Raw genomic sequence first — 57,671 nt, 5'->3', positions numbered from 1 at the left:
CCGGTCATGATGATCGCGTCGGGCTGCTCCGCCTTTACGGCGCGGTCGAACCAGGCGATCGCCTCCGGATCCTCCGCGCCGAAATGAACGTCGCTGACGTGAAACAGCCGGATCATGCCTTCTCCTTCGCCGGTTGTCGGGGCGGGGCTTGCGGCCCCGGCTCCCGACGAAACGCACGAGAAGGCGGATGGGTCAGCGCTGCGTGCTGCCGGAGCCGCTCCACATCTTTTCACCGCCCACCCAGGTTTCCAGGACCCGCGTCTCGCGCAGCGCCTCGGGCGTCGCTTCGCTCGGGTCCCGGTCGACGATCAGGAAGTCGGCGCGCATGCCTGGGGCGAGCGTTCCGAACCGCTTTTCGGCGAAGCCCGCATAGGCCGCATCCGTGGTAAAGGCCCGCCAGGCATCCAGGCGGCTCACCACTTCCTGCGGCTGCCATCCGCCCGGCGGCTGGCCCTGCGGATCCTGGCGGGTGATCGCCGCCGCCCATCCCACGAACGGATTGGGGCTTTCGACGGGATAGTCGGAGCCGAACGCGATGTGGCCGCTCCGCTTGAGCAACGTCGCCCAGGCATAGGCTCCGGAGAGCCGGTCCGGCCCGAGCCGCGCCTCCGCCATCAGGCGGTCCGATGTCTGGTGAACCGGCTGCATCGAGGGGATGATGCCGTTCTTGCCGAACCGCGGCAGATCGGCGGGATCGACGATCTGCGCATGCTCGATCCGCCAACGACGGTCGTCCTTGTAGCTGGATGCCAGCTCCTCGATCGCGTCGAGGGCCTGTGCATTGGCACGGTCCCCGATCGCATGGATCGCGACCTGGAAGCCGTCCATCGCACTGCGGCTCATCAGGTTGAGCAGCTGGTCGTCGCTCAGGAAGCCAAGGCCGCTTTCCTTGGGCGCATCCGCATAGGGGCGCTTGAGGGAAGCGCCGCGGGACCCCAGGGCGCCATCGGCGTAGAGCTTGACCCCACCCATGCGGAGCTTGTCATTATAGAGCCACGGGGTCGGACCGCTGCCACCCACCTGCAGGGCGGCATCGACACCGGCGGAATAGCTCATGATGCGGACGCGCAGCTGGCCGATATCGCCCATGCGGCGGTACGTCAGCCAGTCGTCGACCGAGGTACCCATATCGGCAGTCGCGGTGACGCCGTTGGAGAGCAGCAGCTCCTGCGCCTTCAGAAAGGCGGCGTTGCGCTCCCGCGGCGAAGGCCGGGGCACATGCCGCTCGACCAGTGCCACGGCTGCATCGACAAGGACGCCGCTCGGCTGCCCGTTCGGGAGCTTCTCGATGCGGCCGCCCGGCGGCGCCACCGTCTTGTCGGTGATGCCCGCAGCCTTCAGGGCGGCAGAGTTCACCCAGACAGCGTGGCCGTCGGCGCGCGCGAGCACCACCGGCTTGTCGCGATAGGCTGCGTCCAGATCGGCTGCGGTGGGGAACCCCTGCCCCCAAACCTCCTGGTTCCAGCCACCGCCGAGGATCCAGGGGCGGTTGCTGTTCGCCTGCGCATAATGGGCGATCGCCGCCTGCGCCTCGCCTAGCGAGCGGGTCTTCGAAAGGTCGAGCTGGAGCGCACGGAAGCCCAGTTCCATGACATGCCCATGGGCGTCGATCATGCCCGGTATCAGGATCCGCCCCTTCATGTCGGAACGCCAGTCGAGCTTCTCCGGACGCTTGTCGCCCTTCTTGAGAAGTTTGGTGACCTTGCCATCCGGGGAGATCAGGATGCCGGCAAAGCGGATCACGTTGCCGCGCGCATCCAGCGCCACGCCGTCGACGTTGTCGATCAACGCGTCCGCATGTGCCGGGGCAGTAGCTAGCAGAGAGGCGATAAGCGCCGCAGTCCAAAGCTTCACTTAGCGAGCCTCCGCACGAGCGCGCTGGTATCCTGACGGCCTCCGCCCATTTTCTGCACCTCCCCATACCATTGATCGACCAGCGCCGAGACCGGCAAGCTGGCGCCGTTGCTGCGCGCTTCGTCGAGCGCCAGGCTCAGGTCCTTGCGCATCCAGTCGATCGCAAAGCCGAAGTCGAACTGATCCTCGGCCATGGTCCCCCAACGATTGACCATCTGCCAGCTTTGCGCAGCGCCGCCAGATATGGCGTCGAACACCTTGCCGAGATCGAGGTCCGACGCCTGGGCGAAGCGCAACGCCTCGCTCAATCCGCCGAGCACGCCTGCAATACAGATCTGGTTGACCATCTTGGTGGTCTGCCCCGCGCCGGCTGCGCCGACATGGACGATACGCGCGGCATAGCTCTGAAAGATCGGTTCGGCAGCGGCCATCGCTTCCGGCGTTCCGCCGCACATGATCGAAAGCGCACCCTTTTCGGCACCGGCCTGGCCGCCGGAGACCGGCGCATCGAGCACCAGCAGGCGCCGAGCCTCGCCCTCCTGCGCCAATCGCCGGGCGATCGCGGCAGAAACGGTGGTGTGGTCGGCGAACAGCGCCCCCGCCCGCATCGCGGCGAACACGCCGGCTTCGCCGAGCGTTACCTGTTCCAGATCCGCATCATTTCCGACGCAGGTAAGAACCGCATCCGTACCCGCCGCGGCTTCTGCCGGAGATTCGGCGACGCGGCCTCTGTGCTCAGCAGCCCAGGCATCCGCCTTGGCGCGCGTGCGGTTATAGACGGTGACCTCGTGCCCGGCGCGCACCAGATGGCCCGCCATCGGGGCGCCCATGACGCCCATGCCGATGAATGCGATCTTCATGCTCGCCGCATAGGGTTTTGCGTAGCCGCACGCCAGCGGTCGTGCAGCGATCTCTTGGCCTGTTTCAGATTGCTACGACGCTTTGATGGTAAACGACTTTGCATTGGTCGCGCCTAGTCCCATAACGGGGCTCCACAACAGATCCGCGAAGGGCGGTGGAAGGGTCGTGAGGTGACAGCTCCGTTTCGATTTCCCCGGTTCTTTGTCACCAGCCCCTCGCCGTGCCCTTATCTGCCCGGTCGGCAGGAGCGCAAAGTCTTCACCGAACTGTCTGGGCCCCATGCTGGCGAACTGAACGACGCGCTGGGCCGGATCGGCTTTCGCCGCAGCCAATCGGTCGCCTATCGGCCGAGCTGCGGCAGCTGCACCGCCTGTGTCTCCGTTCGCGTCGTCGCGAGCGAATTCCAGTTGAACGCCACCCAGCGCAAGCTGCGGCGCCGCCATAGCGACCTCGTGGTCACGGCCTGCCGCCCCTGGGCGACGGACGAGCAATATCAGTTGCTGCGCGGCTATCTGGGCGCACGCCACCCGGGCGGCGGCATGACGATGATGGACGAGAGCGACTATGCCGACATGGTCGAGCAGACGCCGATCAACTCCCATATCATCGAATATCGCGAACCCGAGGTCGGCGGCCGCGCGGGCGAGCTGGTGGGTGCGTGCATCACCGACCAGCATTCGGACGGGCTGTCGATGATCTACAGCTTCTTCCGCACCGATGATCCCGCGCGACCGGGCCTGGGCACCTACATCATCCTCGACCACATCCTGCGCGCACGGGCGAGCGGCCTCCCCTATGTCTATCTCGGCTATTGGGTGAAGGGGTCGGCGCGCATGGCGTACAAGACCCGCTATCGTCCGATCGAGGCGCTGGGCCCGGCGGGCTGGACCCGCCTGGATGAGCACGACACCGTTTCGCCCCTGACAGAGGCGATCGCCCTACCCTGACAGGCTCGTCGCCGCAGCAGCAGGGCCTCAGCCGTTGCTGCCGAGCCGGCCGACCGCGACGTCCACATCGAGCTCCTCCTCGCCATGCCCGATCCGCGTGCCCGAGATCGGCGCCGCGCCGGCACTGTCGAGCGCCACTGCGACCCGCACATGGTCGAGGCCGGAGGGGCCACCGAGCGACGGGTCTAGCGCCAGCCAGCCGTAGCCGTCGATATAGGCCTCGGCCCAGCCGTGCGGGGCTGGGCGCTCGCGACGCTCGCACCCGCCCAGGCTGTAGCCCGACACATAGCGTGCCGGTATGCCGATGGCGCGGATGCACCCGACCAGCATTTGCGCGAGGTCGCGGGGGCTCGCCCGATCCCCAGCGAACGCCTCCGCGGCGGGCAGGACGCCGTCGCCGCGGCGCCGGTCGATCTCGAAGCGATCGTGCAGCGCGGCGGTAAGTCGTTCGACGCTGGAGCGAACGTCCCCCTCGCCGGCCGCGCTCCGTGCGAAGCGCGTCATCGCGGCGTCGGCGGCCGACAGCGGGGTCGTTCGGAGATAACACGCAGGCGGCAGCGGCTCGGCGGACGCGTCGATTGCCTGCATGGTATCGGGCAACAGCACCTCGCCCGAGACCGTGATGCCGATCGTTTCGAGCGGCCCTTCGGCATAGAGCATGCGGATGATGTTGCCGTAGCCGTCGCGCGCTTCGCGCAGGCGCGCGTCGCAGTCCACGTCGATCCGCCAGTCCACCACGGTCTGGTTGACGGTGTCGCCGGGGAACAGGCGCAGGAGCTGCACCACGCGCGCCTGCGGCTCGGTGAAGCGATAGCGGCTGTGATGTTCGACTTCGATACGCATCAGATGAACCGGAACTGGCGGGCGATCGCGGCGTCGAGCATCGCATTTTCCCGGATGAAGGCGGTGAGATATTCGTGGAGGCCGCTGACGATGACCTCATGGGTACGCGTCTTCTGCATCCGCGCGAGGCGCGTGCGCGCCATGCGATCCGCCTCGCCCTGCAGCCCGGCGCGCTTGCCGAGAAGGTTGAGCATCTCGACCGTCTCACCGACGCACGCGGCAAGGCTGCGCGGCACTTCGCCGCGGGCAAGCAGCAGTTCGATCACCAGGTTCGGACGCAGCCCCTCATTATACAGCCAGCGATAGGCGGTGACGGCGGACACCGTCTGCAGGATGGTGGTCCATTGGTCACGATCGACCACGCCGCCGACCCGCTCCCCCTCTGGCAGCAGCAGGTGGTATTTCACGTCGATCAGCCGCGCAGTGTTGTCGGCCCGCTCGATCGCGGCGCCCAGCTGGATGAACCAGGTCGCCTCGTTCTTCATCATGCGCTGGACCGCGCCCTCGAAGCCGCGCGCCTCTGCCTTGATCGATTCGACCAGGCTGAGCACCTCGGCCGGCGCATCGCCCCCGGTCGGTGCATTGAACTGCAGCCAGGCGCGATTGATCGCGGAGAAGGCGTCCCGCGTAAGCGCCGTGCGCACCGCCTTGGCATTGTTGCGCGCGGCATCCAGACACCAGAGGATCGAGCCCGGGTGGCTGCGGTCGCAGGTGAGGAAGCGGGCGACATGCGGCTGCGTCACCGACCGGCCGGTCCCGGCGAACGCTTCCTCGGTATAGGTGACGCTAAGCGCGCTTGCCCAGGCCGCTTCCCCGGCCGGGCGCGCCGACAGCGCGTCGAGCCGCACCGTCGCCTCCACCAGTCGCGCGATGAAGTCGGCCCGTTCGATGTAGCGGCCGAGCCAGTAGAGCGAGGCCGCCGTGCGGGAGAGCATGGCCATCGCTCAGCCCTCGCCCATCGTCTGGGTCATTCCACCCATCGTCTGCGTCATCCCGTTCGCAGACTGCGCCTGGGTTGCGGAGCTGGATGCCCCCTCCGGCAGCAGCACGAAGCTGTCCTTGGTGCCGCCGCCCTGGCTCGAGTTCACGACCAGCGATCCCTCGCGCAGCGCCACCCGGGTAAGACCGCCCGGGACGACCTGGACACCCTGGCTGCCGGTCAGGACGAACGGGCGGAAGTCCACGTGGCGCGGGCTCAATCCCTTGTCCGTCATGGTCGGAACCGTCGAGAGAGCGAGCGTCGGCTGCGCGATATACCGGTGCGGCTCCGCGATCAGGGCGGCGCGGAACGCCTCGATCTCCTCACGGCTGGCGGTCGGCCCGACCAGCATTCCATAGCCGCCGGAGCCGTCGACCAGCTTAACCACCAGCTGATCGAGGTTATCGAGCACATATTTCAGCGCCTGGGGCTCGCGGCACCGCCAGGTCTCAACATTCGGAAGCAACGGCTCCCCGCCCGAATAGAAGCGGACGATCTCGGGCATGTAGCTGTAGATCGCCTTGTCGTCGGCGATCCCATTGCCGGGCGCGTTGATGAGCGTGACATTCCCCGCACGATAGGCGGCCATGATCCCGGGCACGCCCAGCATCGAATCCGGGCGAAATACCAGCGGATCGAGGAAATCGTCATCGATCCGGCGATAGATGACGTCGACCTTCACCCGGCCGGCAATGGTCTGCATATAGACCACGTCGTCGTCGACCAGCAGGTCGGCCGGCTCGACCAGCTCGATCCCCATCGAGTCCGCCAAGAAACTGTGCTCGTAATAGGCGGAGTTGAAGTGGCCGGGGGTCAGGACGACACAAACCGGGTTGCGGCCGCAGCCATGCGGGCTCACCGAGCGCATCGTCTCCAGCAGCAGGTCGGGATAGCTGTCGACGGGGGCGACCCGCCCGCCGCGGAACAGTTCCGGGCACAGCCGGATCATCGCCTCGCGGTTTTCCAGCATGTAGGAGACACCCGAGGGGGTGCGGGCATTGTCCTCCAGCACCCAGAACTCGTCCGGGCCCGTCCGCACCAGGTCGATGCCGCAGATGTGGGCCCAGACGTCGTGCGGCGGACGGATACCCGCCACTTCAGGGCGGAACTGCGGGTTGCACCAGATCAGCTCCGGCGGGAGGATGTTCTCCTTAAGGATGCGGCGTTCGCCATAGATGTCGCTGAGAAAGGCGTTGATCGCCTCAACCCGCTGCACCAGGCCGCGCGAGAGGCGTTCCCATTCCTCCGCCAGGAACGCGCGCGGGACGATGTCGAACGGAATGATCCGCTCTGCTGCTTCGCTGTCGCCATAGACCGCGAAGGTGATGCCCAGCTGACGGAAAGTGGTCTCAGCCGATTCGAGCCGGCGCGCCAACTCCCGCTCCGGCGTTTCGCGCATCCACCGCGCAAGCGCCGCCAATTCCGGTCGTGGCGCCTCAGGCCCACCGTGCCCCCAGATTTCGTCAAATGCCGCTTTGTTCATGGACCCCCTTCAAGCTCCCAACGGCGCTGGAGTTCCATGCTGAGACAGGTTTGTGCGACGCACAAGCCGAAAAGGATCCGGAAGGCTCAACCACGCATGATCTGGATGGGTTTCGGTAAGGATCGGACGCTCACCGCCCGCCGTTCGGAAGCTGCGCCAGCATGTCGGCCGTGAGCAGTTGCGGCAGCACTTGGGGCCCCTCCGCGCCGGGCGCATACCAGAGGTAGAGCGGCACGCCGGCACGCCCATGCGCCTCCAGAAAGCGCCCGAGCGCGGGGTCCCCGTCGGTCCAGTCGCCCACCAGCACCTGCACGCCCTTTTCGCTAAAAGCGTCGCGGACGCGCGACGTCTCGATGGCGGTCTTCTCATTGACCTTGCAGGTGACGCACCAGTCGGCGGTGAAATAGGCGAACACCGGCTTACGGCCCGCGCGGAGCTCCGCGAGCCGCGCCTCGCTGAACGTCTCCGCACCCTCGGGTACCGCGACAGCCTGCGCCGGTGCGCGGGAAATGGTGGAGATCGCGAGGACGGCCACGAGCAGGGCCGGCACCATCGGCCACGCGGCGTGCGCACGACCGCTCGCCTGACGCGCACCCGTCCACCAGAAGGCGAGCCCCAGCAGCAGCGCTGCGCCCAGGCCCATCGTCATCCCGTCGACCCCGGCCTGCTGCCCCAGAATCCAGGCGAGCGCGAGCGCGGTTGCAAACATCGGCAGCGACAGGATCCGTTGCAGGCGGCCGGTCCAGGCGCCCGGCCGCGGCAGGCGCCGGCGAAGCGCAGGCACGAACCCGAGCAACAGGAACGGCAGCGCGAGGCCCAGGCCCAGGCCCGCAAAGACCGCAAGCGCCGCGATCGTGGGCAGCACCAGCGCCGCGCCGAGCGCCGCACCCAAGAACGGACCGGTGCACGGCGTCGCGACGAAGGCGGCAAGCGCACCGGTGGCAAAGGCGCCGACCGCCCCGCTCTCTCCCGCAAAACGCGGCGTCGGCAGCGTGAAGAGCCCGGCGAGGTTGAGTGCGACGCCGGTCACCAGCAGCAACAGCAGCAGGATCACGCGCGGGTCCTGCAACTGGAACGCCCATCCCGCAGCGACGCCCGCGGCGCGCAGCGCCAGCATCGCACCGCCAAGAGCCAGACAGGTCAGCAGCACCCCGCCGGTGTAGGCCAGCGCCTCTCGCCGCGCTCCTTTCTCCGATTCCCCCGCGCGCGCCAGGTGCAGCGCCTTCAGGCTCAGGATCGGAAATACGCACGGCATCACGTTGAGGATCAGTCCGCCGAGAACCGCGCCGAGCAAAGCCAGCACAATCGTGCCCCCCTGTCCCTGCGGCTTGCCGACGACGCCGGGCTGGGCCGTGACCAGGAACGACGGGCCGCTGCCGGTGGCGAGCACCCCTTCGATCTGCTCGGGAGCGGGGCCCTCCGCCGCATCGGTCTCGATCACCAGAAGGTCGCCGTCCCGCGCGATCTTCTGCCGCTCGCCGTACGACATCGCGTCATGGGTCAGCGGGTAGAAATACGCGTTGGCGATGTTCTGGTCGGCCGGGAACGGCACCCCGATCCGGATCCGCTGCGCGCCGCCTTCCTCTACCCGCGCGAACTGCGCCGGAGAGCCCAGGGGCTTGGGAAGCGCGCTGCGCCACCGGTCGAAAATGGCCCGGCGCTCCGGGGAGATGCGCCCGTCGCCCACGACCAGATCGATCGCCAGGTCGGCACGCTCGGGGACACACAACTGGTCCGTGCAGACGAGATAGTCGCTGCGCACCCGCACCGGCAGTCGAGTGCCCTGCGTCAGCCCGGCAGGAATCTTCAGACGGACAAGCTGCGCGAAGGGTCCTTCGTAGACATAGTTCATCAGCCCGGCGATCGTCAGCCGCTGGGGCACCGGGTACTGCAGCGGCCCGGCGGTCACTCCGTCGGGAAGCGTCCAGTCGAGCCGGGTTGCTACTCCTGCGTCACCGGGGTTCTGCCAATAGCCGTGCCACCCCGGCTGCGGCGTGGAGTCGAACGCCAGCGTCACCTCCTCACCGGCAGCCGGCGTATCGGTCTCCGCGACAAGACGGATCGCGATATGCGGGTTTGCCGTCGGCGCCTGCGCATGTGCGCCCGCCCCCATCAGCAAGGTCAACACCGCCACAAGCATGAAACAGAAGCGCGCCATGAACCTTCCTTGCCGCATCGGCCATGATGGGGGATAGCCCCCTCCTATCCCGGATGCACTCTGCTTTCCTCTGGAGTTATTTTCATGCGTCTTGTTCGTCCGCTCGCGTCGCTGCTCGCGGCCACCCTGCTTTGCAGCACGGCAATCCTGCCGCTGCACGCGCAGGACGCCGCCCCGCCGCCTGCGGTCCCCGCCGCGCCGGCGCCGACTACACGGCCCAAGCTGATCGTGGCGATCTCCGTCGACCAGTTCTCGGCCGACCTGTTTGCACAATATCGCAACAGCTTCAGCGGCGGCTTTGCACGGCTCCTCGAAGGCCAGGTGTTCCCGTCCGGCTACCAAAGCCATGCGGCGACCGAAACCTGCCCCGGCCACGCCACGATCCTGACCGGATCACGGCCGTATCGCACCGGCATCGTCGCCAATGACTGGTGGGATCAAAAGGCGGGGCGTCCGGACAAGAAGATCTACTGCTCCGAGGACGAGACGGTACCCGGCAGCACTTCGGACAACTACACCGTTTCGGACCGACACCTGAAGGTACCGACGCTGGGCGAGCGCATGAAGAACGCCAACCCGGCGACCCGGGTAGTCTCCGTCGCCGGCAAGGATCGCGCCGCGGTGATGATGGGCGGGCACAAGGTCGACGAGCTTTGGTGGTGGGGCGGCAAGGGCTTCGTGTCCTACGCCGGGCGCAAGATGCCGGCAGTGGTGCAGCGGGCCAATGCCGCTGTCGCCGCGCAGATCGCGACGGCCCAGCCCGCGCTGGAACTGCCGGCGATGTGCCAGTCGCGCGCAATCCCGATCCAAGCGGGCGAGCGCACCGTCGGCACCGGGCGCTTCGAACGTGCGGCGGGCGACACCAACGCCTTCCGACGCTCGCCCGAGTTCGACGGCGCGGTGCTGGCACTCGCCGCCGGACTGGTCCAGGACATGAAGCTCGGCCAGGGACCCACGACGGACATCATCTCCGTCGGCGCCTCTGCCACCGACTATGTCGGCCACGGCTTCGGCACCGAGGGCAGCGAAATGTGCCTGCAGATGCTGGCGCTCGACCGCTCGCTCGGCGACTTCTTCGCCGTGCTGGACGCGACGGGCGTCGACTATCAGGTGGTGCTCACCGCCGATCATGGCGGCCAGGACCTTGCCGAACGCCATGCGCAGCACGCCATGCCCGATGCACAGCGCCAGGACGGCGCGCTGCGGGCGCGGGAAATCGGCGCGGCGATCGGCCGCAAACTCGGGATTTCCGGTCCGGTCCTGTTCGGCGGCGTGAACGGCGACTTCTGGTACGACATCAAGCTTACCGCGTCCCAGCGGGCGGCGGTCGAGCGCGAAGCGATTGCGCTTCTTTCGGCCAACCCGCAGGTCCAGGCCGTATTCACCCGCGCGCAGATCCTCGCGACACCGATGCCGGGGCACAGCGACCCGCAAACCTGGTCGCTGCTGGAGCGGGCGCGCGCATCGTTCGACCCGGCTCGATCCGGTGACCTCGTCGTCCCGCTCAAGCCGCGGGTAACACCCGCGCCGGCACCCATCGGCTCCACCGTCGCTTCGCACGGCAGCATCTGGGACTATGATCGGCGGGTGCCGATGCTGTTCTGGCGCAAGGGAACGCCAGGTTTCGAGCAGCCGTTCGGGGTGGAGACGGTCGACATCCTGCCCACCCTCGCGGCACTGATCCGGCTTCCCGTCCCCGCGAGCGAGATCGACGGGCGCTGCCTGGATCTCGATGCGGGTCCGGGCGACAGCTGCCGGCGCTGACGAAAAGGGGCGGCCGAAACAGCCGCCCCTTATTTCTTCACGCGGCTCGCGACCTCAGCCGAGACGCGCGAGCGCCGCCTGCAGCCGCAGCGCTTCCGCCTGCTTGTCGGCGTGGTCGGCCCGGGCCTTCTCCACCGCCTCGGGCTTGGCGCGACTGGCGAAGTTGGGGTTCTCGAGTCGTGCAGCGAGCGAGTCCCGCTCCTTTTCCGCCGCTGCGATCGCCTTCGTGAGGCGGGCGCGTTCGGCTTCGAGGTCGACCACGCCTTCCAGCGGCAGAACGAAGGTCGCTTCGTCCACCACGATCTGCAGCGCGCCGCCGGCCGGGGCCTCTCCTGCCGCAGCATCGACGCGAGCAAGCCGGGCCAGCACCGTCCCCTGCCGCGCGATGCGCTCCGCCGTGAGGGGCGATGCGTCGCGGACGTGAAGCGGCAGGCGAGCGCCCGGGGGCACATTGAGCTCGGTACGCGCAGCACGCACCTCGCTCACCAGCCGGATCACCCAGTCGATCTCCTCGCTAGCTGCCGGATCGAGCGCGCGTGCATCCGCGATCGGCCAGCGTGCCACGATCAGGTCGTTCGAGCGCGCGCCCATCGCATGCCACAGCTCTTCGGTGATGAATGGCATGAAGGGGTGGAGCAGCACCAGGATCTGGTCGAGCACCCAGCCCGCAACGGCGCGGGTTTCGTCGGCACCCTCGGCACCCTCGCCCTGCAGGACCGGCTTGATGAGTTCCAGATACCAGTCGCAGAACCGGCTCCAGACGAACTGGTAGATGGTGTTCGCCGCCCCATCGAAGCGCAGGTCGGCAAGCGCCAGATCCACCGCCTGAACACAGGCGATCGTCTCCGCGACGATCCACTTGTTGACCGCGAGCGTTGCCGCCGGCGCCTCCAGCGTCGTCGAGGCGACAATGCCGTTCGCTTGGGCAAAGCGGGACGCGTTCCACAGCTTGGTCGCGAAGTTGCGATATCCCTCGACCCGCTTTTCATCCATCTTGATGTCGCGACCCTGGCTCTCCATCGCTGCCATGAAGAAGCGCAGCGCATCGGCACCATATTGCTCGATCAGGCCAAGGGGATCGACGGTGTTGCCCTTGGACTTGGACATCTTCGCGCCGTCTGCGGCGCGCACCAGCCCGTGCAGGTACAGCTTGCGGAACGGCACCTCGCCCATGAAGTGCAGACCCTGCATCATCATGCGCGCATCCCAGAAGAATAGGATGTCGAAGCCCGAGATCAGCACGTCATTCGGATAGCGGCCGCCAAGCGTTGGATCGGTGTTCTCCGGCCAGCCAAGCGTCGCGAACGGCCACAGTGCGGAGGAGAACCATGTATCGAGCACGTCGGGGTCACGACGGAGCCGAATGGTTTTACTGTCACTCCTGGCGTGGGGGTCGTCGGTCAATTCGACTTCAAAGCCAGCGGGATAGAATGCTCGCGCAGCGGCAAGAGCCTCTTCCTCTGTCTCACCAACGAATGGTTGAACGTCCATCCGCGTGCGACCGGTGGCAATCAACTCTCCCTCCGGAGCAGCAACGCGAATGACATCGCCCACCTGCGGGCGGCCATCACCGTCGAGCGTCGGTCCAAACCATGCCGGGATGCGATGGCCCCACCACAGCTGGCGCGAGACGCACCACGGCTGGATGTTCTCCATCCAGTTGAAATAGGTCTTTTCCCAGCTCTTGGGCACGATCTGAGTCTTGCCCGAGCGGACCGCCTCGATGGCCGGCTGGGCGAGCGTCTTGGCATCGACATACCATTGGTCGGTCAGCCACGGCTCGATCACCACGCCCGAGCGATCGCCGTACGGCGTCTGGATGGTGCGCGGTTCTGCGTCATGCTCGCCGCCGTCCTTGTCCACGTAGGGGACCAGGAAGCCCTGCTCCTTCAACAGGGCGACGATGCGCTTGCGCGCCTCGAACCGGTCGAGGCCCAGCAGTTCCTCGGGGATCAGCCCGTCGGCGGTCTGGGTGACCTGCGCCTTGGCGTCGAGCATGTTGAGCATGTCGCGCGCCTCGATGCCGGCGCGGCGGCCGACCTCGAAGTCGTTGAAGTCATGGCCGGGCGTGATCTTGACCGCGCCCGAGCCGAGCGCCGGATCGGCATGCTCGTCGGCGACGATCGGAATCAGGCGGCCGGTAATCGGCAGCCGCACCTTCTTGCCGATGAGCGCAGTGTAGCGCGCGTCTTCAGGGTGAACCGCAACCGCCATGTCGGCGAGCAGCGTCTCCGGCCGGGTGGTGGCGACGCGGATCTCGCCCGAACCGTCTTCCAGCGGATAGCGCAGGTGCCAGAAGCTGCCTTGGATTTCGCGGGTTTCGACTTCCAGGTCGCTGATCGCCGTGCCGAACGCTGGGTCCCAGTTCACCAGCCGCTTGTCGCGATACAGCAGCCCGTCGCGATGAAGCTGGACGAACACCTTCACGACGGTCTTCGAGAAGCCCTCGTCCATGGTGAAGCGTTCGTTCGCCCAATCCATCGAGCAGCCCAGGCGCCGCAGCTGGCCGGTGATCGCGCCGCCGCTTTCGGCCTTCCATTCCCAGACCTTGTCGACGAACGCCTCCCGGCCGAGATCGGCGCGTTTCACGCCTTCCTTGGCTAGGTTGCGCTCGACCACCATCTGCGTGGCAATGCCGGCGTGATCGGTGCCCACGACCCAGCGTGCGTCCTTGCCCTGCAGGCGCGCGTGACGAACCAGGATGTCCTGCAGCGTGTTGTCGAGCGCGTGGCCGATGTGGAGGCTGCCCGTCACGTTGGGCGGCGGGTTCACGATCGTCCAGGGCTGGGCGTCGGGACGCTCGGGGCGGAACAGCCCCTGCTCCTCCCAATGCGCATACCAGCGCGTTTCGATGGCGGCGGGATCGAAGGTTTTGGCAAGCTCGGTCATGACCGAGCGCATGGCGCAGCCACCGCGCGGACGCAAGCGCGCCCGCGCCTGTCGCTACTCGCGTCCGCTGATGCGGGCGATCTCACGGGCGACCATCGTCTCCACGATCGCCGGCAGCTTGGCATCGAGCCATTCGCGCAGCATCGGACGCAGCATTTCGCGGACAAGAGCCTCAAGCGAATCGGCGCCCGGCGCTTCCGGCTTCACCACCATGCGCGACAGCGCCTCGAGCGCGCCACGCGTGGCCTCGGCAGCGCGATCGGAGAGGATGGTCGGATCGGGCTCAGGCGCCGGAGCAGCGCGCTCCGCTGCAGCCGCGGCCGAAGGGCGAGGCGGAAGCGGATCGCTCACCGCGTCCCTGAGCTCAAGGATTTCATCCTCGTCGTCTTCATCGGAGACCGGCGAAGGGGCACGAACCGGCTTGCGGCTGCGCGAGACCGGACCGTCGCCTTCCTCGGCGATGATCCGTTTGATCGAAGAGAGGATGTCCTCCATCGACGTCTCGGTACTCATGTCCCCCACCGCGAACCTCATGGTTACCGTATTCCTGACCGATCAGCTGTCGGGGTTTGTGCGATTGGTGTCAACGGGCCGAGACGTCGTACCACCGCCGCGCCGGTTCGCGGCGTCGCTTCCGTCGGTGATGCCGTACGGATTTACGTCGTGCTGAAGCTCCGGCTCCAGCTCGCGGGTGACCACCGGCGTCTGCGCCGGCGTCCCCACCGTCGTGCTGGCTACAGGCCGTGGCGCCGGATCGCTGTCCCAGTCCCAGATGCGGTGCCGCACCCGGCTGTAATTGATCTGGGGATCGTAAAGCGCCCCGCCGTCAAGGCCCAGGTCCTGCGCCTCTGCGCGGCCCATTGCAGCCAGCAGCGCGAAGCCCGCGACATAGGCGTCCCGGCGCGCCGAGACGAGCTGGACCTGCGAGTTGAGCAGCTCCTGCTCGGCATTGAGAATGTCGAGGATCGTACGCGTGCCGACGCTGTTCTCGGCGCGGACGCCTTCCAGCGACAGGCGGTTGGCGGCGACCTGCACCTCAGAAGACTGGATCACCCGCAGCGACGATTGCCACGCGGCATATGCGGAGCGGGTATCGGCCACCAGCCCGCGCTCTACCGCGGTCACCCGCTCGATCGCAGAACTCTCCACCGCCTGTGCGCGGCGGACCTGGGCGGCGGGGCCGCCACCCTGGAACAGCGGCACCGACAGCTGCAACCCGGCCGTAACCGACGCGCCGTCGGGCGAGATGCGGAAGCCATTGAGATCCGGGATCGAATTAAGGACGGTCGAGTAGTTGCCGCCGCTCACTGCGGCGACCCGCGGAAGGCGGCTCGCGCGGGCGGCGCGGACGTCGAAGCCGGCGGCGTCGCTTTCGCGCTGCGCGGCCTGAAGCGCGGGATTGTTGTCGATCGCGACCGTAACGGCGCCCTGCGGATCCGCCGGCAGGTTCGGAAGCTCCGGCGGCGGCGCCAGGATACCGGGGGCCGCGCCCGTCACTTCGACATAATTCTCGCGGCTGGTAACCAGCTGCGCCTCGGCACTTTGCAGCTGCGCCTGCGCAGAGGCGAGACGCGCCTCCGACTGGGCAACGTCCGTGCGCGTGAGGTCCCCGACCTCGAAGCGATCGCGCGATGCCTGCAGGTTCACCTCCAGCACGCGAACGTTCTGCTGGTTGAGGCGAACGATCGCCTCATCCCGGATCACGTCGTTGTAGGCGGCAACCACCTGGGTGAAGACGTTCGCCTCCACGCTGCGCAGGTTGGCACGCCCCGCCTCCACCCGCCGCTCGGCCGCGCGGATCGAGTTGCGCACGGCACCGCCGTTGTAGAGCGGCACCGAAAGGTTGACCCCCGCCGACGCCGTCCGCTGTGGCTGCGCAATGCTGTTGTTCGTGGTGTTGAGGACGTTCTCGCTATAGCTGCCGTCGGCGCTCAGCTGCGGCAGGCCGGGCGCACGCGCGAGTGGCACCCCCTCGTCGGTCGCACGCTGGTTCGCGCGCTCCCCGGTCAGCTGCGGGTTGCTGCCATAGGCACGCACCAGCGCCTCTCGCAGCGTCTCTGCCTCGACAGAGGAGACTGCACATGCCGCCAGACTGATTCCGGCGATCCAACGAAACGCGCGCATGCTCCCCCCTCGGTCTCTAGCGCGGACTATTAGAACTGGAAGGTCGGCGGTTTTGCGAACCCCGGCAACGCTACGCAGTCAACATCCGCAAAGTCAGCCAGCCCGAAGCCGCCCTCGCTCCGGCGCCCCGCAGCAAGCCGGCTGACACCACGATCGATCAGCCCGGTCGTGATCCGGCCGTCGATCTTCGCCTGCTGAACGATCGCCTCCGGCACCGACTCCACGGCGCCGTCGATCACGATCACATCATAGGGACCGCCCTGCGCCCAGCCCTCCACCAGCGGCCCCTCGACCACGGTGACGTTGCCGATGCCGGCAAGTGCCTCACGCGCCTGGGCCGCGAGCGTCGCATCTTCCTCAAGCGCGACCACCGAGCCGGCGAGACCGGCGAGCACGGCAGCCGTGTATCCGGTCGCTGCACCGACGAGCAGCACACGATCGGTCGACAGGATCTCCGCCTCGTTCACCAGGCGCGCGGTGGCGAGCGGTGCGTTCATGGCGCGGCCGTTCCCGAGCGCCACGTCACGGTCGTAATAGGCGATAGCGCGCAGGTCGGCCGGCACGAAGCGCTCCCGCGGGACCTCGCCCATGACCTTCACCACCCGCGCGTCGTCGACAGCGCTCGTGCGAAGCTGGCTCGCGACCATCGCTGCCCGCATTTCCTCAAAGCGAAGAGTGTCTGCCGAAACGTCCATGATGCTCCTGTCGCACGTCTGTGTTATCCGTGCAATACACTAGTTGAGATGACGCTATGTACTTCGCGCTCGCTTCCCCGCCAAGCGACCGTGCGGCATTTTCTGGCCCACAGTGGACTCAGCCGAGAAACGCGGTTGACCCCGCGCCCAAAACCGCGCAATTGCCCGCCTCCGACGTCGAGGCCCGATGGCGGAGTGGTGACGCAGAGGACTGCAAATCCTTGCACCCGGGTTCGATTCCCGGTCGGGCCTCCATCTCTTCGTCGATTTGCACGCGAAGCTGCTCAAGTTTGCAAAGCCAGCCGCGGGGCAGGTATTGCACTTCGAGTCACAGGGCCAAGATTCACCCGCCGCGCCTTTCTCCCGAGGCGGCTCAAGTCAGTCGCTATGGAGATGGTGTGGCGAGATCGTGGGCGCTTTCATGGAGAGCCGGCCCAAGCTCGTGAATAGCATCGGCGTCGATCAACGACCGGCTACGCCTACCTGAAGAGAAGAAGCATACCCCCTCAGAACCTGCAGCGTTCGAGTTTCCGTGATGGCGACTCCGCAAACGCGCGAACGGGCATTGCTCGCGATAGCGGCCCCCTACCCGCCGGGCATTTCTAGATTCCGAACTCACCTGCGCTTCGCCTATATTCTGCCGCCGCTGATCGACCGTTTCCTCACCTGCATCTGCAGGTCAGTATCGAGGTTGCGCTTGAGGATCGCCTCGGCCAACCTCACGACAACGAGGGGCGTTGCACGCTTCCGCTACGGAAGCACCTCGCTTCAAACATGATCGCCGGCCCAGTCGGACGGACATTCCAGCGGCTAGCCTATGCTGCGACGCCGCCTCGCTTAGCGCGTCGCAGAATCCTGACCAGCCCACGCGCTCTGGTGGAGCATGAAGCAGTGCGGTTTCACGTCTTGCGGCAGGCTTGTTGCCTAGAAGATTGAGCGGGGGGACAAGATCCTCGCCACGGATCCGCAAGGACGATTAATTATCGGGCGCAAGCGCGGCTGCAACTGCCGTCTCAGCAGAATTTTCCGCTGGTTGCGCAGGAACGGCCGTTCCCGCCCGGACGGACGAACCGGACCCGTTCCGCCTGGCGGGCGAGCCTGGGGAGGGCGAGCTTGCGACGGCCGCTTCGAGGTGAGCGCGGGCGGACGACTGGAATGATACGGTCGACCGGCCCGTCCACCCGGCGATGGACCGGGACGATTCTGGCCGGCGGTGATGAAGCTTGTCGCGAAGACCGCGCAGTGACGAGCATGCCTCCTGGCCTTGGCCTGCGGAATCCTACGTCTCACCTATGAGGCAGCGATCTCAGATAGGCGGCGACCGCGCGATACGCCGGCAGCGATGTGGGGTCGTTCAGATTGTTGGCGGCGTTCGGCATCGACGCGAACCTGACGAGCACCATGTCGGCGTCGAAGTCGACATAGATCGTCTGGCCATAGACGCCGCGGGCAGCGATGATCCTGCCGTTGCCCGGATAGATCCACCACAGGCCGGTGTAGCTGCCACCGATGAGCGCGGGATATTCCGTCCCGAACTTCTTCGGATCGCCCCCAGCCCGCAGCGCCTTCACCGCTGCGGCGGGGAACAGCCGCTCGCCGTTGATCACGCCCTCGTTCAGCACGAGGAGCCCGATCCGGCCGACATCGCGCAATCCCGCACTAAGGCCGCCGCCGGCAAACGGCGTGCCATAGGCGTCCACCGTCATATAGGCGTCCTGCTCCGCGCCCATCCGCCGCCACAGCCGGTCCGACGCAAGGTTGGCTACGGATTTACCGCTGACGCGCGAAATGATCCAGCCAAGCATGTCGGCATTCGGCGTCTTGTAGTGAAAGGCCTCGCCGTTCTTCCCCTCCGGCTGAATCTGTTCCAGAAACTCGAAATAGCCGTTCGGACCCTTGTATCCGGCAGGCTTTGGCAGGGGGCTGGTGGCCGCGGCATATTTCCACACCCCTGCGTTGGGATCGGCGTAATCCTCGGAATAATCCAGCCCGGTCGTCATGTTCATCACTTCGCGCACTGTCGCGGTGCCGAAGGCGCTCTTTGCCACTTCCGGCACATAGCGGGTCACCATTGCACTCGGATCGAGCCTGCCCTCGGCAACCAGGATTTCCGCCAATAGCCCGGTCATGGACTTGGTCATCGACATGGCGGCATGCTTGCCGTCCGGCTCCAGGCAGCCGGAATACCACTCATAGACGACCCGCCCCTTGTGGAAGATCAACATGCCATCGGTGTAGTTAACGCCAAGCGATTGCTCCCATGTCATCGGCTTGTTCGAATTGAGCGGGGTGAACGTCAGCGCGTTGATCGTCTTTGCCGTTCGTGCGAGCTCCGCAGGCGGCAGATACGTCAGCGGAATGGCGTTTTTCAGGCCACGGTTGATCTCCACTGTCGGCAGCAGCTGGCGAATGTGGCAGACCGACCAGCGCAGCTTGGGAAAGCTGAAGTAGTCGGACTGCGGTTGCATGATCAGCTTGTCCTTGGGCGGGGGAAATCCCTGCATCCACCCCATCACGCGCGGGTCCGAAGCCGCAGCGGACAAAGGCGGCTTCTGCGAGCCACCACCGAGCGATGTCGCCTGTTCCTGGGCGGCCACGGCGGTGCCGAGCAGCAATGCCAGAGTGAAGGCGGCGAACGGACGGGCGGCAGTTTTGGAGATGTCGAGCACGGTTGTTCTCCACCCAGCATTCCCGGTGTGCTGCCGGTATCGACAACGGTCACGTTCGGCCGCACTCGTCACGCTACTCCCTGCCTGGAACCTCCAAGAATAGGTAGATCAACTGACCGCGCCCACGCGCTGAGGTTCCGGCGTCTGCGGGCCCAGGTGCCGAAAGCCTCCCGAAGCTGCCGGACCAGGAGCAGATGACAGCGAAGATAGCTGGTCTCGCGCGTTGTGCCGCTCCCGAAATGCCCTGCGTCTGGACGCGGCGGCTCATCGCGCGCCACTGTTTTCAGGGCGGGTTGGAGAAGTAGGTAGATCTGACGCTGGGTGGGTCGGTTCGCGTTGCTAGTCGGCGCTTCGGGACGACACGTTGATCTGCCGAACGTGGCGGCCAGCGACAAACAAGCGCCACCCCAAACTCCAGATAGAAAGGCAGCGGGCGAAGGCTACACCCACAATCCAATAGCGGAATGTTGCGGCCGGATCGAAATGCCAAAGAGTGGGGGTGTTTGAACAAATAAGCGTCTCAGTAAGCGGCATGTTCCAGGCTGCGATAGGTACTTTCCGCTATATGGCCGGCACTTCGCGCACATTACGCCTGTGGTCAAAATGGAGCAGGCCCGTAGGCAGGTATGGGTGGACGACGCTTCTGGACGCGACGCCGCAGCTTCCTCCGGGGACGGTGTCGAACCGTATCCAGCTTAAAAGGATAGCGCACGATGATGGATGTGCCTCCGACCATCGTGGCCGAAGCCGTGCAGGAAGCGCCGCCAGCACGTCGCCCACCCAGCGACGTTCCCGCCGGGAGGGCCGACGGTATCCAGGTAATCGACGGAAGGATACGCCGGTCTGGCCCGCCCACGCTGCCGCAGGGCGGTCCGTCAGGATTGCGGACCGAACAGCTGACCGCCGCCGCAAAAGACAAGCGGCCCGTGACGGACATCTACGACAAGGACGGGCTGCATGTGCGATGGTATCTGCAGGGAGGGCTCGACTACGATGTCGAGAATAACCTCTTCTGGAACCTCGCGTCCGCCTATTCGCCGCAGTCGAAGTTTAATTCTGACGAGAATTGGCTCGAGGGATATGTGAAGCCGGGGATCGGCTTCGACAAAACCTTCTCGGGCGGCGACGTCTTCTACGGCAAGATTTCGGGCGTTGCATCGCGCACCTGGGGGACAGACGCGTTCGATTCACGAAATCAGGGCGCAATCACGCTGGAGGAAGGCTATTTGGGCTTCCGCACCGAGGGCAAGGGCACGAACTTCGACCTGTCGCTCGGTCCGCGTGAACTGGTGCTGGGCAGCGGCATGCTTATCGCGAACGGGGGCGTGAACGGCTTCGAGCGCGGCGCGCTGAAGTTCGGGCCGCGCAAGGCGTGGAAGCAGGCGGCGATCGGCCGCATCATCAACGGGCGCCAGACGATCACCGGCTATTTCATCGAGCCGCGCGAACTGAAGTCCAATAACGGGCACAACCAGCTTGCCGGCGTCGACGTTCGATATGACGCGTCGAACGAGGACTTCATCGGTTTTACCTATATCAACGTGCTGAGATCACAGTCGCCCTACATCCGCGCCGCGCCGGGCGGCATCGGCGCGCCGACCATCATTCCCGACGGGCGCGACAAGACCAACGTCGTCAATCTCTATTTCAAGGGAAGCCGCGACGAAGGCATCTGGCGTAACTGGTTCATCACCGGCGATATCGCCTATGAGTGGAACAACCGGATCAACATGTCCGCCTGGGCCGCGCGGGGGCAGATCGGGTACAGGTTCGCCGATATCCCTTGGACCCCGACGCTAATCTCCACAGCAAAGTTCTTCTCGGGCGACAATCCGAACACGCCCAAGCTCGAGCGGTTCGATCCGTTATACTACGAAGGATCGCCGGGAATCTGGGCAACGGGCGCGGAATCATCGATGGTGTTCATCAACACCAACCTCAAGGCGTTGGAGTTCAGCGCAGCGGTTCAGCCGTCGAAGAAGATCACGGTCACGCTGCGCTATGCCTATATCAGCGCGGACAAGCTGGAGAGCCCGCTGCAGTTCGGGCAGGCGACGCGCCTCGTCTCGACCCCAAGCGGGTTCAACCTGGTTGACGGCGTGACCAAGCACCATCTTTCCGACGACTTCTTCCTGGAATACGATCAAATTCTGACGAACAACCTGTTCTTGACGGTCGGTCTCGCCGCATCATTCCCTGGCGCCGGCATCAAGGCAGAACTTCCGGGGAAGGCGCCGACCTGGACAGGCGCTTTTGCAAACGTCGTTTTCAACTTCTAGTTGGCGCGGTGCATCGAAACTGGCGAGCGGCTCGACGAATCTCGCCAGAAGTGTATTCAGCGGGCCCAGCCAGGACCGCGGGAAGATGCGCGATCTCAGCCAGCTCGGAACGACGGCAGCGCCATGGAGCGCGGCGAGGCGGTCGCTCGCCGGGTGCCATGACGAGGGCGGGTTCTGCTGGATGAGGATCGGGTTAGAGCCCGCGCCCCTTCCCCCCGACATCAGCGATCCGGCAGGACGAGGCGCCGCCGGCCCGGTTCGAAGCACCCGCGCGGACCCGGTGGACGCCTCCGCTAGCGCTATGTGCCGATCAGACAGCCCGGCCACGCGACCGGCTGCAGTGTATTGCGCACCGCAGGGCATCCGATCGCGCTCTCGCGACACCTTCCTGCTGCTCTGATGAAATTATTTGCTATCCAGATGATGCCGAGCGCCTGGAGCGGTGGAAATATCGTGCTGATCGACCGGCTGACCGCCCCAGGCGTGCCATGCGGAATGGCGGTAGCGACGTTGTCACTCTCGCTGTACGGTTTCTGCATGGCCTACGCCCTGCTGGCGCTCCTTATGCTGCTGACCTTATGGTTTGGGGCAAGGCTACGGCGTTGTTTGCCGGACTCGTGACAACGTTTTTGCTGATGGCGCTGGCTATCCCAGCTTTGGCCTTGTGGATCCACTCCCGACGGAGCCGCCCGTTTCCACCTGGCCTTGAAGCGCTTAGCGGCGTGCGCAGCGCGCATTCGGTTTCTGCCGACCGGTGTTCTAAGCAAGACATCACGGCACGGCCACACGCCGCTGCGGAGGATAGCCGAGGCGCGCTTCTAGCAGCATTGCGGCGAGCCTGAAGGCATCTGCTTCCGCCCGGTGCGGGGCCGGGCTGCGGCGTAACAGGTGATAAAATTGACGCCGTTCGAAGAAGCACGGGTACAGGATTTTGACGATAGCTCACTGGGCAGGCAGTGCTGGTTAAAGCGCTCCCGGCGGAGGCTGCGCCCGCCGCGGCGGGGTGGCACCGGCGAGCCTGAGGGTGCGATCGAGCAGTTGTTCGTAGATCGGTGAACCTCCTAGCGCGCGCGCCACCAGGCTGGCGGCAAGGCAGGTGGCTACCAGCGGCAGCGTGACTGCATAGGCGCCGGTCAGTTCCAGTGTCAGCACCACCCCCACCATCGGCGACCGAACCGAGGCGGTGAACAGCCCGCCCATCGCAGCGATGGCAAAAGCGCCGGAACCTGCGGCGCCAGCTGGAACGATCATGTGAACGACGCCGGCAAATGCCAGCCCGACACAGGCCGCCAGCGACAGGATCGGCGCGAAGATGCCACCCGGTGCGCCGACCGAATAGCTGGCAATCGTGGTGCAGAAGCGGATCGCCGACAGCATCAGCAGCGCGGACGTGCCGGGGTTTGCGCGCACCCATCCGGGGATCAACCCCTCTCCGCCCGTCACTGCGTCGGGCAGCAACGCCAGCAGCGCGCCGACCGCCAGCCCCACCGCAGCGGGATAAAGATACGGCACGCGCTTTCCCACCGCACCGGCCAGGGCAAGGCCACGGAGGATGCCGGCATTGAGCAGAACACCGATCCCGCCAAGCAGGCACCCAAGCAGGACGAACAGCGGCAGGCTGCTGAGCGGCATCTCGGCCGCGGACATCGAGAGGTCCGGGCCCCGACCACCGATCCACTGGGTCATCACCGTCGCCAGCAGCGACGCCAGGATAACCGCCATGTAGGTGTCGAACCGGTAGGGGAACTGGCGCCTCGTCTCCTCGATCACGAACAGCACGCCGGCCACGGGCGCGTTGAAGGCGCAGGCAAGGCCCGCCGCGGCTCCCGATGCGAGCAGACCGCTTCTCGCCGTCGCGCCCAGCCTGAACCGCTTGATCAGCATTGAAGCGACGGAGGCGCCGATGTGGATGGTTGGCCCTTCGCGCCCCAGCACCAGGCCGCCGCCGATGGCGGCGATCCCGCCGAAGAACTTGACCGGCAGCACCCTTGCCCCATGCACGTGCCGGAGCCCGGCCATCGCGCCTTCCACTTCCTGGACACCGCTGCCGCCAGCCTCCGGCGCGACATGGCGGACCAATGCCACCGCTGTTACCGTCGCGATCATGGTGATGAGCGCAGCGGTCAGCACCAGCAGCGGGCCTTCCAGTTGCCAGCCAAGCAGCTTGGGCCATTGCTGCAGTGTATTGAGCGCGAGGTGGAACAGCGAGCCGATGGTGCCCGTCGCCACCCCGACGATCGTTGCGAGGACAAGATAGGGGAACAACGCTCCGCCAGCATCGGCTGTGGATTGCGGCGGAACAGGATCGTCCATGTACCACCCCTTTCAGTTCGTTCGCGCGGCGCCGCGCTGATCAGATGAGACGCCGTAAAAGATCGATGCCGATGCAGATGAGCAGGATCGCGTAGGTGAGCTGCAAGGTCCGCTCCTTCATCTTGTGGCTGACACTCACACCCACCGGTGCGGCGATCATGACGGTCGGAACCATCGCCAGGAAAATGACGACGTCGACATAGCCGAGCGAGAAAGACGGCAGGTCCCTGGCGTTCCAGCCGCTGATGATCGAGCTCCCTGCAGCCACCGTGCCGGTGATCAGACCGGTCGCGGCCGAGATCGCAAGCGCGCGTTCCAGCTGTAGGTTGAAGGCCGACAGGACCGGGGTCGTTAGCGTGCCGCCGCTGGTGCCCGTCATCGCAGCGACGAAGCCGACGATCGAGGAAAGCCCGACCATCTTTGCACCCTTCGGCGGCTCCTGACCGAAGAAAAAGCGCCCATGATTGAACGCGATGTAGAAGCCCACCAGAAGGATATAGATCGAGAACAGGGCTTGCAGGACCTCGGTCGAACCGAACGGCAGCAGGATCGATCCGATGCCGACGCCGATAACCAGGCCGACGGCCCAGATCTTGAACAGACCGATGTCGAGATCGCCGAGCTTGTAGTGCTTGCGGGTCGAGCTGATTGCGCTGGGTATGACCAGTGCCATTGAGGTGGCGGTTGCCACATGCATCATCACCGGGTGGGCAACGCCGATCCAGGGGAACAGATAGATGAAGATCGGCATGCGGATGGTGCCCCCGCCGATACCGAACAGGCCTGCGAAGAAGCCGGACACCAAGCCAACCACGACGAAAATGACGATGCGGAGGAGGACGTCATCCATGCCGTGGTGCTCCTCTGCTCTTGCTCAAGAGCGCGACGGTGCGTGGTAATGTCCGGGAGTCAGTGCCGGAGCGGACGTTCGCGCGGAGAGGCGAAATTGGCAGCCACCACCGGATCGGCATCGCCATATAGATGGTCAACTCGAACCGACTTCTCTGCACTCTCCGCTCGGCTATCTCGCGCCTCCTGCCCACGCCGAAGACCTCAGCAAAGGGCTCCAGCTATGGGCGGGTGGCAGCAGATGCCGCAGCATCTTCGGCTTACTCGTCCCTGAAACAGGCGATGTGAAATGAACGGGGCGCCGGCTTGCCGGTCACGTCGTATGTATGCACCTGCATCTGGCTTGGATCTTTAGTGAGCCCGACGGTGATAAAGCCAGGCTCGACATCCTCTTCCAAGGCGCTGCCGATCGTCCCTGAAAAGTTGGTCTTCGCCTCGCCCTGGAGGGGGATTTTCCAACTGATCAGATATTCGTTCTCGCCCTTCTTTTCGCACTTGTCGATCATATAGCCGCGCGCGATCGTGCCATCTGATTTGATCACACATGCCAGCCGGTTTTCGAACTTTGCCATGGCGCTTCTCCTAGAGTTGCCTGCACCGTTTTCCGCAAAGAGGAGGTTTTCCTCCCGCCTCTGCTCGGCGCCAGTTCTCCGTTCCGGCAATGGACAAGGTTCATTGCCGGAACGGTGAAAAGTCTGCGTATCGATTAATTCGCTGACACCACGGTCACACGACGCCGGGGAACAGGATGCCTTCAACATTCCCGATGAAGAGCGCCATTCCGATGCCAGCGACGGCAGCGCCCGCGAGGCGTACCTCCATTCGACGAGCACCATCATTGACGATCACCCAGCGGGTGGCGAGACCGGCGAGCACCGCAATGCCCAACTGGACCAGCGTGAAGCCGAGGAGATAGGCGACGAGCGGAGTCTGCTCCGCACCCAGGATCGACCCGCCGTACGCCCACCCATGGAAGAGCCCCGCACCGGCGAAGAGAACTCCAAGGATGACCGCAGGCAGCTCGCGATTTGTCGCGATAATGGCTCCCAGCAGCAGCACTGTCGCGGTGATGACCAGTTCCGCCACGGGCAAGGTGACGCCGGCGACATGGAGGAGGCATCCCGCCAGGGCCCCAACCACGAACGTGATGGTCAAGGTCCAGAGGCGGCCAGCCAGGGCGGCTGCAATGCCGACCGCGACGATGAACGCGAAGTGGTCAACGCCGATGACTGGATGCCCGATGCCGGAAAGCAGGCCGTCCGAGAAAGTCTCAGGACTCCTTCCACCCTCCATATGATGAGCAAATGCCGGGGTAGTGCCCGCCATGAAGACAGGCAGTGCGCACGTGGCGCGTACAGCCATAGAGCGATAGTTTGCCATGATATATCTACCTCCTTTGATCCTAGACGGTTTCAAGCCGGTCCCGGACGGTGCGGATTTGGCGGGCGAGTTCGTCCTCGGTCACGAGTCCCCGACTGAGCATGATATGCGCTAGGGTCAGAAGCTGGCGTTCGGGGTTCGGGATCTCGCTGTACACGGCCTCGAGCTCGTCCTCGGCGTGCCGGCGCTCCAGTGAGTCGAGCGCCCCGACTGCCGAAAGAGCGTCGCAGGTCGCGTCGAGGCAGACCTTCCATGGCGGTTCTGGCTGGGTGACGGACCAACGCGGCGCGAGCTTTTCCCAGGTTTGATCCTCGTTCTGCAGGGACTCGAGCAACTCGACGCGACCAAGGTCGACGTACTGCCCTTCGGCCTGGCCCTGAACGGCACCATTGGCCCCGCTCATTGTGCGGCCTCCGCCGGCCTGCCTCCGCTGTGGACCGGTCGGCTGGCCTTATGGATCGGCCGGGGGCCGTCCGATGTCCTGCCGGGCTTGGGCTGAGCAATGCCGATCATGCAGTCGCGGGTGACGATCTCTGCAAGTTGGTCCTCCGACCAGCCCTCGGTGCCCTCGGGCCGCACAGGAAGGACCATGAAGCGGCTCTTCGCGTTGGAATCCTCTACCCGCACCTCAACCTCGGCGGGAACGACCAATCCGAACTCCGCCAGCACCTGACGCGGCCAACGGACGATCCTGCGGCGGTAGTTGGGCGCGCGGTACCAATAGGGCGAGTGGCCCAGCAACGGCCGCGGATAACAGGAGCAGAGCGTGCAGACGATCACATGATGCAACGTCGGCGTATTCTCAAGCACGGTCAGGTGCATGTAATCGCTTGTCGTCCCGAAGCCGCTCGGCTCGGCCCAGTCGACGCCGACCTCCTTGCTGGCATCCAGGGGATCGGAGAATATCCGGGCCTTATATTCCGGGTCCAACCAGGCCTTTGCGACCATGCGCGAACCTGCGGCTGGCGATCTCGCGTCGTTCCATTCGGAAAAAACGCGGTGATCTTCGGCGGTGAACAGGCCTTTTTCGATGGCCAGCTCGCGAACGGCGAGTTCCAGAACTTCGAAGTCGGAAATCTCATCAACCATCGGCGCTGCACCCGGATGGTCGTGGCCGTCGTGATCCGAATGATCGTGGCCGTCATGATTATGTGTCGTCGCCATGTTCTGCTCCTATGGCTAGAACCAGTCCTTCAGTTACTCCGCGGGCTCGAGCCACATGTCCGGATATTCGCTCTGAAGGGTGTCGTTTTCGAAGGGATACTCCGCCCAGAGTTCCTTCTGCGGAAACCGGACGATGTAATATTGCTGCTGCGGGGCGCCGTACCGGTCCCAGGCCTCATCGGCGGGAACGAGGTCCGGATACGTCAGAGCAGCGATCGTCCCCGTCATGTTGCGGGCGTACATCTGGGTACGTGTGTAGAAGATCGCCGGCAGATCCTTTACCCGAACCCGGTCGCCGACCTTGAAACGGCCCGGCAGGGTTTCGCCCGTAGGCTCCCAGGGGGGCTTGGGTCCGTAGTCAGGGCGCTCCCCGGCTTTATCGGTGCTTCGGGTGTGGGTCGTGATGTTGACCTGGGCACCAGCGGCAATATTCGACGTAGCGTGCCCGGCACGGTTCGAATTTACCCCCAGCCTTTCCCTAACCTCGGCGATCTTCTCCTGCAGCTCGAGCAGCGAGAAATAGTCCTTGTCGACCAGCATTTTCGCCGCGCCCCAGATCCAGCGCGCGTTGTAGGGAAAGCCGTAATAGAGCGTCATGCCGATGTCGTTGGCATAGCGACGACGCCGTTCCTCGGCATTCCACATGCCCCTGAAACCCAGGACCTCGCAGGTGATGTAGACGTTGTTCTCCCACTCCTCGTCCTCCTTCTCTTCGAATATTTGAGGGGGGCAGGGTTGGCCGCCGACATCGTGCGTCGGCCAGATATAGGCTTCATAGAGCGTATGTGGGACCTCGTAAGGCCAATCCTGCTCTTTATGGATCGCCGGCATCACCTGGGAGCCGGCTTCATAGATCTTTCGGGTTTCTTTTGGTGACGGCATCTCGCTATCTCCGTTGTTTCGAGTCGAAACTGGAATCTCTGCATCGGTCGCGACAACGGGCTTCCGCGACGCCCAATCATTGCGCCGTCAGCCGGATCTCGCATGGAACGACTTCACTCGTACCAAAGCCAGTTTTGGTGCCCGATCTTTAGAAGAGGCGACCAAGCCGCCAAATACGCAACTACACCTAAGATTGCGGAATCGGGGCAGATTTCGAGGCGAGGATTCCCAGTTTACCTCATGAAGCCGGGCGCTTTCTCCCGCTCCGAGGGGGTGTCGTCATTGCCCGCGCGCTGCCTTCTGCTGCGGAGCGTCGATCCTTAAAACTCGGCTCGAACACCCAGGCGCAGCGTGCGCGGTTCTACCACGCGGCTCAGGCGGCCTTCGACCGGCCCGTCCGGATCGAACGACGGGATATAGGATTCGTAGAAATAGGCGATGTCCTTGTCCCGGCTGTTCAGGATGTTGAGCACCTCGCCATAGACCTGAAACCGGCCAATCTTCCTTGCAGCGCGAAAGTTGAAGACGGTGCTTCCGTCGTCCCGCACGCTGTTGTCTTCGATCAGCGGATACGGCCCGAGATGCCGCAGACGCAGGCTCGCCTCCCACGGATCGAGCACGAGAGCGATGCCGGCGGACGCCGCATTCTCGAACGCATTGGGTACCCGGTCGCCGTTGTCATACCGTGAGCGACTGGCTGTGTAGTTGCCGTCGATCGCGAGCCAGCTCACCGGACGCCAGAAGGCGACCAGTTCATAGCCGCGGCGCTTGCTTGCGCCGGTCGGCTCGACGGCATTGGAATCCCCGACGAAGCGTAGCTCGCTCGCAACATCCAGCCACCAGTAGGTGGCGGTCAGCGTGAGGGTCGACAGCTGCCAGCGCACGCCCACTTCCTTGCCTTCGCCGCGGACCAGCGCCGGCACGGGCGTCTCGACATTGACCGCGCCCCGCACGTCGTTCGAGTGAAATCCGCGCCCCCAGTTGCCGTACAGCTCCAGGTGCGGCGTCAGGGAATAGGCGATCGACACCTTGGGAGAGAAGATTGCGTCATGGCCTCTTCCCGTGCCCGCCAGCGCCGCGGCTTCATCGCGGGCACGGACAGAATAATGATAGTAGTCGCCCCGCACGCCGCCAATCAGGCGGAGGTTCTGCACCGGCTCCCAGGTCGCCTCGCCATATAGCGCGGCCGACACTTCCTCGACATGATACCTCCCGAGCGAGAACAGAAACATTCGTTCGCTCGTGCGTGATACGCCGACATTGCCGATGTGATCGTAGCGCGCCTCCGTGCCGACGGTCAGCGTCAGAGCCGGAGAAAGCGTCCAGCGCTTTTCGCCGCGACCACCCACGATCCATCGCCGGTCGAATTGGCGGATCTGCGCGCTCGTCCCATCCGCCTCTGCGTAGGTCGGGTTGGAGGTCATCGCCCAGTCGTAGAACTGGCCATAGAGGTTCGCGCGCCAGTCCGCCTGTCGGACGGCAATGTTGCCAATCACTCGTGTCGTGCGGCCGCGTGCGGAGGGGTCGGGCGAACAGAACACATCGGGGCATATCGCCGAACCGATGATCCTTTCCGGTATCTGCTCCGTCGGTCGCCAGGTCCCGTGATAGGCGTTGAGCGACGCCTCGATCGAGCCTGAGCCAAGCGGAGCGATGTACTTTGCAAATGCTGAGCCGTGCCGGAGACGCTCCGGCTGCTGCCATGGCCCGTCATATATCTTCGCCTGGGCAACTAGCGTCAGCTTGCCCGCGCCAACTCCGTCAATCGTGCCGCCTGCAGCCACGCGGCCATATCCATAGGATCCGCCTTCAAGCGAAGCCCACGGACGGTCATAGCTGTCGATCGTCGTCATATAGGCCGCACCGGCCAGCGCGAAGTCGCCGCCATCGGCACGGTACGGGCCTTTCCGGAAATCCTCCCGCGCGATGATCTCAGGGATCAGGCCATTGAGATCCAGATAGCCCTGGCCGTGGCCGTGGGTCCTCAGGTTCATCTGCACGCCATCGATGTAGGTGGTGAAGTCAGACCCGTGATCGAGGTTGAAGCCGCGCAGAAAATACTGGTTCGCCTTCCCGCTGCCGGAATGCTGCGCGGCCACCATGCCGGGTACCGCTTCCAACAGTTCCGATACGCGCAGCAGCGGCCTGACGAGCAAGTCCGCGCCAGCCACCGTCCCCTCGCTGGCGGCATGGGCAACCCCGATCTTCGCCTCGCCGCGACCAAAGACGACGATCTCCGGCGCTTCTGGCTCCGCGGAGGCGGGCGTCGGCTTGTCCGCTGCTTGCTCATTTACTTGGGCCTCGGCGGGTACGGCGAAGGCACCAGCGATCACCGCCAGACAGAACGTCAGCGTAGCTCTCGACGGCCCTCCTTGCCGTATCGCGAGAATGCGCCGGGCAGTGACGCCCGACCGATTTCGTGCTCCGCGAGCTTTTTTCGTTGCTGTGGCATCGCCGGCGCCAAGTCCCCTGAGCGGACTCACGGAAAGCCCTTCCCACGTCCTGACTCTCTCGAAGCGCGCAGTGCAATCAAACACTCCGCCCCTGTTGTGCAAACTTGCCCTTGCCGCATTTTACGACCGCCCCTGTAATCAGGATTTGCGAATCCTTCATACGAAGCGCTGAAAGCTCGCGAAGTAGGTACTCTACCTACGCGTTTTCCTGGGGTGCCGTGGTTGAGGAGGGGCTTGCAGCACCTGACGTGCTCCCCAAAGCTCTACCAGTTATACCTGGAGTCCGGGCTGGTATGGTGCTCCTCGGGGCGGTGTTGCACAATCCGCCTGGCAGCATCGGCGGGCGTCAGTCCGCCTATCCCGCTATGCGGTCGCACGTGGTTGTAGTCGTCGCGCCAGAGCCGCAGCACCGAGCGGGCATGACCGAGCGACACGAACAGCGTCTCGTTGAGGCATTCGTCACGCAGACGGCCGTTGAAGCTCTCGACATGGCCGTTCTGCTGCAGCTTGGCGGGCGCGATGTAGTGCCACTCGACAAGCCGGTCCTGCGTCCATCTCAGGATCGCCAAGCTGGTCAGTTCGGTACCGTTGTCGTTTACGATCATCAGCGGTGGCCTGCCCCCGGCCGCAATGATGGCATCGAGCTCGCGAGCGACACGCGCGCCCGACGATGAGGTGTCGACCACCGCAAGGATGCGAATGCGCCGGCGACTGATCAGCGTATCGCTGACGAAATCGAGGCTTCACCGCGGGTTTGGCCCCCGCGGCAGCGCCATCGGTTCTCTCGTGCTGATCGCTCGCTTGCGGCCACGACGACGACGCACCCGCAGGCTCTCCTCTCGGTAGAGCCGCAGCAGCTTCTTGTGGTTCATGACCAGCCCCTCACGGGCCAGCATGATCCCTAGCCGCCGGTAGCCGAAGCGGCGACGTTCCGCCGCGACCTTCACCAGTTTTTTCCCGCCACCTCCTTCAGCACGGCATTGTCGAACATCGCATTCGTCAGCAGCCGTTTGAGCCGGCCGTTCTCCTCCTCGAGCACCTTCAGCTTGCGCGCCTGCGACACGTCCATGCCGGCGTACTTCGCCTTCCACGCGTACAGCGTCGCGCTGCTGATGCCGTGCTTGCGGCACACGTCGGCGGTCTTCATCCCGGTTTCCTGCTCGCGCAGCACCGCGATGATCCTTCGCGCTATCTGCGCGTTAGCTAAGCACGATACCGCGCCGCTCTTCGGGACGGAGAGATTGCATGGAAGTCATCCGCAAGGCCGATCTGAAGACCGTCGATGGGCCGGCCGAGTATTTTACCGGCAAGGTCACGATCACAGGGCAGTTCCAGCGCCCTTCCCCGGCCCGCACCAGCGGCGCAATCGTTCACTTCGAGCCGGGCGCGCGGACTGCGTGGCACACGCACCCGGCCGGTCAGTCGCTGCTCGTCACCGAGGGCATCGGCTGGGCTCAGGTCGAGGGCGGCCCGAGGGTGGAGTTCCATGCCGGCGATGTGCTGTGGTTTCCGCCCGATCAAAAACATTGGCACGGGGCGACGCGCAGCACGGGGATGACCCATATCGCGATCCAGGAAGCGGTCGACGGCTCCGCAGTGACCTGGATGGAGCACGTTACCGAAGAGGAATATCTCTCGGGCGCCCCCAAACGCTGACTGGCTGCGTAGGAGAAGCCGCCCTTAGCTCACACCCTGATCCGCTCGGGAACGACAGGAGCTAACGCCAGAAGCGTTTCCGATCAACAAGCGTCTCGTGCGCGTCTGCCGCAGCGCCGATTAACGCCTTGCGCTTTCCGCCCGCCAGCAGTGCATCTGCCTCGGGATCGTCGGACAACCCCGTGCTGTGCATCACCTCTGGGGCGGCGGCCAAGTCGTTGAGCGCGCCGAGCCGATCCTGCAGATCCTCCAGCGCCGCGATGAAGCGCCGATACCGCCGGGGCCGCCCCTCGAAGAGCGCGGAAAAGAACTCGCTGGCATAGCGCAGCTTCTTGGCGCTCTTGCGAAGGTCATGCCGGGCCTCGTCATCGAGCTTCTTCAGGTTGCGGCCCTGTCTCTTCACCGCTTTCCGAAACCGCCGGAGCGTCGTCATCGCGAATTCCCGAACCGGCTCGCCTCGACGGTCGCGGGTGTCGGCAGCCAGCAACCAGCTCCCGTCAGCAAGCCATTCGGCCAGTTCAAGCATAGCCGCGCGTGCCCGCGGCGACCCCAACGCTTCTTCGACCTGCCCATACGCTGCCTCCCGCGCCTCCTCGATCCGCTCGGACAACGCGCCGACCGGCGCGCGCGCGAGCAGCACGTCGAGGTCGCGCGCTGCGCCGAGCGTGCCAGCCAGCCAGCGAAGTTCCTCCCGAAGCGCGGCCGCACGCGCATCCTCCGCAAACAGCGGTTTGAAGATCGAAAAGGCGGAGCGCAGACGGCGCAGCGCGACGCGGGCCTGATGCAGCGCCTCTGGAGAGCGGCTCACCGCAAGGGCTGTTTCGTTCAGCCGGAACTGCCGGATACAGGCGTGCGCGATGTGCTGGAACGCCTCGGCAGCGGTGGCCCCGACTCTCAGCAGTACCGGCTCCGCCTTGAACGCCGGGCGCTGCGGCTCCGAAAGCCGATAGCCGCGCTCCGCCTTGGTGAGGACGCCGAGACGCACGGGGGCCAACGCGTCGATCTTCCGGGCGAGCGCGAACAAGGCCGCCGGGCTGCCCGCCTTGAGCTCCAGTTCGAGCTCGCAGATCGGAGCAGCGCCCTCGCCGGCACCCACCTCCCCGCGATCGAGCACGACCTCGATCTCGGCCTTGCCCTCTTTCAGCAGCCACCCGCGGCGTTCGACACGCACTTCAAACTGCGGCGCGATGTGTTGGGTACGCTTGCCCAGGAGCGCTTTCACCGGCGTGGAATCGTCCAGGATCGGGTCGTTGCCGTCGACCGGCACCTCCCACTCGGATCGTGCGAACAGCCCCGCACTGCCCGCCCCATCCGCCTTGACGGTCTGGATCCGATCTTCGCCCGCGGAGCGGATGCGCAGGGAAATGCCCGCCCGGGCGAGATCCTGTTCCGGCGTGTCGAAATAGACGGCCAGGAGCTCGCGGATGTCCGGGGCGTCTGGCAGTAAGTCCGAGGCTTGGAGCGCCTCCGCAGCCGCCTCGGTCAGGTCGAGCTTCAGTTCAACTTCTCGCACGCAGCACTGCCCTTCATGGTTGAGCGGACACCGAAACAGGCGAACACACGAGCTCTGGCGGCGCGCCGTCTGATCGCAGCGCGCATGCCGCCAATGATATAGTGGATATCCGCCTGTTTAGCAGGCCCCCTACCGCCACCTTCTGGGAAGGCCCTCTGCAGCTGCGCCCCCGCACCCCTTGGAGGGTGGGTGTGACAAGTTCGTGACACGTGGGAGACGGTGTCAACGCCAGCCCAGCGCCGGAGCAACCTGGGTAAGAATCTCTTCGAGTACATGGGCGTTATAGTCGACGCCAAGCTGGTTCGGGACGGTGAGCAACAGCGTGTCGGCCTCCGCAATGGCCTCGTCCGCCTGGAGTTGCGCGATCAGCAGTTCCGGCTCGGCCGCGTAGGAGCGACCGAACACCGCGCGCATATTGTCGATCATCCCGATCTGGTCGGTGCTGCCGCCGCGCCCGAAATAGGCGCGATCGACGTCGTTCATCAGCGGGAAGATCGAACGCGAGACGGAAACGCGCGGCTCCCAGTCATGCCCCGCCGCCCGCCATGCCTGCCGATAAAGCCGGATCTGCTTCGCCTGCTGAACGTGGAGCGGCTCGCCGCTCTCGTCCGCCTTCAAGGTCGAGCTTTGCAGGTTCATGCCGCGCTCCGCGGCCCAGACCGCAGTGGCGTTGGACGCGGAGCCCCACCAGATACGCCGCCGAAGCCCTGGCGAATGCGGTTCGATGCGCAGCAACCCCGGCGGGTTCGGAAACATCGGGTTCGGGCTCGGCTGCGCAAACCCTTTTCCGTTCAGCAGGTCGAGGAAGACCTCCGCATGTCGGCGGCCCATGTCCGCATCGCTCTCGCCCGGGCGAGGCGCATAGCCGAAGTGGCGCCACCCCTCGACCACCTGTTCGGGCGATCCGCGACTGATGCCCAGTTGCAGCCGACCACGACTGATGAGGTCGGCAGCGCCGGCGTCTTCCGTCATGTAGAACGGGTTCTCGTAGCGCATGTCGATCACGCCGGTGCCGATCTCGATCCGGCTGGTCCGGGCTCCGACGGCGGCAAGCAGCGGAAACGGTGATGCAAGCTGCTGCGCGAAATGGTGCACACGGAAATAGGCGCCATCGGCGCCGAGCTCCTCAGCGGCAACGGCAAGGTCGATCGACTGCAGGAGCACATCCGAGGCAGAACGGGTCGCCGATTGTGACGATGACGACCAATGGCCGAACGAAAGGAACCCGATCTTCTTCATGGCGCACTCCTGATGCGGCCTGATGCCGTCCCCGGCCAGGCCTGATCTCGCGCCTTACATAGGGGCTGAGCACCATCGCTTCGCGGCAGCGCGCGGAAACGCAGCTATTCCGGTGGCGGAGGATCAGCAGAGGCGGCTGTTGAAGCCGCCGCCGCGACTTATCCCGAGGAGGAGTTCCGATGCTTCTGCACCAGCGCGACCGCGATCATCGCCACAAAACCCAGCGGGAACCATAGCCCCGGCTTGCCGACGATGATGCCGATGAACCAGCACAGGATCAGCGCGGCAATAGGGGTGAAGGTCTTCATTCCCACAGACTATGACGCGCGCAAGTCTGACGCAAGTGTAGCGGCCTAGCTTTACTGTCTGCCTGAAGTTGAGGTCGCACGCGCAGTATTCATTGGACGCTTCCGGACGATCCTTGCGGTTGCAGGGCACGGGACAGGCGCTTCTGCCGCGCGACGCGCGTGTTCCAGCGGGTCCGCCAGAAGCCATAGACGGCGAGGCTCCCGAGCAGCGCCAGCGCCAGGCCCGAGGCCGTCATGGCGAGCTTCCAGGCCAGTCCGCCAACCTTTGCCGCATGAAGCGGGTAGAGCTTTTCCCGGGCAGACGCGTGCAGGCCGGCGGTCGCCGCATCGGCCTCGCCGATCACTTCCAGCGTGCCGGGATCGAAATAGAGGTAGGTACGGCCGTTCGGCGTCCATTCGAACGACTGCCGCAAGCGCAGCACGATCGGCTTACCAGGGCTGCGCGGCCACTGGAGCCGCCGTGGTTCGGCATCGGGAAACCGTGTTGCCGCAACGACGAACAGCTTTTCCAGATCGCGCGTGGGCGCCGGCGCGATCAAGGCCGTGGGAACGCGGGGCCGTTGTTCCGGGCCGAGCGGCGACAGCAGGAATTCGCCGACCGCCGGCAGTACCATCATTACGCCTGTCAAAAGCGAGAGCAGGAGCAGCGGCGCAGTCAGGACGCCGAGGTCGCGATGATGATGCACGATCGCGCCGGGAGTCATCTTCACGGGCCAGAGCCGTGGCCTGAAGCGCGACCGCATCCGCCACCACAGGATGATCCCGCTGACGACGAAGAACAGCCCGATCAACCCGGCGATCCCGGTCACCGTCTCACCGAAATCCCCCAGGAACAGGCGATGGTGCAGATCGAACAGCCAGAGTTCAGGCCGCTCCCAGCTGCTCGCCCACTGCGCCACGACCCGGCCGGTCTGGTCCAGATAGGCGCCGCTCCCGTCGGCGAAGATCGCCTGGTGCACACCCAGCCCGTCCCCGGCGAAGGTGACACGGTCGACCTGCTTTTCACCGCCTGCCAGTGCATCGACGACCTGACCTAGCGATACCGGATCCTGTGCCGGCCGGTCGCTCGCGTGCGGGACGAAGGTCAGCGCGTCGCGCCACACCAGCAGCGCGCCGGTGACACCCAGCAGCGCGAGCAGCGCCCCCACCACGGCACCGACCCATCGATGGAGCAGGGAGAGCAGGCGCATCAGAACGCGGCTTGCCAGCTCAGCGTGAAGTTGCGGCCGCGCCCGGTATAGAAGCGCGCGTTGTCGGTCGGTCCCTGGGTGTCGCTGTAATAGGTGACGTAATCCGTGTTGCCGAGGTTCTGGACGCTCAACATCACGCGCCCGATCGAAAGCTCATAGGCGAGATAGGCATCGAAAAGGTGATAGCCCGCGAAGTTGTTGGCGGCCGGCTGACCATCGAAACGACGCGAGAGATAATAGCGCCCCTGCACCCGCGCGCTGAACGGTCCGTTGCTATAGTCTGCATTCAGGTTGAGCCGATCCGGCGAAATATTGGCGCCATCAAGGTCCGCGTCCAGCACACCGTCCCCATTGGTGTCGGTGCGGCCGAGCACATGGGAATAGCCCACCCCGAACTTGAGCCCCGGCAGCGGCGTGCGCGTATCGAGGTTGAGTTCGAGCCCTTCTATGTCGATCGGCTGCCGGACGACGTTGAAGATGCCGTCGTCGTTGCGGACCAGCACCTGCCCGGCATCGCTCGACGACCAGTAATAGGTAGCACTGGCGGTCAGCGGACCTTGCGCCACTTCGACACCGACTTCCCGGTTGTTCGAGGTGACGGGCGTCAGATCGAGATACTCCTCGATACGAACGTTCGGCTGGCTGATACCGCGCAGCACGCGCCCGATATCCGCGATCGTATAGCCCTCGGCATAGCTGCCATAGGCGCGGACGCCCTTGGCCGGCTCGATCACGACGCCGCCGTTCCACAGCGCGCGCTTAAAGGACGGCTTGCCGCCAGTGACGAAGCGCGAGCCGGAGGAGGCAAGCGTCGTATAATCGGGGATGTCCAGTTGAACGTTCTCGTAACGGACGCCACCGTTCAGCCGGACAAGGCCGTCGAACAGCTTGAGGTTGGTCTGGCCGAAAGGCGCCAGGCTGCGGAAGTCGGTCTGCGGGACCCAGGTGCGGCCGGTATGCACCAGGCTTTGCGCGGTGCGATCGATCAGCGCATCGAAGCCAAGGGTAACGGTCAACGCCTCGAAACCCGGCACTGCGCGTTCGTAGCTGAGCTTGCCGCCGAGCTTGCGCGAGACGTTGCGCGATTGTTCGAACAACGTCCCGACCGGCGCGATCCTGGCGTCCTGGAAGGTCGCAAGAATGCCGCCGGCAAAGGTGTCGCTGGTGCGGTTGTAGAAGCCCTGCAGCGTAAACGCGCCGCCGCCGAGGTCGCTGTCGGTCAGCGAAGCCAACGCCATTTCTGCAAGCCCGGTGGAGGGCAGGCCCGGCGTCTTTCCACGGCGGGTCGTCGCCGGGATGCCCAGCACGCGACTGCCCTCCACGGGCACATAATGGTTGTTTCCCTCCAGCCGGAAGCGGTTGCCGATCACCTCAAGGCGGGCAGTATCCGACAGTTGCACGCCGACCCGTCCGAAAAAGGACAGGCTGTCGGTATCCTGGATCTCGCTCTGGTTGCCGTCATAGCCGATCCGCCTTCCGCGCCCGTCCAGGAAGACACCACGCCGTTCGAACGCCGCGCCGGCTGTGGCATCCACCCGTCCGCTGCGGAAATTGACGAGACCGGCGATCTTGCCGCCCAGCGACGCGCCGGAGAAATCGTCACCGGCATTGCCCTGCAGAAGCGTACGTCCGCTCCAGCCATCCTGTAGCGGGGCGCGTGCGGTCACCTGATTGACGACGCCACCGGTGGCACCGATGCCCTGCAGTGCGTTGGACCCGTAGATGACCTCCACCCGATCTATGAAGAACGGATCGATCGTGTAGCCGTCGCGTCCGCCGTCGCGGATCGGCGTGGTCTGGGGAATGCCGTTGATCGCATAGAGCGGCGAACGTCCGCGCAGGGTTTCCCCGACGCCGGTGATCTTTTCGCGGGTGGGAGAGAAGGCAGGCAGCAGCGCCGACACTGCATCCACCACCGAACCGGACACCGTTACCTGGCGCGATAAGGTCTCCCGGTCGATGACATCCACCGTGAGCGGCAGTGCACTCGCCGGCAACACGGTCCGCGCGGCCGTGACGACGACGTCCTCCGGCCGATCTTCACTCGCATCCCGCCCGCTGGACACCTCCTGCGCATTCGCGCCTACCGACCAAAGACCGGCAACGACTGCGGCTCCAACTACGATCTTCATGCGTCCCCCTTGATCGGGGCCGGATAGAAGGCGCCGCGCGACATTGCAAGTCGCTCGCATTAGCAAAGTGCGTCGATGCGCCGAGGTAAGCGCGAAAAAGGTCGGGCATCAGTCGCCCATGCGGATCGCGCTCCACAGTGTCACCTTGGATCACCTGTGTAAGCAGCCAAGAAAATGGCGGCTCCAGGCCGCCATTTTCCATCTGCGAGCTTAGTTGCTGTCGGGCCGGTCCTTATCGTCGTTGTCATCCGCCAGGACGATGACCGCACCGACGACGAACGCGATGCCGACGATGATAATGGGCAGCGGCGGACCACCAGCGCCAAGGGCGTTGGCACGTTTTGCCGAGGTCGATGCCTTCACGACAGAAAGCGACGACGCCGAGCCGGCCATCGCCGGCGCGGCCATGAGCGACGACGCAGCAATGGCAACAAGAAGATTGCTTAGACGCATGATCAGCCTCCTGAGCGGTCCCCGCTCGTTAAGTTCCCCCCGGCGCTGAATACCAGTCCGAGCAAGATGCGCCAAGAAATTCTGCCTGTTCTTCTAACCTTACGGCCCTGACGCCGCGTAACGGCGAACCCGGCGGCGCCCCGTAAGGAAGAGAAGCCGCTCAACTCCGATAGCGCGCTTCCAGCAGGTCGAGTTCGCGGACCAGCCTGTTGGCGGTTTCGCTGCCCAGATTGCGCTCCCGCGTGCTCCGAAAGATGGCCGCGCGCTCGGCGCGGAGGCCCGCCAGCCGCAGTTCGCGTTCGATGCTGCCTTCGCGGCGTGCCGCTTCCGCGGCCGCGCCCTGCTGGCTGCGCGATTCGATGCGGTCGCGGTAGAGGTCCATGATCCGTGCGCCCGCAGCGGCGTACACGTCAGCATCCGGGCGGCCTGCGGCAAGTTCGTGCTGGACGCGCTCGATCTCGCAGATCGCCGCCTCTGCGGCAGCAACGCGGGCGGCGTCTTCCTGTGCCTGCGCGGAGTGGTCACTCGGCATCTGGAGCCCGCGAAGCAACAGCGGGAGGCCGATGCTGGCAATGATCAGGGACGTGACAATCACGCCGGCCGCAAGGAAGATCGCGAGATCGCGTGCGGGAAACGGAGCCCCGTCCGCCGCGACCAGCGGCAGCGTCAGCACGCCGGCAAGCGTGATCGCGCCACGGACGCCGGCAAAGGACATCGCGGCAACAAGGCGCCATTCAGGGCTCTTCGAGTCGTCGTCGCGGGTTCGACGGCGCAGCAGCGTCAGGCGCAGCGACACCCACACCCACATGAACCGCAATGCGGCGAGGCCCAGGGTGATTGCGAGCACATAGATGGCGAGCCAGCCTGCATGATGATGCCCGGTCTGCTCCACCGTCTCCGTGGCACCGTGAAGGATCGCCGGCAGCTGCTCGCCAAGCAACACGAAGATGATGCCGTTCGCAGTGAACTGGATCATGTCCCATACCGAGTTGCGCCGCATCCGGGTGGCAGGCAGCGCCTGACGGGAAATCTCGGCGAAGCTCATCGTGACGCCCGCAGCGACCGCCGCGAGGATGCCGGAGCAATGGAAATGCTCCGCCAGCAGGTAGGAACCGAACGGGATCAGCAGGCTCACCAGGATCTGGGAGCCCACATCCTCACCGAAGCGGCGCGATACGCGAAACTTGACCCAGGTCACGGCCATCGTGACCGCAATGCCGATCGCGAGCCCACCGAAGGCCACCCACAGGAAGTTGAGCGCAGCGTTATAGGCGGAGAAGGTGCCGGTGAGCGCGGCCGCGACCGCAAAGCGCAGGCAGACAAGACCCGAAGCGTCGTTGAGCAGCGACTCTCCTTCCAGGATGTGCATCATCCGTTTGGGAATGGGCACACGCGCCGCGATGGCCGAAACGGCGATGGGGTCGGTCGGCGACACCACTGCGGCCAGAGCGAACGCCACCGCCAGCGGCATCGCCGGGATCATCCAATGGATGAACAGCCCCATGCCCACCACGGTCAGGATGACGAGGCCGAGGGCGAGTTCCACGACCGTGGAGATGTCCTTGAACAGTTCGTCCTTGGGGATCCGCCACCCGTCGAGGAACAGGAGGGGCGGCAGAAACAGGAAGAAGAACAACTCCGGTTCCAGCGCGACCCGCCAGTCGGCGGCGAGCCCGATCGCCGCACCGAGGGCGATCTGCACCAGAGGCTTTGGAACCGTGAACGGCAGCATCCGCGATATCGCACCGCTGACCACTACTGCGAGCAGCAGCACAAGAACGATCGTTACCGATTCCAACAGGCATTCCAGTAGGCAGGAAAGGCACGGGCGCGCCGCTGCGCTCGTGTCCAGCACCTACCCTAACCGGCGCAAGTCCCCCGATGCAAACCGCGACGCGGGATGTTGGCGGTTCAGCGTGATGCCACCCGCACGCCCTTTGCCAGGGTGACCTCGTTCGACCCGAGCAGCACCACCGGGTCTACGCCCAGGCGCGGGATGGGCGACTGCCCGCCGGATTTCCAGGCGGCCAGTTCGACGCGGTACATGTCGTAGCGGCGATAGAAGTCGACGAACGGCTGGTCCAGCTGTGCCAGCGCACCGGCAGCGAAGCTCTCGAACCCGCCGGCGGGCAGCGCCGCTGCGGCGGTCATCATCGGCACGGCGCGGTCGCAGAACGCCTTTTGGACGGGAGGCTGCGCAAAGAAATTATAGACCCGGGTCATGGAGTCATCGAACCGGTCCTCCCAGTCGCCGCCACCTTTCCGATACTCACCCGACAGGGCCTTGTACGCAGCTGCCAAGGTCTTGGCCTGGGTCTTGATGAGCGCATTATACTGGGCGACGACGGACGGATCCGACACGTTGCACTGAAGCGCCGCCACATTGAGCGCGCTGCGCAGGTGCCACACGGCGCCAGCAGACGAGAGCGCCCGATTGGGCGTGGGATAGCTGCCGTCGGGCAAGGCGGTCGGCGTGTTCAGCCCCGTCGCGCTTCCGCTGGGCGGAGTCGGCATCGGGGCGGGCGCCGGAGCCGGAGCGGGTGCAGGAGGCGGTGGCGGCGCAGGCTCCGGCTTGCGGGCGCATCCCGCCATCGTGAGTGCGCCAACGGCGACAAGGAGCTGCAGCTTGCGGAACTTGAACATGATACGCTTCCATTCCCCTGAACCGGCACCGGCTTCGCAGGTCAAGGTAACCGAGGGGTTAACGATGCGGCAAACTGCAGGCCATTGGTCGATCCTGCCGGGGCGCTCGCGCTTGACAGCGTGGAGACAGCTACGGATGCTGCGGAGGAACATCACAACCGGCGTCAGGAGAGGAACGCTGCGGTCCCGTTGCCCTGCTGCGGTTGCGCGCCCTCTCGCCACGACAAGAGGGCAGTACCCAGTGACCGCTTTGCTTTCCCCTACCCGTCCCGCCTCGAGCCGTTCGACCGGCACTCGCAGCGTGGAGGCGCTGTGATGGCAGTCCAGCGCAGCGAGCCCGTCAGCGTTGTCCAACTCGGCGCTCCGCTTGGCGAGGGGCCGGTATGGGTAGAGCGCGATGCAGCGCTGTGGTTCGTCGATATCAAGAGCTATCGAATCTATCGGCTCGACCCGGTGAGCCACGCGCTTCGCAACTGGCAAGCGCCGGGCCAGTGCGGCTTTGTGCTGCCATGCGCAGACGGCCGCTTCATCGCCGGGCTCCAGAGCGGTCTCGCCCGTTTCGATCCGGCGACCGGCGCGTTCGAGCCGCTGATCGACCCCGAGCCGCAATTGCCCGGCAACCGGCTGAACGACGGCACCGTCGACCCGCACGGTCGGCTGTGGTTCGGCACCATGGACGATGCCGAAACCGCGGAGAGCGGCACCATCTATCGCCTGGGTGCGGACGGGCGCTGCGTCGCCTCCACCCCCTGCTGCGCGATCACCAACGGCCCCGCATTCAGCCCCGATGGTGGCACCATTTATCACGTCGATACCGGCAAGGGGCTGATCTACGCCTGCACCGTGACGGAGGACGGCACCCTCATCGACCGGCGGCTGTTCGCATCGATCCCCAACGAAGAGGGACATCCGGACGGCCCCACCGTCGACGCCGAGGGCTGTATCTGGGTCGGGCTGTACAACGGCTGGGGCGTGCGGCGCTATTCGCCCAAGGGCGAGTTGCTGGAGCAGATCCGCTTTCCCGTGAGCGCAATCACCAAGGTCGCCTTCGGCGGACCGGATCGCAAGACGCTCTACGCCACCACCGCCGCCAAGCACCTTTCCGCCGAAGAGCGCGCCAAGCAGCCGCACGCGGGCGACCTGTTCGCGTTCGAGGTCGACGTGCCGGGCGTCCCGGGGGTCGAGATCCGCTACGGCATCTGAACAAATCCCGGGGGCGGGCTGCTGTCCGTGGCGACGGCATTCCGCCCCTGGCCGCGTTTCACAGGACAAACGGAAGAACCTTGGCTATAGGCGCCGCATGGCGACTGATATCTGCGCGGACTGCACGGTGCGCGACATGGCCTTGTGCGGCAGCCTGACCGACAAGGAACTCGAGGCACTGAACGCGCTGGGACGCCGCCAGAGGCTGGCCAAGGGTGAGACGGTGATCTGGGCGGGGGACGAAAGCGTCCTGTGCGCAAACCTGCTGTCCGGCGTGCTCAAGCTTAGTGCCTCGACCGCCGACGGCCGCGAACAGATTGTCGGCCTCCACTATCCCGCGGACTTCATCGGCCGGCCCTATGCCGGCTCTGCGGACTTCACCGTGACCGCCCTCACCGACTCAGAGCTGTGCGTGTTCCCGCGCAAGCAGTTCGAGCAGGTGCTGGAGGATCATGTTCGCATGGAGCGCCTGCTGCTCCAGCGCACTTTTGCGGCGCTCGACGAAGCGCGCAGCCGCATGCTGATGCTGGGCCGCAAATCTGCCGAGGAGAAGATCGCCGGCTTCCTGCTCGACATGGCGGCGCGCGCAGGTGGCACCGCCTGCCGCGCGACCGCCGAAGGGCCGATCACCTTCGACCTGCCGCTCACGCGCGGACAGATCGCGGATGTGCTGGGCCTGACGATCGAGACCGTCAGCCGCCAGATGACCAAGCTCAAGGCCGCGGGCGTGATCGCCTTGCCGGGAGGCCGGGCCGTGACGATCCGCCTGCGCGAGGCCTTGGAGCAACGGGCGGAGCCTGCCTGACGCAAGCGCTCAGTTGGCGCCGCAACTCACCTGCAGCCGGCTCTCCAGCAGCAGGCGCGCGGCCGGCGTCACGCGGTCCCCCGCGAGTGTGAAGACCGCCAGTTCCTCGAGGACTAGCCGGCTGCGGCAACCGTCGAAGAAGCAGCGGATCATATAGCCAAGAGTCGCCGCGCAGAGCCCGCGATCCATCGCTTCCGGTCGCAGCGCGGCAAGCAGATCCTGCGCCTGAACCGCGCAGGCGATGTGACGCGCCCGGAGGTGCGCCAGCACGGAATGCTGCAGCGCCCCTCCCTTCCCCCAAAAAAGATCGTCGAGCCACAGAGCCTCACGGCTCGCGTGCCCGCTAGCGTAGGCCTGAAGATCTTCGCAGAGGTCCGTACGCTCGGCAGCATCGGACAAGTCCGGTAGCCGATCGGCGAACGCCTCGAGATGCTGGCAGAGCCGCTCGGTGCGCACATGGTCCGAGACCAGCGGCACGAGATCGATCTCGTCGAGGACGTGCCATCGGCGTACGGCCGGGGTATCGATCAGCTGCTGGACCTGCGTCATGGGACCTCCAGCCTTTGTGTGCGGGTTGCGCCCCGGGACAGCGTTGACCCGCGTCAAAACGCGCGCGCGACTTTGACGCGGGTCAACGAGCCCGCGCGCGCGGGGGCAGAAAAGGGGCGTCATGCACCGCTATCTGCCCGATCTCGCACGCCGCTCCGTGCCCCGCTACACCAGCTATCCGACCGCGGCGGAGTTTCACGCCGGCGTCGGCCCCGCCGAACAGGCGCAGGCGCTGGGCGCAATCACCGCGGATACGCCGGTCTCGCTCTACGTCCACATCCCCTATTGCCACGAGATCTGCTGGTACTGCGGCTGCAACACGGGCGCGATCGGCCGCGCTTCTCGCCTTGACGCCTATCTGGTGGCTCTGGAGCAGGAGGTTGCTGCAGTCGCAGAGCGGATGCGCGGGCGGGTGGTCGCCATCCACTTCGGCGGCGGCAGCCCGAACGCATTGCCGCCCGAGGATTTCGTCCGCCTGACCGAGCTGCTGCGCCAAAGCTTCGCTTGTGCGGATCGGCTGGAGATCGCGGCGGAGCTCGACCCGCGCACACTCGGCGCGACCTATGCCGAAGCGCTGGCGCGGGCCGGCGTAACCCGGGTCAGCCTGGGTGCGCAGTGTTTTGCGCCGCATGTGCAGCGCGCGATCAACCGCATCCAACCCTATGAAATGGTGCGCCAGGCGGTGCTCGATCTTCGAGCCGCCGGAATTGCCGCAGTAAACCTGGACCTCATGTACGGGCTGCCGCACCAGACGTCCGAGGATCTTGCCGATACGCTGGCGGCGGCGCTCGACCTTGCGCCCGACCGCATCGCGATGTTCGGCTATGCGCATATGCCCCGGTTGCTGCCGCGGCAGCGGATGATCCCGGACGAGACCCTGCCGGACGCGGCGCAGCGCTTTTCCCAGAGCGCGCTTGCCTATGACATCCTGGTCGCCGCTGGGTATGTCGCGATCGGATTCGATCACTTTGCACGACCTGAGGACAGCCTTGCGAAAGCGGCGGTTGCGGGCACGCTGCGCCGCAATTTCCAGGGTTTCACCGACGAGCCTGGCGAGGCGATCATTGGTCTCGGGGCCTCGTCGATCAGCCAGTACGAGGGGCTGCTGGTCCAGAACGAGAAGCATGTCGGCCAGTACCGGATGCGCGTCGCAAACGGGGGGCTGGCAGCAGTTCGGGGCGTCGCTCGCTCCGCCGACGATCGGCTGCGTGCGGGCTTGATCGAGCGGCTGCTGTGCGACGGCAGGGTCGACGCGAGCTCGGCGCCTGATGCCCTCCCCGCCCTTCGCGCGCTGGCGGACGAAGGGCTCGTCCGGGTCGACGGCAGCCACGTCACGGTGCTTCCGGACGGCCGCCCCTATGCCCGGCTCGCCGCAGCCGCCTTTGACCGCTATCGCCAGACGGACGCACAGCGCTTCAGCAAGGCGGTCTGACGGGGAAAGCCGAACCCGGTCGCGCGTTGGAACGCGACCAGGAGGTGCAGCCCGCATGAACGACGTCGATGTCGCCATTATCGGCGCAGGTGCTGCGGGGATCGGTGCCGCGCGCCACCTCAACGGGCGCGGCCTTGAGGTGCTTGTACTGGAGGCGAGCGACCGCGTCGGCGGGCGGGCCTGGACGATTGGTGTGGAGGGCTTGCCACTCGACCTGGGCTGCGGGTGGCTGCACTCGGCGCGACGCAACCCCTGGGTCGCTATCGCAGAGCAGAGCGGCTTCGCAGTGGAGCGCCGGGACGCTGCCTGGACGACGCAGCTACAGGATCTCGGCTTTCCGCCAGCGGACCAGGCTGCTGCTCACCGTGCATTTGAACAATGGCATGCCCGGCTTCGCGACGATCCGCCGGCCAGCGATAGCGCAGCGGACGCGCTGCCCCACGGGGGCGAATGGAACGCGTACCTTGAGGCGCTGAGCGGATACATCAACGGCAGCAGCCTCTCCGACCTCTCGGCTGCCGACTATCTTGCCTACGTCGACGCGGCGGGCGACGAGGATTGGCGCGTGCCGGAGGGCTATGGCGCCTTGATCGCCTCTTACCTTCCGCCGGTGCCGGTGGCCTTCGCAACGCCGGTCCTCCGCATCCGCGACGACGGAGATGGGGTGTCGCTGGAGACGCCGCGCGGCTGCCTGCGCGCACGTGTCGTGATCGTGACCGTCGCGACTACGGTGCTTGCGCGCGGTGCGATCCGTCTGCCTGAGCGATACGACGACCGCTGCCACGCGGCGGCCCGCCTTCCACTCGGGCTCGCTAACAAGCTGTTCCTGCGGCTGACGGACCCGGAGGCAGTGCCGCCCGAGAGTCACCTGCTCGGCAATCCGCGCGCTGCCGAGACCGGGAGCTACTATCTGCGGCCGTTCGGACGACCCCTCGTAGAGTGCTTCTTCGGTGGCCCCGGTGCGGTGAGGCTGGAGGCTGAAGGGCTGGACGCTACCGCAGCGTTCGCGCGCGAAGAGCTTGGCGCATTGCTGGGCGCCGACTTCGCCCATGGGCTGCGGCTGGTTGCGGGCTCGGCCTGGGGGCAGGCGGACGGGTTCGGCGGGTCGTACAGCCATGCGCTTCCCGGCCACGCGGATGCGCGCGCGGTGCTGGCAGCACCCGATGACCGCCTGCTCTTTGCGGGCGAGGCATGCTCCCCGACCGACTTTTCCACCGCCCACGGCGCGCTCGCGACCGGAGTATCGGCGGCAGCGGCCGCGCTCGCCTTGCTCGGCTGAGCGCTGCCCGGCGGGGCCCCCAACAGGACCCCCACCGAGCAGGCTCGATCAGTAGTTCTTCCGGTAGCGAACGCTCACGTTCGACCCGCCGAACGAGCTGGTCTGCGAGAGCACACTCAACGCCTTGCTCAGCGCCACTTCCAGCTGGGTGGCAGTGAATCCGCGGGCGTCGGTGATGATCTCGACATAGATATTGTCCGTCAGATATTCGCCGGCAGCCAGGGCAGTGCCGCGACCGGTGGCGTCGTCGCCGCCTACGATCCGCAGCCGGTCGATCCCGATCACCGACCGCAGCTTGCCGAGCGGGTTGAGCCCGCCGCCGCCCGAGCCGCGCAGCGAGTTGAGCGCTGCCGCCAGCTGGATTGCCTCGGTCGCCGACAGGTTGGTGACGGAGCGACCGAACAGCAGCCGCGACAGCACCTCGTCCTGCGCCAGCGCGGGCGTGGAGGTAAAGGAGATGCGCGGCGCCTGTGCAGTCCCGGCAACCAGGATCGTCGCCGTCACGTCTTCTGCGGTGGTCGTCGCCTCGATATCGATCACCGGATTGGTGTAGTCGTCGCTCTCGAAGCTGATCTTGCCGCGCTCGACGTCGAACTCCTTGCCCGCGAACGAATAGGTGCCACGGATCAGGTCGAGACCACCGGTAATGCGCGGTGCTGCCGAAGTGCCGCCGACACGGAGGTCCGCTTTCCACTCGGATTCCAGCCCCATGCCGGAAACATACAGCTGGTTGGGCGCACGCACCCGCAGGTCGAGCTTGAACAGCCCCGGGGGAGCCGCGGGTGGCGCCGGCTTGGGATCGAGAGCCGCGGCGCGGACCTCACTCTTGCGCCGGACGCCGGTCAGCTCGGGGACTTCCGACGAACCCTGGAAGGCGAAGACGTAGCGCGCCTCGGGGATCGAAAGCTCTCCGGTAATCGAACCGCCCTGCGCGTTGTTGAGGACGCGGATGTCGCCGGTAGCCGAGGCGCCAAGCGCGTCGCTCCGCGCGAGCTGCGCCTTGTTCAGCGTCGCCCGTACATCGATCGGGAAGCCGCTCTCGGCAGCGAGGCCGACGTTCCCCTGCGCGGAGATGGTGCCGTCGCCTGCCTTTGCCGTGAGCGTCGCGAGTTCGAAGCGATCGTTGTTGAAGCGACCGTCGATCTTCATCTGCGTCAGGCGCGTGCCCAGCGATTCGTTCTCATAGGTCAGGTTGTTGGCGCGGACGACGCCGACCAGGCGCGGTGCCTGGAGGCGCCCGCCGAAGTCGGCGGCGATGCCGATCGGACCCGAGAGCTGCTGGTTGGGCTGCCCCGCGAACGAGAAGAGCACGCCCGCCGGACCGTTGTAGCGGATGCCGCCGGACAGCGGCGCCGCCATCAGGCGCGTCGTCCAGGCGCCGGCGCCAGGGGCCAACGGACGCAGATTGGCGACCATGCGACCGATCGTGGTGGTGCCGCGGCGGATCAGCGCCCGGCCGCTGCCGCCCTCGGGCCGCAGATCGCCCGCAAACACGATGTCGACCGGGTCGGAGACCGACGCGAGGCTAGACCGCGTGAAGTTGCGCACGGTGAGGCGCACATCGGCCTGCGGGAAGCTGGCGCCGCTCGGCTGGGCGAAGTCGAGGCTGCCGGTCGCGATGCCGCCGATGCCGAGACCCGGCATGAACGCGTTAAACAGGCTGACATCCAGGTTGTCGAGACGGGACTGGAGCGTCATGCCGGCGCCATAGGTCCCCGCAACCCGCATCGAGCCGCGATCGAAGTCGATCCGCGTCGGATACAGGCGATAGCCGCCCGAGCCGGGCACGATCCGCGCCGGATTGACGGTGCGGAAGCCGACATTGTTTGCCATGCCGTGCAGGGCCACGAGATACTCGTTCGGGCTCAGCCTGGCGTTTGCAGCTACGCGGAACGGAACGCCGGAGGAGCCCTCCGCCACCAGCTGCGCCGTGCCGTTGCCGCCGCGGTAGTTCAGCTTTGCGCGTGCCCGCGTCACGACCATGTCGCCACTGCGGAAGTTGCCGATTTGGGCATCCGCCACGATCTGCGGCTGGTCATAGAGCACGGCGGAGCCGGTGAGGATCGCCTGCCCGATGGTGATGCCGGACTGGCCCGGGATACGCGCATTGTACGCACGCGCGTTGATATCGGCACGCTGGTACTTGCCTACAGCCCCCAGGTTCGCGACGCCGTTGATGCCCGAGCCGGAGAAATTGAGCCGACCCGCAAACGGCCCGGCGTCGGTCGCCTGTACCCGGCCGTTGATGTCGACGCCGGCGAAGCGCGCAGAGCGGATATCCGCAGTCATCCGCGGCGCGGTGCTCAGCAGGACGTTCGCGTTGAACGGGCCGTAATTGGTCCCGCCCGAGGCGACGATCGCATAGCGATCCCCCTGCCCGCGCACGTCCGCCTTGAGGTCGACGAGGCCGATGCCCACGCCTGGTCGCGCTGCGCGCAGCTGCACTACGGGCGCCGCCATCGAGCCGGAGACGCGCGCCGTGATCGGGCCATATTGGGTCGAATAGGCGTCCGCGTTGACCAGCAACGGCCCTGCGGGATCATAGCGCCCGGAACCATTGTTGATGCGGAACTGGGGGGCGCGCAGCTTCAGGTTGGTGAAGCTGATGATGCCTTCCGGGCTGTAGGCGATGTTCGCGGACGTGGTGGCATTGCCGCCCAGGAAGTTGCGGATGCCGTCGTTGAACAGGCGCTTGGTCTGCGCGACCACGCGACCGCGAATGCCGTAGCCGCCATTGGGCGCGGTATAGAGATCGGCATCGGTCTGAAGATTGATGATCCCGATGCTCGCGATCTCATAATCGTTCACCCGCCCCTTCAGCGCGCCGGTGTAGCGGCCGGTCGAAAGGTTGGCGGCGACAATGGCGGTTGCGTCGATGCGGTCGGACCGCAGCCGCAGATTGTCGGAGAGCACCTGGTCGCCGTTGCTGATCGCCAGATCGCCGTTGATCGAAACGTTGGTGACGAGCCCGCCGATCGCGGCGTTGAGCCCTGAAATACGACGCGCCTTTGCGTTGATCGGGATCAGGATACGCTCGCTGTCGACGGTCGCCTTACCCTCGGCATACAGCTGTTCGACGACGGTTTCGCCAAAGCCGAGCGCAGCTGCCTGGACCTTGTAGTCCACGATCGGGGTGCGGAACGGACCGTCGAGGACGACGGCCGCGCGCACGGAGCGGCCGTTGAGATTGGGTGCGATGGAACCCGGGGTGAGGAGCATCGCCTCTACCCGGAAGTTGCCGAAGCGGCTCTTGCCGAGGTCGATCTTGCCGTCCGTCGCCGCCGACAGCGCGTCCGAGCGCAATCGAAGCTTGGCATCCACGACCCGCTCATCAAGCGCGGTATCGAGCGCGATCTGAAGCCGGGGCGACGTCAGCCGCTCGACCGGCCCCTCAAGATAAAGGCCGGGACGCGCAAAGCCGCGAACCTGGAAATTGCCCGAACGGCCCAGGATGTTGAGGTCGACGATCTGCTCGCCACCGAGCGTGCCCGCTGCACGCCCGCGCCAGTCGCTCCACGCGCCGCGGCCGCCGACGTTCAGCGTCAGCGGAGCCTTCAGGCCCGCCAGCCCTGCGACGAGGCCATTGCTGGGCGCGGACACGCGGACGTTGACGTCGAACTTGTTGTCCTCTGGCACCGCGTCGAGGCGCAGCACAAGCTGGTCGCCGCCTGCGGCGCCACCGCCGGCGATGGTCGCGGCGTTTGCCTGGATCTGTGCGCGCCGGTCGGCGACATGCGCCTGCCCGTCGATCTTTGCGATGTAGCGCCGACCGGCAACGGCAGGGCCGATCTCAAGCCGGCCGATGGCGAGCTTGTTGACGTCGATGTCATAGTCCGGGAGCAACGGCCCCTCGGACGCGCTGGGCGGCGTCGGCAGCAGGACGGGGTTGCGATCGTAGCGGATCAACGGGCTGGTCAGCGAGCGCACATCGACGTGGCTGCGGATGAACGCGAACGGACGCCAGTCGACCGCGACCTGCGGCGAGGACGCGAACACGCCCTTGGTGTCGCGCAACTCCAGGTCGTGGATCACCATCGCGCCGTAGAGCGAACCCTCGATCCGGCTGACATGGACCTTGAGGCCCGAGGCGGTCGCGAAATTGTTGATCTGGCGCACCAGGAAGCCCTGGCCGGGCCGGGTATTGAGCCCGATTACTGCCACCACCAGCAGCAGGACCAGCCCCAGGAGGACGATGGCTACCCATTTGGCGATGCGCTGCCACAGGGGCCGGCGATCGATCACGACGACCCGTTCGCCGCCGGCGCTGTTCTCGCGGATCACTTCCTCGGCCATTAAAACGCCTGCCCAATCGAGATGTAGAGGGCGACCTTTGGCTCACCCTCACGACGGTTCACCGGGGTCGCGACGTCCACGCGGAGCGGACCGAAGTTGGTGTAGAAGCGACCGCCGATGCCGACGCCGAAGCGCAGATTGGAGAGCTTGGGCATCGAGCCTTCATAGACCTGGCCCGCGTCCACAAAGGGCACCACGCCAAAGTTGCCGAACCGGTAGCGCGCCTCGATCGAGAACTCGTTGAGGCTGCGGCCGCCGATCGGATCGCCGTCGGGCGCAAGCGGCCCCAGTTCCTGATAGCCATAGCCGCGGACCGAGCCGCCGCCGCCGGCGTAATAGCGCCGCGACGGCGCGAGATCGTCGCGGGCCACGCCGACGATGGTGCCGGCACGTGCACGTCCGGCCATCACCAGGCTGGAGGTGACGGGATAATAGGCCGTGCCTTCCACCATGAAGCGGCCGTAGGGCCGCACGTTGCCGCGCACAGACGTTTCCGGGCTGGCGTTGAGCTTCAGGCGGAAGCCGGTGGTCGGGTTGAGAAGATCGTCGGAGGCGTCGTACCCGCCGAAGAGCGGCAGCGCCGCGATGAAATAGGTCCCGCGGTCGCGCTTGTTCTTCTCAAAGCTCCACACGTCCTCGTTCGTGCCGAGGAGCTCGAAGCCATAGGAATAGTTGAAGCGCTTCTGCCAGATCGGGGTCGAATCGTACGAGATCTGCCCCGCCAGCTTCGCGGTGAATGCCTCATAGGCATCGTAGTTGGAGTGCAGCGCCCCTGCCGTCAGGCTGACGGTCCGGTCGCGCTTGCCAGCGTTCTGGCGCCGGAAGGTCACGCCCAGCCCCTGCTCCTGCGTACCCGCCACGCCGGCGACAATCAGCGCGCCCTCCGGCCGGAACAGATTGCGGTGCGTCCACGAGCCCTGGACGCGGAGGCCCTGCCCGGTGTTGTAGCCCGCCTCCGCCGCCAGCGTGCGCGGTGGGCCGGCGGTCTGGTGCACGGCGATGTCGATGACTTCGGTGCCGTCGGGTGCAATCTCGCCGGTGCGCACCGGCTCGACCGAGACGTTGGAGAACAGGCCGGTCCCGATCAGCGCATCGCGCAGATCGTCGACCTTGCGGTTGTCGTAGAGTTCGCCGGCCTTGAAGCGCGCCAGCACGCCGACGTGCTTCGCATCGAACGCGAGCTTGCCGTCGGTGGTGTAGCTGCCGAACGACGAACGCGGCCCGGTGTCGACGGGGAGCGTATAGTCGCCGGTGACCGTCTGCTCGTCGAGCAGGATGTCCCGCTCGCCGAGCTTCACGAACGGATAGCCCTGCTGCGGCAGCTTGAGGCTGACATTGGCTTCCGCGCCCTGCACCCGCTCCGCGATGATCGGCTCGCCGACCTTGAGCGGCAGCTCCTTCTCGATGAGGTTGGGGGGGATCGTCGGCTGAGCGTCTACCTTGACCGACGCGAGCTTGTACTGCTGCCCCGGCGTGACGTTGATCGTCACCTGGACATAGCCGCCTTCCGGAGCCTGCTCGATAATCGCGACGGCAGTGCCATCATAATAGCCCTCGGCATGCAGGATGCGGACGGCGAGCTGCTCGTCCTCCCGCGCACGGGCGCTGATCATGGCAGCGTTGGCGGCCTTGTTACCGTCCTTCTTCAGGGACGAGAGCTCATCGAACCGCTTGAGCGTGTCGATATCCTCCAGCCCGTTCACGGTCACCCGGTAGCGGATCTCGGCCGCAGCCTTGTCGTCGACGCCCGCGACCTCGACCGGGGTCGCGTCGAAGGTGGCGATCGGCGGCAATGGCTGCGTGAGTTCGGCCTCCTCGGGCAAAGGCGCGTCCGGAATGGTCTCGGTCGCGGTGCCCGGGGCACCAAACTGCACGGTCGGTGCCGCAGGAGACGTTGCCTGCGCCGGGGTGGTCGAAGGCGATGCCGGCATCGGCTCGAGCGGGGCGTTGATGTCCCCGCTCAGCGGCGGCAGCGACGTGTCAAACTCCGCCTCGGGCACGATGTCGCCCTGCGGCTGGGACGTGGTAGCCTGATCATCCTGGGAGGATGGCGCGCTCGCGGGCGCACCCCCGGCCGCGTTGGCCGGCGGCTTCGAAAGCTGCACGGCGGGCGCCGCCAACGCAGACGGCACTACAAAAGTACTGGCCAGCAAGCTCCAGTACAGCTGACGACGACTGTCCCCCAACACGATCCCCAATACGCTCAAGGGCGCAATAACACGCCTCTCCCCGAGATCCTCTAACCATTAGCGGTGCTTCTTGGTTCCCCATCCCTCGACTTGTTTAACCTGCATCCCAATCGGGACGGCGCGCGTTGCAGGCGTGACGATCGAACATGAGGAAGCCAGATGACCGACGCCGCAACCCCATCCGGCAACACGCCTGCCGTCGACCAGGAGGTCCAGGACGTCGATCCGACCGAGACGAAGCTGCATCCCGAGCCCCGTGAAATCCCGGGGGTCGAATCGACGCACCCGTGGCGGCATCCCTGGCCGGCGTGGAAGTCGATCCTGAAGCGGGTCTATTCCATGGACGGCTATCACAATCTCTCGTTGATGGCGGCCGGGGTCGCGTTCTACGCCTTCCTCTCGTTCGTGCCGCTGCTCGGTGCGATCGTAATGACCTATGGGCTGATCGCCGATCCGAGCACGGTTTCGGGGCACATGCAGACGATCTTCGAGCTGGTGCCGGCCGACGCCGCGCGGCTGATCTCGGACCAGCTGATCGCGGTCTCCACGACCGCGGCTTCCAAGGCGGGGCTGGGCCTCGTCATCGCGCTGGTCCTCTCGATCTATGGCGCGATGCGCGCGGCCAGTGCGATCATCCAGGCCCTGAACGTCATCTATGAGGAGGATGAGAGCCGCAACTTCATCCAGACCACGCTTGCCTCGGCCCTGCTGACCCTGGGGGCGGTGTTCGCGGCATTGGTGGGCCTGCTTTCCGCCGGTGCCATGGCCTATCTCCAGAATGCCGCCGACATCCTCGGTCGTGCGGGGGTGGTCACCATCCAGGTCCTGACCTGGGCAGTCGCGATCGTGATCGCCAGTTCCACCTTTGCCTTCATCTATCGCTATGCCCCCGATCGTGCCCGTGCCCAGTGGCAATGGCTGTCGGTCGGGTCGGTCGCGGCGACGCTGCTGTGGCTCGTCGCAACGCTGGGGTTCGGGCTCTACGCCGCCAATTTCGCCAACTACAACGCGACCTATGGCGCGCTGGGTGCCGTCGTGGTGCTGCTGATGTGGCTGTTCGTCTCCTGCTATGCGGTGCTGATCGGCGCGGAGATCAATGCGGAGGCCGAGCGCCAGACCGGCGTCGATTCCACCACCGGCCGCCCGCGCCCGCAGGGCCACCGCGGCGCCACCATGGCGGACCAGCTGCCCAGCAAGCGCCAGCACAAGCCGCGCCGCGACAAATATTGACCCGGCGGCCGCTTCCCCCGGAGCGGGGCAGCGGCGGAACCCGGACCCTCCCCCGGGCGTAGTTGGCGCTCAACAGGATCAAAACCCAACCTATGTTCAGCTGGAAGCACGAGGCGCAGGAGCGCCTGGAGGCAATGTTGTTCGCCCATGTAAGCGAACGCGAGTTCCCGTGCGTGGGCGCCAAGGCGGCGCTTGCGAAGGGCACGCTGGAGGTATTCGGGTGCACGCGGATCGACAGCGCGTGGGACGACGTCCGCATCCACGACGCGCTGCTGCGCTTTGCCCAGGCCTATCGCCGCGACAAGACCATGTACCGCAGTTTCGCGGTCGTGTTCGACGGCCCCGACGGGCTGTCCGAGGCGGAGTTCGAGCGTGCGCTGTGGCAGCGCGTCCAGTCGCTGTCCGACAAGGACGTCTGGCGCGGGCAGGAATATGACACGCGCGTCAGCCCCGACCCGGAGAACCCGCACTTTTCGCTGAGCTTTGGCGGAGAGGCGTTCTTTGTCGTCGGGCTCCACCCGAACTCCAGCCGCCCGGCCCGCCAGTTCGACCGGCCGACGATGGTGTTCAACCTCCACGACCAGTTCGAGCGGCTGCGCGCGGAGGGCAAGTACGAGAGCATGCGCGAGAAGATCCTCGTGCGCGACGAGGCGCTCGCCGGCTCCCGCAACCCGATGCTGGCGCCGCACGGTGCGTCCAGCGAGGCGCGGCAGTACAGCGGGCGCGCGGTCGACGAGAGCTGGCGCTGCCCGTTCCATTATTCCGGAGACTCCTGATTTCGACCAACACCATTCCCGAGCGTAGCGGGACCGCCTTTCGACTGGCCAAGGGCGAGACGCTCACGGTGATCGACCCGCGCGGGGAGCAGGTCGCCGACCTGCTGGCGTTCAACGCCCATGACCTGGACGAGGTGATCTCCTCGGGCCGGACGCTCGACTATGCCGAGACGATCTATCTGACGACCGGCCACAATCTCTATTCGAACCGGTCGCGGGTGATGCTGGAGATCATCGAGGACACCGTCGGGCGGCACGACTTCCTGCTCACGCCCTGCTCCTACGACACCTTCCACCATTTCTATCCCAAGCTGGAGCCGCACCGCGGCTGCTTCGGCAATCTGGCGGCGGCGCTGGAGCCCTATGGCATCGAACCCGATCGCATCCCGGTAGCGTTCAACTGCTTCATGAACGTGCCCATCGACGGCGAGACCGGAAAGCTGCGCGTGCTGCCGCCGATCAGCAAGGCGGGCGACTTCATCCGGTTCCGCGCGCACATGGACCTGGTGATCGGCCTCACCGCCTGCTCCGCGCCGGATTCGAACGGCGGCACCTTCAAGCCGATCGACTTTCGCGTGGAGCAGCCCGAGCCCGCGTGATCGGAAGGTGAGGCTAAGGTGAGGCCAAGACGCGGCGCCGCGTTCCGGTTTTCTGCAGACGCTGCAAGGACTTGAGAGGAATGCGGCGGCCATGTCGCGACTGAAGCAGCTTGCGCGCGTGTAGGACAGGTGTTTCCGGATGTGCGCGGCCAGCGATGGTCGGGGCCGCCCCTGATCTACTGCCGCCGGTGACGGGGGTTGCATGAGCGCGCGCCAACATCGCCGGTTCGGCGCAACAATCCTACAAGTTCCACGTTGGAGCCGGACCTCAGTCGTTCAGTAACTAGCCGGAACTCTCCATGCGAACTCCCCTAACTCTGGCGGTAGCGGGCTTGCTCGCCTCCGGTTGCGCGACGACAGCACGCACGGATTCCGCCGCGCTCGTCGGAAGCGAGTGGCGGATCACGCAAATTGGCGGCGCTGCGGTCGCGCCGGAATCGCGGGCAGCAATCAGCTTCGACGCCGATGGGCGCTTCTCCGGCAATGCCGGGTGCAACCGCATGATCGGCACGTACCGAGCGGACGGCCCTGCCCTATCGCTGAGCAACGCGGGGCTGACGAAGATGCTCTGCGCCCCGGCTGAAATGAAGCAGGAAAGCGATCTGGTCGAGCTCCTAGGCGATGTCGACTCCTACCGTATCGACCCGGCGGGGACGCTGGTCCTCACAACCCGGTCAGGCACCCGCATCGTCGCGAGCCGATAGAAGAAGAGTCCACGCACGGCTGCTTCAGTTTCCAAGATCAAGGGCAACGTGTGCAGGTTCGTGGGCGGCGGCGGTCGGGTCCAATGCGGAATTGCAGCTTTCAAAACCGGATGGCGATAACGCCCGTTCAGGGCGGCGTCCCCTCTCCCGAAAAACATGTCTTACTGGGATGCCCAACCTGCCGTGCGCCTATTTGGCCAGGCCGGCGCATGATGAAATCTCGATCGATCCACGCGCCGACCGGAAAGTCGTACTCGCCTACCTTCTCAAAGCCATAGGTCCTATAGAGGCGTTGCGCTTTCAGATTACCGGACCAGACGCCGATCCACTGCGGCCCCGGTGCGCGGGTCGCCATCCAGGCAAGCGCCGCATCTATCAAGCGCTTCCCGTACCCATGTCCCTGACGATCGCGGCTTACATAGAGCCGGTTCAGTTCCATGTCGTTTGGCGCCACTTCGACATGCGGCAAGTCACAACGGCCGGCATCCGCATAGCCGATCAGCCGACCGCCATCGTCGGCAACCCATACAGACTGGTCCTGATCCAGGATCCTTGCCTGGATGACGGCATCAGAACTCTTTTGTGCCTCAAAGATTGCCATGTCCTTCTCGGAATAGGGCATGGCAAAATCCAGTACGGACATTTCCCGCCAAGTCCGACGTGCCAGCGCCCCGAGACCTTCAACGTCCGCCAGGTCGGCACGGCGTATAACAGTCATGTATCGCTCCATCCTCGACCGGCACCCGGCACAGTAAATAGGGGCGACCCCGATGCTCACAACCATAAGGAGACCGGGACTGCCGGTGCTGTCTTACAGGGGTAGCCGTCGCGGGAAATTCGCCTTGCGCGTCGCTGTAGATCAGCGATCCATGGCATGTTGCGGAGCGCGCGG

General features: G+C 65.7%; 45 protein-coding genes, 1 tRNA gene and 1 pseudogene (1 of these 47 only partly in view). 14 read left to right on the top strand and 33 right to left on the bottom strand.

Features of this window, described 5'->3' with window-relative positions; translation table 11 throughout:
* The 3 genes from QP045_RS08600 to QP045_RS08590 all read right to left on the bottom strand — a co-directional run.
* Positions 1 to 116, bottom strand: the 5' end (the start) of a protein-coding gene (locus QP045_RS08600) for a metallophosphoesterase family protein (protein WP_422514565.1). Its footprint begins 664 nt before the window's first position; only the first 116 of its 780 coding nucleotides appear in the window; it begins with the start codon at positions 114 to 116; its stop codon lies off the left edge, out of view.
* A 76-nt stretch (positions 117 to 192) separates the two neighbouring features.
* The gene (locus QP045_RS08595) at positions 193 to 1,854 is read right to left on the bottom strand and encodes an amidohydrolase family protein (protein WP_422514564.1); all 1,662 of its coding nucleotides are present in this window, start codon (positions 1,852 to 1,854) and stop codon (positions 193 to 195) included.
* Entirely contained in the window at positions 1,851 to 2,714 is an 864-nt protein-coding gene (locus QP045_RS08590) for an NAD(P)-dependent oxidoreductase (protein WP_422514563.1), read from the bottom strand. Before QP045_RS08590 ends, QP045_RS08595 begins: the two co-directional genes overlap by 4 nt.
* A 171-nt stretch (positions 2,715 to 2,885) precedes the next feature.
* Here QP045_RS08590 and QP045_RS08585 point away from each other — a divergent pair, with 171 nt between their 5' ends.
* A complete protein-coding gene (locus tag QP045_RS08585) occupies positions 2,886 to 3,662 on the top strand; it encodes an arginyltransferase (RefSeq protein WP_422514562.1) in 777 nt (258 codons plus the stop codon).
* Between the two features lie 27 nt (positions 3,663 to 3,689).
* On the opposite strand, the gene QP045_RS08580 is transcribed toward QP045_RS08585, so the two are convergent.
* From QP045_RS08580 to QP045_RS08565, 4 genes are all read right to left on the bottom strand, one after another.
* Complete coding sequence (locus tag QP045_RS08580) at positions 3,690 to 4,505, bottom strand: transglutaminase family protein (protein WP_422514561.1); 816 nt, start codon at positions 4,503 to 4,505, stop codon at positions 3,690 to 3,692.
* Positions 4,505 to 5,440 (bottom strand): alpha-E domain-containing protein, encoded by a 936-nt coding sequence (locus QP045_RS08575; RefSeq protein ID WP_422514630.1) that lies wholly within the window; start codon positions 5,438 to 5,440, stop codon positions 4,505 to 4,507. Before QP045_RS08575 ends, QP045_RS08580 begins: the two co-directional genes overlap by 1 nt.
* Before the next feature lie 9 nt (positions 5,441 to 5,449).
* Positions 5,450 to 6,967 carry a circularly permuted type 2 ATP-grasp protein gene (locus QP045_RS08570; protein WP_422514560.1) on the bottom strand — a complete coding sequence of 506 codons (1,518 nt, stop codon included), beginning with the start codon at positions 6,965 to 6,967 and terminating at the stop codon, positions 5,450 to 5,452.
* 130 nt (positions 6,968 to 7,097) lie between these two features.
* Positions 7,098 to 9,125, bottom strand: a complete 2,028-nt coding sequence (locus QP045_RS08565; RefSeq protein ID WP_422514559.1) for a protein-disulfide reductase DsbD family protein — start codon at positions 9,123 to 9,125, stop codon at positions 7,098 to 7,100.
* Positions 9,126 to 9,209: 84 nt separating this feature from the next.
* Between QP045_RS08565 and QP045_RS08560 the strand changes: the two genes are divergently transcribed.
* Entirely contained in the window at positions 9,210 to 10,889 is a 1,680-nt protein-coding gene (locus tag QP045_RS08560) for an alkaline phosphatase family protein (RefSeq protein WP_422514558.1), read from the top strand.
* Positions 10,890 to 10,943: 54 nt separating this feature from the next.
* Here QP045_RS08560 and QP045_RS08555 read toward each other — a convergent pair whose 3' ends face one another.
* From QP045_RS08555 to QP045_RS08540, 4 genes are read right to left on the bottom strand one after another with little or no spacing between them, the layout of a single operon-like run.
* Complete coding sequence (locus tag QP045_RS08555) at positions 10,944 to 13,778, bottom strand: valine--tRNA ligase (protein WP_422514557.1); 2,835 nt, start codon at positions 13,776 to 13,778, stop codon at positions 10,944 to 10,946.
* A 54-nt stretch (positions 13,779 to 13,832) separates the two neighbouring features.
* Positions 13,833 to 14,300 (bottom strand): DUF2497 domain-containing protein, encoded by a 468-nt coding sequence (locus QP045_RS08550; protein WP_422514629.1) that lies wholly within the window; start codon positions 14,298 to 14,300, stop codon positions 13,833 to 13,835.
* Positions 14,301 to 14,333: 33 nt separating this feature from the next.
* A complete protein-coding gene (locus QP045_RS08545; protein ID WP_422514556.1) occupies positions 14,334 to 15,902 on the bottom strand; it encodes a TolC family outer membrane protein in 1,569 nt (522 codons plus the stop codon).
* Positions 15,903 to 15,931: 29 nt separating this feature from the next.
* Complete coding sequence (locus tag QP045_RS08540; protein ID WP_422514555.1) at positions 15,932 to 16,597, bottom strand: protein-L-isoaspartate O-methyltransferase family protein; 666 nt, start codon at positions 16,595 to 16,597, stop codon at positions 15,932 to 15,934.
* Between the two features lie 181 nt (positions 16,598 to 16,778).
* Between QP045_RS08540 and QP045_RS08535 the strand changes: the two genes are divergently transcribed.
* Positions 16,779 to 16,852, top strand: a tRNA-Cys gene (locus QP045_RS08535).
* A gap of 1,031 nt (positions 16,853 to 17,883) precedes the next feature.
* Here QP045_RS08535 and QP045_RS08530 read toward each other — a convergent pair.
* Positions 17,884 to 19,266 (bottom strand): serine hydrolase domain-containing protein, encoded by a 1,383-nt coding sequence (locus QP045_RS08530; protein ID WP_422514554.1) that lies wholly within the window; start codon positions 19,264 to 19,266, stop codon positions 17,884 to 17,886.
* Positions 19,267 to 19,979: 713 nt separating this feature from the next.
* Here QP045_RS08530 and QP045_RS08525 point away from each other — a divergent pair.
* Positions 19,980 to 21,545, top strand: a complete 1,566-nt coding sequence (locus tag QP045_RS08525; RefSeq protein WP_422514553.1) for an alginate export family protein — start codon at positions 19,980 to 19,982, stop codon at positions 21,543 to 21,545.
* 399 nt (positions 21,546 to 21,944) lie between these two features.
* Entirely contained in the window at positions 21,945 to 22,166 is a 222-nt protein-coding gene (locus tag QP045_RS08520; RefSeq protein ID WP_422514552.1) for a hypothetical protein, read from the top strand.
* 342 nt (positions 22,167 to 22,508) lie between these two features.
* Here the strand turns inward: QP045_RS08520 and clcA are convergent, their stop codons facing one another.
* From clcA to QP045_RS08475, 9 genes and pseudogenes are all read right to left on the bottom strand, one after another.
* Complete coding sequence (gene clcA, locus QP045_RS08515) at positions 22,509 to 23,858, bottom strand: H(+)/Cl(-) exchange transporter ClcA (protein WP_422514551.1); 1,350 nt, start codon at positions 23,856 to 23,858, stop codon at positions 22,509 to 22,511.
* 40 nt (positions 23,859 to 23,898) lie between these two features.
* On the bottom strand, positions 23,899 to 24,708 hold the full coding sequence (locus tag QP045_RS08510; RefSeq protein ID WP_422514550.1) for a sulfite exporter TauE/SafE family protein: 810 nt from the start codon (positions 24,706 to 24,708) through the stop codon (positions 23,899 to 23,901).
* 259 nt (positions 24,709 to 24,967) lie between these two features.
* Positions 24,968 to 25,279, bottom strand: coding sequence for a hypothetical protein (locus tag QP045_RS08505; RefSeq protein ID WP_422514549.1), 312 nt, complete (start codon positions 25,277 to 25,279; stop codon positions 24,968 to 24,970).
* 154 nt (positions 25,280 to 25,433) lie between these two features.
* A complete protein-coding gene (locus QP045_RS08500) occupies positions 25,434 to 26,087 on the bottom strand; it encodes a HupE/UreJ family protein (protein WP_422514548.1) in 654 nt (217 codons plus the stop codon).
* Positions 26,088 to 26,109: 22 nt separating this feature from the next.
* Complete coding sequence (locus QP045_RS08495) at positions 26,110 to 26,490, bottom strand: hypothetical protein (protein WP_422514547.1); 381 nt, start codon at positions 26,488 to 26,490, stop codon at positions 26,110 to 26,112.
* Positions 26,487 to 27,251 (bottom strand): thiocyanate hydrolase subunit gamma, encoded by a 765-nt coding sequence (gene scnC / locus QP045_RS08490; RefSeq protein ID WP_422514546.1) that lies wholly within the window; start codon positions 27,249 to 27,251, stop codon positions 26,487 to 26,489. The genes QP045_RS08495 and scnC overlap by 4 nt, the downstream gene beginning before the upstream one ends.
* A 33-nt stretch (positions 27,252 to 27,284) precedes the next feature.
* Complete coding sequence (locus tag QP045_RS08485) at positions 27,285 to 28,133, bottom strand: SH3-like domain-containing protein (protein WP_422514545.1); 849 nt, start codon at positions 28,131 to 28,133, stop codon at positions 27,285 to 27,287.
* Between the two features lie 320 nt (positions 28,134 to 28,453).
* Positions 28,454 to 30,463 (bottom strand): TonB-dependent receptor, encoded by a 2,010-nt coding sequence (locus QP045_RS08480; RefSeq protein WP_422514628.1) that lies wholly within the window; start codon positions 30,461 to 30,463, stop codon positions 28,454 to 28,456.
* Between the two features lie 386 nt (positions 30,464 to 30,849).
* A pseudogene (locus tag QP045_RS08475) lies at positions 30,850 to 31,778 on the bottom strand (integrase core domain-containing protein).
* Positions 31,779 to 31,831: 53 nt separating this feature from the next.
* Between QP045_RS08475 and QP045_RS08470 the strand changes: the two are divergent.
* Complete coding sequence (locus QP045_RS08470) at positions 31,832 to 32,242, top strand: (R)-mandelonitrile lyase (protein ID WP_422514544.1); 411 nt, start codon at positions 31,832 to 31,834, stop codon at positions 32,240 to 32,242.
* 61 nt (positions 32,243 to 32,303) lie between these two features.
* On the opposite strand, the gene QP045_RS08465 is transcribed toward QP045_RS08470, so the two are convergent.
* From QP045_RS08465 to QP045_RS08430, 8 genes are all read right to left on the bottom strand, one after another.
* On the bottom strand, positions 32,304 to 33,755 hold the full coding sequence (locus QP045_RS08465) for a CHAD domain-containing protein (RefSeq protein WP_422514543.1): 1,452 nt from the start codon (positions 33,753 to 33,755) through the stop codon (positions 32,304 to 32,306).
* A 222-nt stretch (positions 33,756 to 33,977) separates the two neighbouring features.
* Positions 33,978 to 34,994: an LLM class flavin-dependent oxidoreductase gene (locus tag QP045_RS08460; protein ID WP_422514542.1), complete on the bottom strand. Its 1,017-nt coding sequence runs from the start codon at positions 34,992 to 34,994 to the stop codon at positions 33,978 to 33,980.
* Positions 34,995 to 35,152: 158 nt separating this feature from the next.
* Complete coding sequence (locus tag QP045_RS08455) at positions 35,153 to 35,302, bottom strand: hypothetical protein (RefSeq protein WP_422514541.1); 150 nt, start codon at positions 35,300 to 35,302, stop codon at positions 35,153 to 35,155.
* Positions 35,303 to 35,391: 89 nt separating this feature from the next.
* Positions 35,392 to 36,492 (bottom strand): PepSY-associated TM helix domain-containing protein, encoded by a 1,101-nt coding sequence (locus tag QP045_RS08450; protein WP_422514540.1) that lies wholly within the window; start codon positions 36,490 to 36,492, stop codon positions 35,392 to 35,394.
* Entirely contained in the window at positions 36,492 to 38,624 is a 2,133-nt protein-coding gene (locus QP045_RS08445; protein ID WP_422514539.1) for a TonB-dependent receptor, read from the bottom strand. The genes QP045_RS08450 and QP045_RS08445 overlap by 1 nt, the downstream gene beginning before the upstream one ends.
* Positions 38,625 to 38,834: 210 nt before the next feature.
* Positions 38,835 to 39,077 (bottom strand): hypothetical protein, encoded by a 243-nt coding sequence (locus QP045_RS08440; protein ID WP_422514538.1) that lies wholly within the window; start codon positions 39,075 to 39,077, stop codon positions 38,835 to 38,837.
* A 160-nt stretch (positions 39,078 to 39,237) separates the two neighbouring features.
* Complete coding sequence (locus tag QP045_RS08435) at positions 39,238 to 40,875, bottom strand: Na+/H+ antiporter (RefSeq protein WP_422514537.1); 1,638 nt, start codon at positions 40,873 to 40,875, stop codon at positions 39,238 to 39,240.
* 113 nt (positions 40,876 to 40,988) lie between these two features.
* Positions 40,989 to 41,720 carry a hypothetical protein gene (locus QP045_RS08430; protein WP_422514536.1) on the bottom strand — a complete coding sequence of 244 codons (732 nt, stop codon included), beginning with the start codon at positions 41,718 to 41,720 and terminating at the stop codon, positions 40,989 to 40,991.
* Positions 41,721 to 42,035: 315 nt separating this feature from the next.
* Here QP045_RS08430 and QP045_RS08425 point away from each other — a divergent pair, with 315 nt between their 5' ends.
* The gene (locus tag QP045_RS08425; protein WP_422514535.1) at positions 42,036 to 42,923 is read left to right on the top strand and encodes an SMP-30/gluconolactonase/LRE family protein; all 888 of its coding nucleotides are present in this window, start codon (positions 42,036 to 42,038) and stop codon (positions 42,921 to 42,923) included.
* A gap of 97 nt (positions 42,924 to 43,020) precedes the next feature.
* Positions 43,021 to 43,728, top strand: a complete 708-nt coding sequence (locus tag QP045_RS08420) for a Crp/Fnr family transcriptional regulator (RefSeq protein WP_422514534.1) — start codon at positions 43,021 to 43,023, stop codon at positions 43,726 to 43,728.
* A 9-nt stretch (positions 43,729 to 43,737) separates the two neighbouring features.
* On the opposite strand, the gene QP045_RS08415 is transcribed toward QP045_RS08420, so the two are convergent.
* The gene (locus QP045_RS08415) at positions 43,738 to 44,277 is read right to left on the bottom strand and encodes a hypothetical protein (RefSeq protein WP_422514533.1); all 540 of its coding nucleotides are present in this window, start codon (positions 44,275 to 44,277) and stop codon (positions 43,738 to 43,740) included.
* Positions 44,278 to 44,398: 121 nt separating this feature from the next.
* Between QP045_RS08415 and hemN the strand changes: the two genes are divergently transcribed.
* Both hemN and QP045_RS08405 read left to right on the top strand, forming a co-directional pair.
* Entirely contained in the window at positions 44,399 to 45,709 is a 1,311-nt protein-coding gene (gene hemN, locus QP045_RS08410; protein ID WP_422514532.1) for an oxygen-independent coproporphyrinogen III oxidase, read from the top strand.
* A gap of 55 nt (positions 45,710 to 45,764) precedes the next feature.
* Positions 45,765 to 46,988: a flavin monoamine oxidase family protein gene (locus QP045_RS08405; protein WP_422514531.1), complete on the top strand. Its 1,224-nt coding sequence runs from the start codon at positions 45,765 to 45,767 to the stop codon at positions 46,986 to 46,988.
* Between the two features lie 48 nt (positions 46,989 to 47,036).
* Here QP045_RS08405 and QP045_RS08400 read toward each other — a convergent pair whose 3' ends face one another.
* Both QP045_RS08400 and QP045_RS08395 read right to left on the bottom strand, forming a co-directional pair.
* Positions 47,037 to 51,281 carry a translocation/assembly module TamB domain-containing protein gene (locus tag QP045_RS08400; RefSeq protein ID WP_422514530.1) on the bottom strand — a complete coding sequence of 1,415 codons (4,245 nt, stop codon included), beginning with the start codon at positions 51,279 to 51,281 and terminating at the stop codon, positions 47,037 to 47,039.
* Entirely contained in the window at positions 51,281 to 53,386 is a 2,106-nt protein-coding gene (locus QP045_RS08395; RefSeq protein ID WP_422514529.1) for a BamA/TamA family outer membrane protein, read from the bottom strand. Before QP045_RS08395 ends, QP045_RS08400 begins: the two co-directional genes overlap by 1 nt.
* Before the next feature lie 243 nt (positions 53,387 to 53,629).
* On the opposite strand from QP045_RS08395, the gene QP045_RS08390 reads away from it, so the two are divergent.
* The 4 genes from QP045_RS08390 (at position 53,630) to QP045_RS08375 (ending at position 56,779) form a co-directional block, all read left to right on the top strand.
* Positions 53,630 to 54,700: a YihY/virulence factor BrkB family protein gene (locus QP045_RS08390; protein WP_422514528.1), complete on the top strand. Its 1,071-nt coding sequence runs from the start codon at positions 53,630 to 53,632 to the stop codon at positions 54,698 to 54,700.
* Between the two features lie 92 nt (positions 54,701 to 54,792).
* A complete protein-coding gene (gntA, locus tag QP045_RS08385; RefSeq protein WP_422514527.1) occupies positions 54,793 to 55,476 on the top strand; it encodes a guanitoxin biosynthesis heme-dependent pre-guanitoxin N-hydroxylase GntA in 684 nt (227 codons plus the stop codon).
* A complete protein-coding gene (locus tag QP045_RS08380) occupies positions 55,473 to 56,075 on the top strand; it encodes a DUF1989 domain-containing protein (protein ID WP_422514627.1) in 603 nt (200 codons plus the stop codon). Before gntA ends, QP045_RS08380 begins: the two co-directional genes overlap by 4 nt.
* 332 nt (positions 56,076 to 56,407) lie before the next feature.
* Positions 56,408 to 56,779 carry an META domain-containing protein gene (locus QP045_RS08375; RefSeq protein ID WP_422514526.1) on the top strand — a complete coding sequence of 124 codons (372 nt, stop codon included), beginning with the start codon at positions 56,408 to 56,410 and terminating at the stop codon, positions 56,777 to 56,779.
* A gap of 127 nt (positions 56,780 to 56,906) precedes the next feature.
* Here QP045_RS08375 and QP045_RS08370 read toward each other — a convergent pair whose 3' ends face one another.
* Complete coding sequence (locus QP045_RS08370; protein ID WP_422514525.1) at positions 56,907 to 57,509, bottom strand: GNAT family N-acetyltransferase; 603 nt, start codon at positions 57,507 to 57,509, stop codon at positions 56,907 to 56,909.
* Between the last annotated feature and the right edge of the window lie 162 nt (positions 57,510 to 57,671).

The organism is Sphingomonas sp. 3-13AW (assembly GCF_049311085.1).
Classification (GTDB): Bacteria; Pseudomonadota; Alphaproteobacteria; order Sphingomonadales; family Sphingomonadaceae; genus Sphingomonas.
This window is presented reverse-complemented; position numbering and strand designations above follow the sequence as displayed.

Excerpts from the sequence above, each read along its gene's own strand:
- QP045_RS08590 (WP_422514563.1), bottom strand. The coding sequence starts at position 2,714 with ATGAAGATCGCATTCATCGGCATGGGCGTCATGGGCGCCCCGATGGCG.
- QP045_RS08580 (WP_422514561.1), bottom strand. The coding sequence starts at position 4,505 with ATGCGTATCGAAGTCGAACATCACAGCCGCTATCGCTTCACCGAGCCG.
- QP045_RS08575 (WP_422514630.1), bottom strand. The coding sequence starts at position 5,440 with ATGCTCTCCCGCACGGCGGCCTCGCTCTACTGGCTCGGCCGCTACATC.
- QP045_RS08570 (WP_422514560.1), bottom strand. The coding sequence starts at position 6,967 with ATGAACAAAGCGGCATTTGACGAAATCTGGGGGCACGGTGGGCCTGAG.
- QP045_RS08565 (WP_422514559.1), bottom strand. The coding sequence starts at position 9,125 with ATGGCGCGCTTCTGTTTCATGCTTGTGGCGGTGTTGACCTTGCTGATG.
- QP045_RS08560 (WP_422514558.1), top strand. The coding sequence starts at position 9,210 with ATGCGTCTTGTTCGTCCGCTCGCGTCGCTGCTCGCGGCCACCCTGCTT.
- QP045_RS08555 (WP_422514557.1), bottom strand. The coding sequence starts at position 13,778 with ATGACCGAGCTTGCCAAAACCTTCGATCCCGCCGCCATCGAAACGCGC.
- QP045_RS08545 (WP_422514556.1), bottom strand. The coding sequence starts at position 15,902 with ATGCGCGCGTTTCGTTGGATCGCCGGAATCAGTCTGGCGGCATGTGCA.
- QP045_RS08540 (WP_422514555.1), bottom strand. The coding sequence starts at position 16,597 with ATGGACGTTTCGGCAGACACTCTTCGCTTTGAGGAAATGCGGGCAGCG.
- QP045_RS08525 (WP_422514553.1), top strand. The coding sequence starts at position 19,980 with ATGATGGATGTGCCTCCGACCATCGTGGCCGAAGCCGTGCAGGAAGCG.
- QP045_RS08520 (WP_422514552.1), top strand. The coding sequence starts at position 21,945 with ATGAAATTATTTGCTATCCAGATGATGCCGAGCGCCTGGAGCGGTGGA.
- clcA (WP_422514551.1), bottom strand. The coding sequence starts at position 23,858 with ATGGACGATCCTGTTCCGCCGCAATCCACAGCCGATGCTGGCGGAGCG.
- QP045_RS08510 (WP_422514550.1), bottom strand. The coding sequence starts at position 24,708 with ATGGATGACGTCCTCCTCCGCATCGTCATTTTCGTCGTGGTTGGCTTG.
- QP045_RS08505 (WP_422514549.1), bottom strand. The coding sequence starts at position 25,279 with ATGGCAAAGTTCGAAAACCGGCTGGCATGTGTGATCAAATCAGATGGC.
- QP045_RS08500 (WP_422514548.1), bottom strand. The coding sequence starts at position 26,087 with ATGGCAAACTATCGCTCTATGGCTGTACGCGCCACGTGCGCACTGCCT.
- QP045_RS08495 (WP_422514547.1), bottom strand. The coding sequence starts at position 26,490 with ATGAGCGGGGCCAATGGTGCCGTTCAGGGCCAGGCCGAAGGGCAGTAC.
- scnC (WP_422514546.1), bottom strand. The coding sequence starts at position 27,251 with ATGGCGACGACACATAATCATGACGGCCACGATCATTCGGATCACGAC.
- QP045_RS08485 (WP_422514545.1), bottom strand. The coding sequence starts at position 28,133 with ATGCCGTCACCAAAAGAAACCCGAAAGATCTATGAAGCCGGCTCCCAG.
- QP045_RS08470 (WP_422514544.1), top strand. The coding sequence starts at position 31,832 with ATGGAAGTCATCCGCAAGGCCGATCTGAAGACCGTCGATGGGCCGGCC.
- QP045_RS08460 (WP_422514542.1), bottom strand. The coding sequence starts at position 34,994 with ATGAAGAAGATCGGGTTCCTTTCGTTCGGCCATTGGTCGTCATCGTCA.
- QP045_RS08455 (WP_422514541.1), bottom strand. The coding sequence starts at position 35,302 with ATGAAGACCTTCACCCCTATTGCCGCGCTGATCCTGTGCTGGTTCATC.
- QP045_RS08450 (WP_422514540.1), bottom strand. The coding sequence starts at position 36,492 with ATGCGCCTGCTCTCCCTGCTCCATCGATGGGTCGGTGCCGTGGTGGGG.
- QP045_RS08445 (WP_422514539.1), bottom strand. The coding sequence starts at position 38,624 with ATGAAGATCGTAGTTGGAGCCGCAGTCGTTGCCGGTCTTTGGTCGGTA.
- QP045_RS08440 (WP_422514538.1), bottom strand. The coding sequence starts at position 39,077 with ATGCGTCTAAGCAATCTTCTTGTTGCCATTGCTGCGTCGTCGCTCATG.
- QP045_RS08430 (WP_422514536.1), bottom strand. The coding sequence starts at position 41,720 with ATGTTCAAGTTCCGCAAGCTGCAGCTCCTTGTCGCCGTTGGCGCACTC.
- QP045_RS08425 (WP_422514535.1), top strand. The coding sequence starts at position 42,036 with ATGGCAGTCCAGCGCAGCGAGCCCGTCAGCGTTGTCCAACTCGGCGCT.
- QP045_RS08420 (WP_422514534.1), top strand. The coding sequence starts at position 43,021 with ATGGCGACTGATATCTGCGCGGACTGCACGGTGCGCGACATGGCCTTG.
- QP045_RS08415 (WP_422514533.1), bottom strand. The coding sequence starts at position 44,277 with ATGACGCAGGTCCAGCAGCTGATCGATACCCCGGCCGTACGCCGATGG.
- hemN (WP_422514532.1), top strand. The coding sequence starts at position 44,399 with ATGCACCGCTATCTGCCCGATCTCGCACGCCGCTCCGTGCCCCGCTAC.
- QP045_RS08405 (WP_422514531.1), top strand. The coding sequence starts at position 45,765 with ATGAACGACGTCGATGTCGCCATTATCGGCGCAGGTGCTGCGGGGATC.
- QP045_RS08400 (WP_422514530.1), bottom strand. The coding sequence starts at position 51,281 with ATGGCCGAGGAAGTGATCCGCGAGAACAGCGCCGGCGGCGAACGGGTC.
- QP045_RS08390 (WP_422514528.1), top strand. The coding sequence starts at position 53,630 with ATGACCGACGCCGCAACCCCATCCGGCAACACGCCTGCCGTCGACCAG.
- gntA (WP_422514527.1), top strand. The coding sequence starts at position 54,793 with ATGTTCAGCTGGAAGCACGAGGCGCAGGAGCGCCTGGAGGCAATGTTG.
- QP045_RS08370 (WP_422514525.1), bottom strand. The coding sequence starts at position 57,509 with ATGGAGCGATACATGACTGTTATACGCCGTGCCGACCTGGCGGACGTT.